49 protein-coding genes and 3 tRNA genes (2 of these 52 running past the window's edge) are annotated in these 56,917 nt (G+C 61.1%); 24 read left to right on the plus strand and 28 right to left on the minus strand.

What is annotated here, in order from left to right; translation table 11 throughout:
• Both FCL40_RS06395 and ompW read left to right on the plus strand, forming a co-directional pair.
• Nucleotides 1–359 carry the 3' portion of a YbaY family lipoprotein gene (locus tag FCL40_RS06395; RefSeq protein ID WP_136852334.1) on the plus strand. It extends 31 nt beyond the left edge of the window, so the window shows 359 of its 390 coding nt (coding positions 32–390); its start codon lies beyond the left edge, outside the window; the stop codon is at nt 357–359.
• Nucleotides 360–617: 258 nt separating this feature from the next.
• Entirely contained in the window at nt 618–1,262 is a 645-nt protein-coding gene (ompW, locus tag FCL40_RS06400) for an outer membrane protein OmpW (RefSeq protein WP_136852335.1), read from the plus strand.
• A gap of 82 nt (nt 1,263–1,344) precedes the next feature.
• Here ompW and FCL40_RS06405 read toward each other — a convergent pair whose 3' ends face one another.
• Nucleotides 1,345–2,070: an SDR family NAD(P)-dependent oxidoreductase gene (locus FCL40_RS06405; protein WP_136852336.1), complete on the minus strand. Its 726-nt coding sequence runs from the start codon at nt 2,068–2,070 to the stop codon at nt 1,345–1,347.
• A 192-nt stretch (nt 2,071–2,262) separates the two neighbouring features.
• Between FCL40_RS06405 and metA the strand changes: the two genes are divergently transcribed.
• Together metA and FCL40_RS06415 are read left to right on the plus strand one after the other, a co-directional pair.
• Nucleotides 2,263–3,177, plus strand: a complete 915-nt coding sequence (metA, locus tag FCL40_RS06410) for a homoserine O-acetyltransferase MetA (protein WP_136852337.1) — start codon at nt 2,263–2,265, stop codon at nt 3,175–3,177.
• Between the two features lie 228 nt (nt 3,178–3,405).
• Nucleotides 3,406–4,950 carry a methyl-accepting chemotaxis protein gene (locus FCL40_RS06415; protein WP_136852338.1) on the plus strand — a complete coding sequence of 515 codons (1,545 nt, stop codon included), beginning with the start codon at nt 3,406–3,408 and terminating at the stop codon, nt 4,948–4,950.
• A gap of 30 nt (nt 4,951–4,980) precedes the next feature.
• On the opposite strand, the gene FCL40_RS06420 is transcribed toward FCL40_RS06415, so the two are convergent.
• Entirely contained in the window at nt 4,981–5,526 is a 546-nt protein-coding gene (locus FCL40_RS06420; RefSeq protein WP_136852339.1) for an NADPH-dependent FMN reductase, read from the minus strand.
• 154 nt (nt 5,527–5,680) lie between these two features.
• On the opposite strand from FCL40_RS06420, the gene FCL40_RS06425 reads away from it, so the two are divergent.
• From FCL40_RS06425 to FCL40_RS06440, 4 genes are all read left to right on the plus strand, one after another.
• Nucleotides 5,681–6,568, plus strand: a complete 888-nt coding sequence (locus tag FCL40_RS06425) for a LysR family transcriptional regulator (protein ID WP_169307023.1) — start codon at nt 5,681–5,683, stop codon at nt 6,566–6,568.
• A 170-nt stretch (nt 6,569–6,738) separates the two neighbouring features.
• Nucleotides 6,739–7,395: an HAD family hydrolase gene (locus FCL40_RS06430; RefSeq protein WP_136852341.1), complete on the plus strand. Its 657-nt coding sequence runs from the start codon at nt 6,739–6,741 to the stop codon at nt 7,393–7,395.
• Between the two features lie 433 nt (nt 7,396–7,828).
• Nucleotides 7,829–8,314, plus strand: a complete 486-nt coding sequence (locus FCL40_RS06435; RefSeq protein WP_136852342.1) for a DsrE family protein — start codon at nt 7,829–7,831, stop codon at nt 8,312–8,314.
• Between the two features lie 42 nt (nt 8,315–8,356).
• The gene (locus FCL40_RS06440; RefSeq protein WP_136852343.1) at nt 8,357–8,854 is read left to right on the plus strand and encodes a hypothetical protein; all 498 of its coding nucleotides are present in this window, start codon (nt 8,357–8,359) and stop codon (nt 8,852–8,854) included.
• Between the two features lie 526 nt (nt 8,855–9,380).
• Here FCL40_RS06440 and FCL40_RS06445 read toward each other — a convergent pair.
• The 5 genes from FCL40_RS06445 to FCL40_RS06465 all read right to left on the minus strand — a co-directional run bounded on the left by FCL40_RS06445 (nt 9,381) and on the right by FCL40_RS06465 (nt 16,467).
• On the minus strand, nt 9,381–11,090 hold the full coding sequence (locus FCL40_RS06445) for a phospho-sugar mutase (protein ID WP_136852344.1): 1,710 nt from the start codon (nt 11,088–11,090) through the stop codon (nt 9,381–9,383).
• A gap of 166 nt (nt 11,091–11,256) precedes the next feature.
• Nucleotides 11,257–12,633, minus strand: coding sequence for a tetrathionate reductase family octaheme c-type cytochrome (locus FCL40_RS06450; RefSeq protein WP_136852345.1), 1,377 nt, complete (start codon nt 12,631–12,633; stop codon nt 11,257–11,259).
• 65 nt (nt 12,634–12,698) lie between these two features.
• Nucleotides 12,699–14,276: a DUF3373 domain-containing protein gene (locus FCL40_RS06455; RefSeq protein WP_407644140.1), complete on the minus strand. Its 1,578-nt coding sequence runs from the start codon at nt 14,274–14,276 to the stop codon at nt 12,699–12,701.
• Between the two features lie 29 nt (nt 14,277–14,305).
• Nucleotides 14,306–14,632 carry a c-type cytochrome gene (locus FCL40_RS06460; protein WP_136852347.1) on the minus strand — a complete coding sequence of 109 codons (327 nt, stop codon included), beginning with the start codon at nt 14,630–14,632 and terminating at the stop codon, nt 14,306–14,308.
• A 353-nt stretch (nt 14,633–14,985) separates the two neighbouring features.
• Nucleotides 14,986–16,467: an FMN-binding glutamate synthase family protein gene (locus FCL40_RS06465; RefSeq protein ID WP_407644143.1), complete on the minus strand. Its 1,482-nt coding sequence runs from the start codon at nt 16,465–16,467 to the stop codon at nt 14,986–14,988.
• A gap of 188 nt (nt 16,468–16,655) precedes the next feature.
• On the opposite strand from FCL40_RS06465, the gene FCL40_RS06470 reads away from it, so the two are divergent.
• The 8 genes from FCL40_RS06470 (at nt 16,656) to FCL40_RS06505 (ending at nt 24,678) form a co-directional block, all read left to right on the plus strand.
• Nucleotides 16,656–17,840: a thiolase family protein gene (locus FCL40_RS06470; protein ID WP_136852349.1), complete on the plus strand. Its 1,185-nt coding sequence runs from the start codon at nt 16,656–16,658 to the stop codon at nt 17,838–17,840.
• A gap of 91 nt (nt 17,841–17,931) precedes the next feature.
• Complete coding sequence (locus tag FCL40_RS06475) at nt 17,932–19,425, plus strand: CoA-acylating methylmalonate-semialdehyde dehydrogenase (RefSeq protein ID WP_136852350.1); 1,494 nt, start codon at nt 17,932–17,934, stop codon at nt 19,423–19,425.
• Between the two features lie 12 nt (nt 19,426–19,437).
• Nucleotides 19,438–20,595 (plus strand): acyl-CoA dehydrogenase family protein, encoded by a 1,158-nt coding sequence (locus FCL40_RS06480; protein ID WP_136852351.1) that lies wholly within the window; start codon nt 19,438–19,440, stop codon nt 20,593–20,595.
• 24 nt (nt 20,596–20,619) lie between these two features.
• Complete coding sequence (locus tag FCL40_RS06485) at nt 20,620–21,393, plus strand: enoyl-CoA hydratase (protein WP_136852352.1); 774 nt, start codon at nt 20,620–20,622, stop codon at nt 21,391–21,393.
• Nucleotides 21,393–22,508 carry an enoyl-CoA hydratase/isomerase family protein gene (locus tag FCL40_RS06490; protein WP_136852353.1) on the plus strand — a complete coding sequence of 372 codons (1,116 nt, stop codon included), beginning with the start codon at nt 21,393–21,395 and terminating at the stop codon, nt 22,506–22,508. The genes FCL40_RS06485 and FCL40_RS06490 overlap by 1 nt, the downstream gene beginning before the upstream one ends.
• A gap of 2 nt (nt 22,509–22,510) precedes the next feature.
• Nucleotides 22,511–23,407, plus strand: coding sequence for a 3-hydroxyisobutyrate dehydrogenase (gene mmsB, locus FCL40_RS06495; RefSeq protein ID WP_136852354.1), 897 nt, complete (start codon nt 22,511–22,513; stop codon nt 23,405–23,407).
• Between the two features lie 3 nt (nt 23,408–23,410).
• On the plus strand, nt 23,411–24,172 hold the full coding sequence (locus tag FCL40_RS06500) for an SDR family oxidoreductase (protein ID WP_136852355.1): 762 nt from the start codon (nt 23,411–23,413) through the stop codon (nt 24,170–24,172).
• 146 nt (nt 24,173–24,318) lie between these two features.
• Nucleotides 24,319–24,678 (plus strand): hypothetical protein, encoded by a 360-nt coding sequence (locus tag FCL40_RS06505; protein WP_136852356.1) that lies wholly within the window; start codon nt 24,319–24,321, stop codon nt 24,676–24,678.
• Here the strand turns inward: FCL40_RS06505 and FCL40_RS06510 are convergent.
• Nucleotides 24,670–25,275 (minus strand): outer membrane beta-barrel protein, encoded by a 606-nt coding sequence (locus FCL40_RS06510; protein WP_136852357.1) that lies wholly within the window; start codon nt 25,273–25,275, stop codon nt 24,670–24,672. The genes FCL40_RS06505 and FCL40_RS06510 overlap by 9 nt on opposite strands.
• A 247-nt stretch (nt 25,276–25,522) precedes the next feature.
• Between FCL40_RS06510 and FCL40_RS06515 the strand changes: the two genes are divergently transcribed.
• The 3 genes from FCL40_RS06515 (at nt 25,523) to FCL40_RS06525 (ending at nt 27,844) form a co-directional block, all read left to right on the plus strand.
• Nucleotides 25,523–26,062 (plus strand): outer membrane beta-barrel protein, encoded by a 540-nt coding sequence (locus FCL40_RS06515; protein WP_136852358.1) that lies wholly within the window; start codon nt 25,523–25,525, stop codon nt 26,060–26,062.
• A gap of 67 nt (nt 26,063–26,129) precedes the next feature.
• Nucleotides 26,130–26,717 (plus strand): MliC family protein, encoded by a 588-nt coding sequence (locus FCL40_RS06520; protein ID WP_136852359.1) that lies wholly within the window; start codon nt 26,130–26,132, stop codon nt 26,715–26,717.
• Between the two features lie 413 nt (nt 26,718–27,130).
• Nucleotides 27,131–27,844, plus strand: a complete 714-nt coding sequence (locus FCL40_RS06525) for a DUF2167 domain-containing protein (RefSeq protein WP_205729103.1) — start codon at nt 27,131–27,133, stop codon at nt 27,842–27,844.
• Between the two features lie 73 nt (nt 27,845–27,917).
• On the opposite strand, the gene rihA is transcribed toward FCL40_RS06525, so the two are convergent.
• Entirely contained in the window at nt 27,918–28,853 is a 936-nt protein-coding gene (gene rihA, locus FCL40_RS06530; protein WP_136852360.1) for a pyrimidine-specific ribonucleoside hydrolase RihA, read from the minus strand.
• Nucleotides 28,854–29,333: 480 nt separating this feature from the next.
• Here rihA and FCL40_RS06535 point away from each other — a divergent pair, with 480 nt between their 5' ends.
• Entirely contained in the window at nt 29,334–29,849 is a 516-nt protein-coding gene (locus FCL40_RS06535) for a hypothetical protein (RefSeq protein WP_136852361.1), read from the plus strand.
• Nucleotides 29,815–32,277, plus strand: a complete 2,463-nt coding sequence (locus FCL40_RS06540) for a hypothetical protein (protein ID WP_136852362.1) — start codon at nt 29,815–29,817, stop codon at nt 32,275–32,277. The genes FCL40_RS06535 and FCL40_RS06540 overlap by 35 nt, the downstream gene beginning before the upstream one ends.
• Nucleotides 32,278–32,877: 600 nt before the next feature.
• Here FCL40_RS06540 and FCL40_RS06545 read toward each other — a convergent pair.
• On the minus strand, nt 32,878–34,437 hold the full coding sequence (locus FCL40_RS06545; RefSeq protein ID WP_136852363.1) for a SulP family inorganic anion transporter: 1,560 nt from the start codon (nt 34,435–34,437) through the stop codon (nt 32,878–32,880).
• Nucleotides 34,438–35,013: 576 nt separating this feature from the next.
• Here FCL40_RS06545 and rssA point away from each other — a divergent pair.
• Nucleotides 35,014–35,952: a patatin-like phospholipase RssA gene (gene rssA, locus FCL40_RS06550; RefSeq protein WP_136852364.1), complete on the plus strand. Its 939-nt coding sequence runs from the start codon at nt 35,014–35,016 to the stop codon at nt 35,950–35,952.
• Between the two features lie 53 nt (nt 35,953–36,005).
• Here rssA and FCL40_RS06555 read toward each other — a convergent pair whose 3' ends face one another.
• From FCL40_RS06555 to FCL40_RS06640, 18 genes are all read right to left on the minus strand, one after another.
• Nucleotides 36,006–36,356 (minus strand): rhodanese-like domain-containing protein, encoded by a 351-nt coding sequence (locus tag FCL40_RS06555; RefSeq protein WP_136852365.1) that lies wholly within the window; start codon nt 36,354–36,356, stop codon nt 36,006–36,008.
• A gap of 5 nt (nt 36,357–36,361) precedes the next feature.
• Nucleotides 36,362–36,583 (minus strand): YgaP family membrane protein, encoded by a 222-nt coding sequence (locus FCL40_RS06560; protein WP_136852366.1) that lies wholly within the window; start codon nt 36,581–36,583, stop codon nt 36,362–36,364.
• Nucleotides 36,584–36,595: 12 nt separating this feature from the next.
• The gene (locus FCL40_RS06565; RefSeq protein WP_136852367.1) at nt 36,596–37,882 is read right to left on the minus strand and encodes a hypothetical protein; all 1,287 of its coding nucleotides are present in this window, start codon (nt 37,880–37,882) and stop codon (nt 36,596–36,598) included.
• A gap of 3 nt (nt 37,883–37,885) precedes the next feature.
• Nucleotides 37,886–38,662, minus strand: a complete 777-nt coding sequence (locus FCL40_RS06570; protein ID WP_136852368.1) for an outer membrane lipoprotein-sorting protein — start codon at nt 38,660–38,662, stop codon at nt 37,886–37,888.
• An 11-nt stretch (nt 38,663–38,673) separates the two neighbouring features.
• On the minus strand, nt 38,674–41,202 hold the full coding sequence (locus FCL40_RS06575; protein WP_136852369.1) for an efflux RND transporter permease subunit: 2,529 nt from the start codon (nt 41,200–41,202) through the stop codon (nt 38,674–38,676).
• A gap of 164 nt (nt 41,203–41,366) precedes the next feature.
• Complete coding sequence (locus FCL40_RS06580) at nt 41,367–42,740, minus strand: outer membrane protein transport protein (protein ID WP_169307024.1); 1,374 nt, start codon at nt 42,738–42,740, stop codon at nt 41,367–41,369.
• A gap of 345 nt (nt 42,741–43,085) precedes the next feature.
• Nucleotides 43,086–44,525, minus strand: coding sequence for a sodium/proline symporter PutP (gene putP, locus FCL40_RS06585; RefSeq protein ID WP_136852371.1), 1,440 nt, complete (start codon nt 44,523–44,525; stop codon nt 43,086–43,088).
• A 361-nt stretch (nt 44,526–44,886) separates the two neighbouring features.
• Nucleotides 44,887–45,585 carry a DUF3379 domain-containing protein gene (locus FCL40_RS06590; RefSeq protein WP_136852372.1) on the minus strand — a complete coding sequence of 233 codons (699 nt, stop codon included), beginning with the start codon at nt 45,583–45,585 and terminating at the stop codon, nt 44,887–44,889.
• Nucleotides 45,578–46,144: a sigma-70 family RNA polymerase sigma factor gene (locus FCL40_RS06595; RefSeq protein ID WP_136852373.1), complete on the minus strand. Its 567-nt coding sequence runs from the start codon at nt 46,142–46,144 to the stop codon at nt 45,578–45,580. Before FCL40_RS06595 ends, FCL40_RS06590 begins: the two co-directional genes overlap by 8 nt.
• A gap of 70 nt (nt 46,145–46,214) precedes the next feature.
• Nucleotides 46,215–47,834, minus strand: coding sequence for a BatD family protein (locus tag FCL40_RS06600; RefSeq protein WP_136852374.1), 1,620 nt, complete (start codon nt 47,832–47,834; stop codon nt 46,215–46,217).
• On the minus strand, nt 47,828–49,633 hold the full coding sequence (locus FCL40_RS06605) for a VWA domain-containing protein (RefSeq protein WP_136852375.1): 1,806 nt from the start codon (nt 49,631–49,633) through the stop codon (nt 47,828–47,830). The genes FCL40_RS06600 and FCL40_RS06605 overlap by 7 nt, the downstream gene beginning before the upstream one ends.
• Nucleotides 49,626–50,606 carry a vWA domain-containing protein gene (locus FCL40_RS06610; protein ID WP_136852376.1) on the minus strand — a complete coding sequence of 327 codons (981 nt, stop codon included), beginning with the start codon at nt 50,604–50,606 and terminating at the stop codon, nt 49,626–49,628. The genes FCL40_RS06605 and FCL40_RS06610 overlap by 8 nt, the downstream gene beginning before the upstream one ends.
• Nucleotides 50,600–51,058, minus strand: a complete 459-nt coding sequence (locus tag FCL40_RS06615; RefSeq protein WP_136852377.1) for a DUF4381 domain-containing protein — start codon at nt 51,056–51,058, stop codon at nt 50,600–50,602. The genes FCL40_RS06610 and FCL40_RS06615 overlap by 7 nt, the downstream gene beginning before the upstream one ends.
• Nucleotides 51,040–51,957: a DUF58 domain-containing protein gene (locus FCL40_RS18825; RefSeq protein WP_169307025.1), complete on the minus strand. Its 918-nt coding sequence runs from the start codon at nt 51,955–51,957 to the stop codon at nt 51,040–51,042. The genes FCL40_RS06615 and FCL40_RS18825 overlap by 19 nt, the downstream gene beginning before the upstream one ends.
• A 2-nt stretch (nt 51,958–51,959) precedes the next feature.
• Entirely contained in the window at nt 51,960–52,916 is a 957-nt protein-coding gene (locus FCL40_RS06625; protein WP_136852379.1) for an AAA family ATPase, read from the minus strand.
• Nucleotides 52,917–53,344: 428 nt separating this feature from the next.
• Nucleotides 53,345–53,421: transfer RNA gene (locus FCL40_RS06630), tRNA-Met, on the minus strand.
• Between the two features lie 48 nt (nt 53,422–53,469).
• Nucleotides 53,470–53,545 (minus strand) — tRNA-Asn (locus FCL40_RS06635).
• 191 nt (nt 53,546–53,736) lie between these two features.
• Nucleotides 53,737–53,813: transfer RNA gene (locus FCL40_RS06640), tRNA-Met, on the minus strand.
• A 382-nt stretch (nt 53,814–54,195) separates the two neighbouring features.
• Here FCL40_RS06640 and fadI point away from each other — a divergent pair.
• Both fadI and fadJ read left to right on the plus strand, forming a co-directional pair.
• Nucleotides 54,196–55,506 (plus strand): acetyl-CoA C-acyltransferase FadI, encoded by a 1,311-nt coding sequence (fadI, locus tag FCL40_RS06645; RefSeq protein WP_136852380.1) that lies wholly within the window; start codon nt 54,196–54,198, stop codon nt 55,504–55,506.
• Nucleotides 55,506–56,917, plus strand: partial view of a fatty acid oxidation complex subunit alpha FadJ gene (gene fadJ / locus FCL40_RS06650; protein WP_136852381.1) — the 5' portion only. Its footprint extends 712 nt past the window's final position; the window shows 1,412 of its 2,124 coding nt (coding positions 1–1,412); its start codon is at nt 55,506–55,508; its stop codon lies beyond the right edge, outside the window. The genes fadI and fadJ overlap by 1 nt, the downstream gene beginning before the upstream one ends.

Genomic DNA, 56,917 nt, shown 5'->3' on the forward strand with positions numbered 1-56,917 from the left:
CCCTGGTCCTCACTGGCTGCGTCACCGTGGGCGAGAGCCAGCCCAAGCTGGTGAGCATCACCGGCGTGGCCGGGGCCGAGGGCGTCTCGCTGTTGCCCAAGGGCGCAGAGCTGACGGTGGCGATCATTGATGCCAAGGTGCGCGGCGCCATCCTGGCTCAGAAGCATTTCACCGTGGCCAAACTGCCGGTGCTGTTTAAGTTCCAGCTGCCCGAGAAGGCGATCGATCCGGATGCCGATTACCTGGTGGTGGCCATGGTGAAGCTGGAGGATAGGTTGTTGCTGCAAAGTTACGAACGCTTCCCGGTGATCAGCAATGGCGAGAGGGTGGTGACCGTCACCATGGAGCGACCACGCTGATTCTGGATAAAATCCTTCATTTTAAATGAAACTTATTTTTCGCAAGATTTGCACCAAGGCACCCGGGGGTGCCTTTTTTGTTGGCCCAGTGGGAGCTGGATCGCTTTTCAAATCTTTTGGCTGGTGGTAGGGCGCAAATAGCTTTTGAAAGCCTGTTTTAGATCAAAAAAGATCTACCCCTTAATTGGTACAGTCCGCAGCAACTTGTTGGAAAAACGTTTGAAATTGGTTTCCAACCATTCATGGAGTGATAAATAAATGATGAAGCAAACCCTGATCTCTGCCCTGGTCCTGGCCTCTCTCTCTGCCCCAGCCTTTGCCGCCCGCGAAGCCGGTGACTTTATTGTTCGTGCCGGTTGGGCGCAGGTGTCTCCAGACGAGTCCTCTGAGGATGTACTTGGTGCTGGTGAGTTTAGTGTTGATGAAGACAACCAGCTGGGCTTGAACTTTACCTACATGCTGACCGACGCCTGGGCCATCGAGGTACTGGCGGCGACTCCCTTCAAGCACAATGTATCTTTGGGGGCATTTAGCGAAATTGCCGAGGTGACCCACCTGCCGCCGGCGGTGATGGCCCAGTACTACTTCGGCAGCGACAAGATCCGCCCCTATGTCGGCGCCGGCATCAACTACACCTACTTCTGGGATGAGGAATTCAAGAGCAACGTGAGCGGTGCCCTGACCGATCTGGAGCTGTCCGACTCCTGGGGCCTGGCGGCCCAGGTGGGCATCGATTACGAGCTGAACCAGAACTGGCTGATCAACGCCTCCATCTGGTATCTCGATATCCAGACCGACGTCGAATTTAACCAGACCTTAGATATGTCTCAGCCAGAACATCAAAATATCAAGACTGACATCGACCCCTGGGTCTACATGGTGTCCGTGGGGTACAAGTTCTGATTGGCTTGCGCCACAGCAACGGAAAACGCCGGCAGATGCCGGCGTTTGTCTTTGTCAGACCCCTAAAAAGGTGACGGAACCTTTAGCGATACTTGCGCTTGTTGTAGATAAACTCCGGCAACAGCCGGCCAATCCAGGAGACCAGGCGCCAGCGGCGGGTGACGTAGCTGGTGGCCTTGGCCTTTTTCAGGTTGGCCAGGATCTGGTCGGCCACCACCTCCAGCGAGGCGCCCCAGGTCTTGCTGCCCCGGGCCTGCATCTTGTCGATATAGCCCAGGCGCAGGTCGCTGACGGTTACCGGCAGCTTCAGGCGCTGGGCGTGCAGCCTCAGGCCCTGCAGGTAGTTCTGCTGATACGCCTTGCTGGCATGGAAGGCGCTGCTGGCGCCGCCGCGCTCTCCGGCGATGGAGGTGATGGCCGCCAACTGGCCGTACTTCTGCTGCCGGAACCGGGCAAAGGCGGCGTTGGCCAGGGCGGTGAAGCCGGTGACGTTGACATCCACCACCATCTTGTCCGCCAGCCAGGGCAGGTCCAGATCCTGGTGGTTGGCGGCGGTGTTGATGATCACCAGCTGCGCCCCCTCCAGCTGTTGCCACAGTTGATCCAGCGCCTGGCGGCACTGGTCGGGATCGAAGATGTCGATCTCGTTGCACAAGGTGGTGTCGGGCAACTGGTCCAGCAGGGGTTGCAGGGCCGGGCGATCGGCGGCCAGCAGCCCGAGTCGGACCCCTTCGGCGGCCAGCTTGCGGGCCAGGGTCTGGCTGAGGCCGGCATTGGCGCCGATGATGATGGCGGAGAGTTGGCTCATGATGTCTTAGGGTGAGTTCAGGTAGCGAGATCATAGCAGCTCTTGATCTAAATATCTGTTCCCAAAGTGTTAACGCTCACCCTGACGCCGCCCCCTTGCCGGACCGGGATCACAGTGGCGGACAAGTTGGAGCTCTGGAGTTGTAGCCGTCTAGATGTCCTGTTATAACTAGGGCTCAAGGAGGTGCTGTTCATGCCAGTAAGAATACCCAGTCAGTTGCCGGCGTCGGAGATCCTGCGCAGCGAGAACATCTTTGTCATGTCCGATGAGCGGGCGGAATCCCAGGACATCCGCCCCCTGAGGCTGCTGATCCTTAACCTGATGCCCAACAAGATCGAGACCGAGACCCAGCTGCTTCGTCTGCTGGGGAACTCGCCGCTGCAGGTCAACGTGGAGCTGCTTCGCATCCACCGCAAAGCCTCCAAGCACACTCCGACCGACCATATGGATGCCTTCTACCGGGATTTCGACGAGGTGAAGGCCAACAACTACGATGGCCTGATCATTACCGGCGCCCCCTTGGGCAACTTCGAGTTCGAGGAGGTCACCTACTGGCCCGAGATCTGCGACATCATCAACTGGTCTCAGCGCCATGCCACCTCGGTGCTGTTCCTGTGCTGGGCGGCCCACGCCGCGCTCTACCACCTCTATGGGGTCAAGCGCTACCTGAGGGATGACAAGATCTCCGGGGTATTTCGTCACCGGCGCGCCCATGGCCATGTGCCCCTACTGCGCGGGTTTGATGATGAGTTCTGGGTGCCCCACTCCCGCTTTGCCCAGGTGAGCCTGGATCGGCTCAAGGCCCATCCGCAGTTGCAGGTGCTGGCCGAGTCCGATGAGGCGGGCGCCTACCTGGTCACCAGCCGGGACAACCGCAACCTGTTTGTGACCGGCCACCCGGAATACACCCGCACCACGCTGCAGGATGAGTATCGCCGGGACCTGGCCGCCGGCGCCCATCCGGCCCTGCCCAGAAACTACTACCCCAAGGACGATCCGACCTTGCCGCCACACGCCAGATGGCACGCCCACGGCGCGTTGCTGTTCGCCAACTGGCTCAACTACTGCGTCTATCAGCAGACCCCCTACGACCTGAATGACCTGTAGGGCAGTGAGGATCCGGTGGTCACAGATGGTGAGAATGTGGCCAGGGAGGGTCAGGAGTCATCACCATGGGCCAGCCGCTGATTTTGTGTGCAACTTGATGAAATAGCGGGATGAATTCGCTTTTAACGGAAAAAAGTTTCCGCCCTACCACGTGGTAAAGCGATTTGGCAAGACGTAAAATGTGACCCGAAATTGATTTGCCCAATCTAACTACAGGATGTAGGTCACATGAGACGAGAGCGCGATATCGTCAACGAAGAGGTTGTGGTTCCTCAGGATGAGGAGCTGGTATCCACCACAGATCTGCGTGGGGTGATCACCTACGCCAATCCCGCCTTTATCGAGGTCAGCGGCTTCAGCGAGCAGGAGCTGATCGGTCACAACCATAACCTGGTGCGCCACCCGGAGATGCCCCCGGCGGTTTTCCGTGAGCTGTGGCAGGCCCTCAAAGCCCAGAAGCCCTGGCGCGGCATCGTCAAGAACCGCACCAAGGATGGCCGCTACTACTGGGTGGACGCCTTTGTCTCGCCCATCTTCGAGCATGGCCAGGTGGTGGGGTATCAGTCGGTGCGCCGGGCCACCAGCCAGACGTTGAAGTCGCGGGCATCGACCCTTTATCAACGGCTCAACCAGGGCAGGCCCCTGAAGCAACCCCTGACCCTGGCCCGTCGCCGCTGGCTGTCCGGAATGATCCTGGCCCTCGGGTTTGCCGCGGTCGGCTGGCTGTTCCAGCCCTGGGTGGTGGCCTGTGGCTTGGCGATGGTCGCTGCCATGCTGCTGCTGTTCTTCGATGAGGCGTTCCGGGTTCCGGCGATGCTGACCCGGCTTCAGCAGCAGTACGACAGCGTCAGCCGTTACGTGTTTGCCGGTCACGGCAGCAGCAGCATCCTCCAGTTCCAGCTGCTGCTCTCCCAGGCCAGGATGACCGGCGTGCTGGGGCGTACCCGCGATGCCGCCGTGAAGCTGGATGCCATGTCTGCCAGCCTGGTGGGGCTGAGTGAACAGGCCAAGCAGGGGGTTCGCCAGGAAAACGCCCGCCTGGACCAGATTGCCACGGCGGTGGAGGAGCTGAACGTGTCTGTGGGCGAGATCGCCAACTGCGCCCAGGAGTCCGCCCAGAGCACCCAGCGCTCGAGCGACACCTGTCACCAGGCCAGGAGGGAGGTGCTGGCCAGCCGCGATCAGATCCGCGCCTTGGCGGAGGAGGTGAAGACCGCCGCCGCCCATGCCAGCGAGCTTCATGGGGAGGCGGAGCGGGTGACCCAGGCGATGAAGGAGATCGACGGCATCGCAGAGCAGACTAACCTGCTGGCGCTCAATGCCGCCATCGAGGCGGCCCGGGCCGGCGAGCAGGGCCGGGGATTTGCGGTGGTGGCCGACGAGGTCCGGGCCCTGTCCAACCGAACTCAGCAGGCGACCACCGAGATTCAGAACAGCATCGAGGGAATGCACCGTACCCTGACGCTGTGGGTCGAGCGGATGGAGGCCAACCATCAGTTGGCGGATACCTGCGCCGTGGGTGCCCAGTCGGTCGCCGGTGAGATTGAGGAGATCACTCGCCAGATTGAGCTGGCCTACGACCTGTCCGGTCAGACTGCCACCGCGGCGGTGCAGCAGAGACAGGCGGTCAATGAGATCGCCGTCAGCCTGTCTGAGATCCAGGGGTTGACTCAGGCGAACCAGGCCTCCACTCAGGAGGTGGAGCAGTGCAGCGGTGAACTGCAGCAACAGGTCGGGCTGATCGGCTCCCTCCACCTGAGCTTCAACCGCTAGGGGCGCCGGCAGCTAGGGCGGACACCGGCCCTAGTCGTGAATCATCTGTCTCAGGGCCGCCAGTTGGCTTGCCACCAGCTCCTGCAACCGGTTCTCCCGGAGTGCGTCTTGCTCATCGAACGCCAAGTGCGCTTCACTGAGCATCACCTCGGGCCGGTTCAGCACCCAGGCGTTGAGGAACACCATCACCTGGCGCAGGTGGTACTGGCAGCGACAGGTGCCCATCCTGCCCGGGCTGGCGCCCATCAGCGCCACCGGTTTGTTGTTGAAGCCGTGGGGCGAGTAGCGTGACAACCAGTCGATGGCGTTCTTCAGCACCCCGGGGATGGAGTAGTTGTACTCCGGAGAGATCAGCAGCAGGGCATCCGACGCCATCAACTGCCGGTGCAGCAATTCGACCGGCTCGGGAAACCCCATCTGCTGGATATCCTGGCTGTAGAGGGGCAGGGCGCCGATCTTGCCCTCCTCGATGGTGAGCTCTCTGGGAGCCAGGGCGATCGCCTGCTGCATCAGCTTGCGGTTCAGCGACTCCTGACGCAAACTGCCGCACAGGGCCAGTACCTTGAGTGTTTCCATATCGGGCTCCTGATGGTGGTCGCTTCAGTCAGTGTAGACCCCTATGGGTTTGCGTTGGATCACGATGGTTACCAATATATTAGTGAAACCTAATTATCATTGTTATCCTAGTGCTACTCCCAGGTGCCACGGCACAATTAGGCAAGGAATGTGTATGAAGACCCATGACCTGAAAACCTTGGTGCTGTCGGTGGACCTGGGCAGCATCTCCAAGGCGGCCAACTCCATGAGCATCACCCACTCCGCCGCCTCTCAGCGTATCAAGGCGCTGGAGGAGCTGTGCGGAGCGGTGCTGCTCAACCGGCAGCTGACCCCAATCAAACCGACCCTTGCCGGGGAGTTGGTGCTGGAACACGGCCGCCGGGTGATGGAGATGGAGCGGCAGCTGTTTTCCCGGCTGCAGCAGAGCGGCAGCGATGCCCTGAGGCTGTGTTGCACCCCGGCATTCGGCGCCAGCTACTTCCCGGTAGCGCTGAGTGAGTTCAACCGCGAGAAGAAGCACTCGGTGGAGTTTGACTACCTGGCCAGCGACCAGGTGATCTCGGCCATCAACGAAGGGCGCTACGACATCGCCATCACCGAACATATCCAGCCCCTGAACCAGAGTAACTGCTGGCGCCACCCCCTGCCGCCGGACAAGGTGATCTTCGTGGCCTGTCCGGCGCTGCTCAGCAGCATCGATGAGCAGAGCCTGGAAGCGTTGATGGCGCACACCCTCTATGTCGCCAAGCCCGGATGCTGCTCCCGGGATCTGCTGGTACAAAACCTGGCCAATAAGAACCTGGAGCTGGAGGACTTTCGCTTCCAGGTCTCCTGCGGGGACCTGCACCTGATGGTGGAGGCGCTGCTGCGGGGGGAGGGGATCGGCTTTATCTCTGCGGCGCTGATTCGTCCCCACCTGGCCAGCGGTGACCTGGTGGCGTTCGAGCTGGACGGCTTCGACCACCTGTGCCATCGCAGCCTGCTGGCTTCCTGGGAGAGTCAGGGACAGCCCTGGTTCCGCCCGCTGGTGACCAGCATCGAGCAGGCGTTTATCCACTAGCCGGCCAGCCCCCCGAGGGCTGACCGGGCCGTACCCTTCCGGTGACCGCGGAACCGCGTCGCAGATCTCAGTCTGCCGCCGTGGCTTGGGGTTCCGCGGGAGGAATGCACGTTTTGACCGGCGCCTGTGGCATAATGCCGCCTTTGCCATCACTCATGCCGTACTCCCCAATGAACTACCAAGCCGCAATCTTCGATATGGACGGTCTCCTGCTGGACACCGAACGCCTGTGCATGCGCATCTTTCAGGAAGCGTGCCAGGCGCAGCAGCTGCCTTTCCACCAGGAAGTCTACCTGTCGATCATCGGGCGCAACTCGGCGGGGATCGAGCGCATCTTTCGGCGCACCTATGGCGACGATCTCGACCGGCTGGATCTCGAATGGCGCACCCGTTACTACGGCGTGGTTAAGCATCAGCCGATACCGGTGAAATCCGGGGTGGTGGCGCTGCTCGAGTGGCTGAAATCGAACGACCTACCGACCGCCGTTGCCACCTCCACCGCCAGGGAGGTGGCGCTAAGGAAACTGGCCCTGGCCGGGCTGGATCGCTACTTCGACCAGCTGGCCGCCGGCTGCGAGGTCAGCCAGGGCAAGCCGCACCCGGAGATCTACCTGCTGGCGGCACGCCGGCTCAACGTGGATCCGGCGACCTGCCTGGCCTTCGAAGACTCCAACAACGGCGTTCGTTCGGCCGTTGCCGCCAACATGATCACCTACCAGATCCCGGACCTGGTCGACCCCTGCGAAGAGGTGCGGGCGTTCGGCCACAAGGTGCTGCCCTCCTTGGTGCAGGTACTCGATGAGCTGAAAGGACAGCGCCGGCATTGAGCCGGGTTGCCCGGCCCAAGTGAGTGGATGGGGATGCCCGAAGGGCTGTTAGCGCCACATGGCGGTCATTGTAAAGCTGACTAGTGTCTATGGCGCTGAGGGCTCTTCACCCTCCTCAGACCTTTTCCTGGTTGTCTGGTGGAAAGTTCTCCCAGTGATGATAATCAGTTGGCGATGTATACCCAACGACTCCGAACAAAAAAGCCTTTCTAATACAATAGTATATGCATAAATGACTCTAACGGCTTTGGGTGTCTTAGTTGTTTGTGCGGTTGCCATGATTTAACGTGCGTCACACTTCTCATGTCTGAATTCTATTACTGGAGAGGGTGCTCACGCTTTTATTAGGTTTTTCTGTATAAGATTCTGCTTATATAATAATTTCGTTTTATTCATTGGCTCCAACTTTACTACCCCCCGAAAAGGAGAAATCATGAAAAAACGTATCAACCTGAAAACCATGCTAGTTGCTTTCAGCTTGGCTCTCACCTGCCTGACAACAACAGCCTTCGCGGTACCAAATGACAGCGTCGCTCTCGGTGACTTGACCGAAGGGAAAATCCTGTTCGATATCAATCTCAGCACTCCAGAAAGTCTCCCCTTGTATCTGAATGTCATCAAAGAAACCTATGACGGCCTCGAAGCACAAGGCGTTACTCCAGATTTTGTAATCGCCTTCCGTGGCCCGGCAGTTTCTTTTATTACCTACGAAGCTTCTGATGCTGCGCTGGAAACACAGATCGTAACATTGGCAGGACTGAACGGCGTTAGAATTGAAGCCTGTTCCGTCGCCACGAGATTGTTTGGCATTGATAATGCTGACATCCTTGCTGACATCAACGTAGTTGGTAACACATTTATTTCCGCCGCTGGATTTGGTAGCAGCACTAAGGGGTACGCGACAGTGACCATTATGTAACCGCCGCCGTTCGTACACCTTTAAGCTGTAAAGGAAATTACTATGAAAAAAATATCAAAGTTTACTCTGTTCGCCTGTCTATGCGGCACGGTACTGCTGACCGCTGGTTGCGGCAGCGACTCCGATTCAACACTGCCCCCAACAGAACCAAATGACCAAGTCGCTCTGGCCGGAGAAACCACTGGAAAACTGTTTTTTGATGTCAACATAGCTAACGCCGAGAGCTTGGAACTCTATTTCGATGTTATCTTGGAAACCAGTAAAGGATTAGAAGACCAAGGTGTTGAACCAATGTTTGTCATCGCCTTTCGTGGCCCATCGGTCACCTTAATTGACGATACCGCCACCGCCGCCACCAAGACATTGGTCAAGGCTGTGGCTGCACTACCCAATGTTCGCCTAGAAGCCTGTTCAGTGGCCACGTCACTATTCGGTGTCGATAATGCAACAATTCTTCCCGAGGTTGTAGTCGTTGGTAATACCTTCATCTCCTCTATGGGTTATCAATCCGTTGGCTATGCACCTGTCTTGATTCAATAGTTGAATTGGCTTCACGGTGTCAACAAAAAAGGGGGGGAGAGTAAACTTTATTCCCCCCCTTAACCTGAGCGTAAAGGCAGCCTCTAGATTTCCTTTATAGTCCTTGCAGCCTATAACTTAATTAAACCAGATTTAAATCGTGCTGTGTTTACATGGCACACACCCGATTCAACTTCAATGTCGTAATCAGACCTATTTTCTTGTCCGTATATTGACACGATTACGTTATAGAACCCAGCGCGCTCATAGACGCCAATCAAAGCTTTATATGATCGGCAATCTGATCCACTTGGATTCTCTAACGTTTCTTCATAACCTGAGTCTTGAATCAAGACGGTTGCTCCACAAGAGATTGTCTCATTTGTTTGATTATCGATGACCTCAATCACAATCCTTGTAGTCCAACAAGATCCTGCAGGTATAACCCCCCTCGTTTCCAAACCGCGATGTCCGCCATTGGCGCCAAAGGAGGTGTTGGCCCCTCTGGGCCAGGCTGTCGCAGTCACCAATGGGCATCGGTCTGGTGCTACTCCGCCAGGGAGGCCTGGTGCTGCCGAATAAGGTCCGCCATCCTGGCATCGGCGCGCAGCTGCGCCTGCTCCAGGCTCTCCTCTCGGCCGATCGGCTCCACCACTTCGTAGTAGCACTTCAGCTTCGGCTCGGTGCCGGAGGGGCGCACCACCACGCGGGCGCCGCCCCGCAGCTGGTAGATCAACACGTCGCTGCCGGGCAGGTCGAGGGGCTCGGTGCGGCCGTCGGCGTAGACTCTTAGTGAGGCCTTCAGGTCATCGACGGCGGTGACCGCCTGCCCGGCGATCCGTTTAGGCGGGTCGGCGCGCAGCTTATCGCCGACGGCGGGTGCGGCCGGGTCGAGGGCGATGCTGCGCTGGGCATTGAGGTGGAGGCCGTGTTGGCGGTAGATCGATTCCAACCGATCCCACAAAGTCATCCCTTGTGCCGCCAGCTCGGCGGTCATCTGGGCAAAGGCCAGCAGGGCCGACAGCCCATCCTTGTCCCACACCACTTCGCCAACGGTGTAGCCCAGAGCCTCCTCATAGGCAAACAGAAACCGGTGTTCGGGGTCCTGGCGCTGCATCGCCACGTTGGTTAGCCACTTGAAGCCGGTGAGGGTCTGGTAGTATCCGGCGCCGGCCGCCCTGGCCAGCTTCTCCAGCAGGCTGGAGGAGACGATGCTGGTCCCCATCAGCTGTTGCTCTGGGGTGGTGTGGCTCAGCAGGTAGTGCCCCAACAGGATCCCCACCTGGTCGCCGGTGAGCATCTTGTAGTGGCCGTCGTCGGTGCGCGCCGCCACCGCCAGCCTATCGGCGTCCGGGTCATTGGCGCACGCCAGGGTGGCGCGGTGCTTGGCAGCCTCGGCGATCACCAGGTCCATGGCGCCGGGTTCCTCCGGGTTGGGGAAGGGCACCGTGGGAAAGGTGCCGTCCGGTTGCCGCTGGGCGGCGACGCTGTAGACCCGGTCGAAGCCGGCATCCGCAAGCAGGGTCTCCGCCATTTCGGCGCCGACCCCGTGCATGGCGGTGTAGGCGATGCTGATGGCCTGGGGCTGGCTGTGGTTACTCAGCAGGGGGCTGGCCTCCACCATCCGTCGATAGGCATCGAAGAAGGGGGTGTCCAGCCAGGTCAGCAGCCCCTGTGCCTCGGCCTGATCCAGGGACAGCAAGGCCAGCTCGGCGCGGGCGGCGTTGTCGATCTCGGCGGCGATGCCGCTGTCATGGGGCGGGATGATCTGGGCGCCGTTGCTCCAGTAGACCTTGAAGCCATTGTACTGGGGCGGGTTGTGGCTGGCGGTGACCACCACGCCGGCGGCAGCCCCCAGGTGCTTGACGCCGAAGGCCACCAGCGGGGTGGGGGCGACCCTGGCAGTGAGGAACACCGGGATCCCCTGGGCAGTGAGTGCCGAGGCGGTGTCCCCGGCAAACTGGCGCGAGTCGGGGCGGCCATCGTAGCCTATGACGACCCCGCGGCTGGCCGCCTGCCCCTGTCGGGATTTCAGGTAGTGGGCCAGGCCGGTGGCGGTCTCCTGGAGCACCAGACGGTTCATGCGGTTGGGCCCCGCACCTACGATACCTCGCAACCCGGCGGTGCCGAAGGCCAGGCGGCCATCGAACCTTTGCCTCAGCTCCTCCTCGTCCCCGCTTCGCAGCAGCTGCCTCAGCTCCTCCCGGGTATCGGGGTCGGGATCCCGCTCCAGCCATCGTTCGATGTCGCGGCTCATGGTGGCCTGCCCTCGCTCGCTAAGTCTGTTGTTATCAACGAAAATTATTATCACCTGGCGCCCAGTTGTCCAGCGCCTGCCTGATGGAGTGCAGACATAAAAAAGGCCCGCCTGATGGCGGGCCAACCTTAGTCCCGGAGGTGAGATTCCGGGCTACGCCCCTAGGTTACTTCTTCTTCTTGGCTTTCATGGGATCCTGGTCGTAGCCCAGGGCTTCCCAGTCCAGTCGACCCTTTTTGCTGTGGCAGGCACTGCACTTGAGGGCTTCGCTCTTGGGCGAGACCATGTGGTTGATGCGCCACCACATCTCGGTCTCGGCAAACCCGTTCTGACCGCTGTAGGTCAGCCCCTTGGCTTGCATGGTGGGATGGTTGTTCATGCCGGCTGTGGCGGCCTTGTCCCAGTCGAAGGTTTTCCAATAGCCGTCTTTGCCGAACACCTTGGTGGGGATAAACACCTTGTGCTTGGCATCGTAGATCTGCTTGCCGCGGTGCACCTTGAAGGGGTAGATCTTGGACTTGCCGTCGTCCTTGCTGCCCATGGGCTTGCTCAGGGCGGTTACCTTGGCGGGATCCATGGTGTCACCGAACAGGTAGGCTTCGGCGGTGCCGTTGTACCAGGCGTACTCGGGCTGAACCTTCTGGCCCCAGACGAAGCTGCCCTTCTTCTTCATGTAGTCCTTGCGGCCCCACTGGTTCTTGCTCTCTTCGCGATCCTGGCCCGCTTCGGACCAGTCCCACCAGAGCTTGGTGGGTTCAACCTTGGCAAACTCGGGGATGTGGCAGGTTTGACAGGCCACCTTCTCGGTGTGCCGGTTGAGCTTGGCGTTTTTGTGGACCTGGTTGTCGTGGCAGCTGGTGCACTCCATGTGGTCAGTGCTGCCGGGGGAGACGCTCATCGCCTGGCCCTTGATGGTGTGGGATTCACCCTTGTGGCAGTCCTGGCACTGGAAGTCCATGCCATCGGCGTCCATGTGCACATCCAAGGCCTTGTCTGGGTAGGCCATGCTGGAGTCCAGGTCGCCGTGTTTCACGCCGTCACCGCCGCCGCCGAAGAAGTGGCAGCTGCCACAGTTGTCGCGTACCGGGGCACCCACATTTTGTGAAACCTTCACCAGATCGACACTCTTGAAGGCGTAACCGCTAAGATCCTTCTGGTAGGTGCCGGTGGTGTCGTGGCACACCAGGCAGTCGACCTTGGTGGCATCGGTGAAGTCGAACTTGGCGTCCTCATAGCCGTAGCCGGCGTGGCACTTGGTGCAGCGGGGCTCGTTGCTGGAGACGGAGACACAGTAGTTGTTGATGGCGTTCTTCTTACCCAGTTTCACCGTCTTGCCGTTGACGACCTGTTCCTTGGCCCAGGTCCAGTGGCTGGTCTGCATGAAGGCCTCGGTGTGCTCTTCGTGACACTCAATACACTGGGCGGTGGCTTCGGGGCCGCTGTTGATGGGACCGGAGATGAACTCTTTGTGGGGGTTCTCCGCATGTGCGCCAACCGGCAACATCAGGCCGGTCAGCAGTGTAGTTAGCAGTAGTGTGCGCATATCTTTTCCCTGGAGAGGCGGCCGTCCCCTCTGGAACAGAGGTTGGGCCGCCGAGATGATGAAACTTAGAACTTGACGGTGATGGAGGCGTTGACGTCAAACGCGGTGTCCATCGCTGGCAGCATGGTGAATGCGGTACCGGCCAGTACTTCATCAATGTTCTGCGGAGCGCCCACGGGGGAGCCGGAACCGGTGTACTCGAAGTCGTAGTACAGCGCCGCGAACTTCACGAACATCTTGGGATTGATGTCGTGGATGTAGTAGCCCTCATAGGCGTGACCGCGGGTGGCCAGCTTGCTGCCGATGGGATCGTCCTGAGCCTGGGTGAAGGGGGTCCAGTACTTGGAGCCGTAGTTGTACTCCAGACCGAACTTGCCGTCGCCGACGGGGATTTGAACACCGGCGTAGATGGAGTAACCATCGTGGGCTTCATTGTCAGTGGTGCCGATGGGGGCGCCCAGAGAGCCGTCTTCGTTCATGCCGTACAGCGGGTCGTTGTTCATGCCGCCGAACATGCCGAAGTTGCCGTTGGGGTCGGTACGGGTCCAGCCCAGGGAGGTGAACCACTTGATGCCGCTGTCCTCTTCGCGGGCGAAGGTCAGGCCGCTCAGGTAGATGTCACCGATGTTGGTGCTGGGCTGATAGCGAACGATGGGGGTGACGTTACCCATGCCCTGCTGGCCAAACATCGCCAGCAGTTCGTCGGGCATGGACATGGTACCCTTGAAGCCGTCGGCCACGTCTTTGGCGCCAAACAGGATGAATTGCAGGAAGTTGGTGCCATCGTTGAGGATGTCGATGTTGAAGCCGCCCAGGTTCACGTCGTCCACCGAGGTGTTGCCGAACAGCTCGCCGTTGCCCCACTGGGACTCATAGCCCTGGCCGTAGCAGAAGCGAACCACCTGGCCCTCCATGCCGGTCAGGTGCTCGGTGTGGTAGCCGAGGGTGGCGCCGTCGAAGTTGAAGTTCACCAGGTGACCCGATGGGGTACCGCCACGCAGTTCGTTCTCGCGGAAGTTGGTGGGGTAGCCATAGCTGGAGGGACGACGACCGATGGAGAGATAGAGTTCGCTGCCACCGATGTTCTTCCAGTCGAAGTAGGCGCGCTCTACGCGGACAGTGTCACCGTTGGGGTGGCCGCTGTTGGTGCCGTCCATGGTGAAGGAGTTCCAGGAGTCGAACACGTTGACCTGGGTGGAGTCACCCCAGTTCTTGAACATGGTCAGGCGGCCGGCGAAGCTGACGTTATCGAACACCTTGGCCTTGAGGTTCAGACGCAGACGGGTGGTGTAGAACACGTCGTTGTCGATGTCCTGGGCGGTGGGCACGAAGCCTGGGCCATTCATGGACATGGGCATGTTACCCATGGGGGTGGCCACGGTGACGCCGGGGCTCCAGACCACGTCCTGGTAGTGCAGGGTGTGGGCCTTGGTGCGGAAGTCACCGGTGATCAGTACCCGGTCGGTGGCGGCGTGGGTTTCCGGCTTGTTCACGCGCTCAGACAGGTACTCCAGTTCTTCGGTCACTTCGGCCAGTTGACGCTTGAGGTCGTCAATGGATTTCTCGGTGCTGTCTGCGGCCATCGCCTGGGGCAGAATCAGCGCTTGTGAGACGACTAATGCAACGAGTGTGGGTTTCATCATCATATCCTTAAGGGCTTGTTGTTGTTTGATTAACCGCAAGTGGCCGGCTGGTCGGAGTCGGCGGCGTGGTCGTAGAGGAACTGCTGGATATCCTTAAGCGCCTGGTCGGACAGACCCTGGAATACTTCAGGCTTGGCCTTATGCTTGTTGCGGTCGAAGAAGCGATCCCATTGAGCCATGGTCTTGGACATGGGGGTCAGTTCCATCGCCTCGCTGCTTTTGCTGTGGCAGGCCTTGCAGTGTTTCTTATAGAGGTGCTTGCCTTTCTTGGGGTTGCCGCCTTCGGCTGCGGCCAGGCCGGCAGATACGGTAAGCAGCAGTACTGCGGTAAGAGCTTGGTAGGAGCGACGTTTCATAGATACCTCTGAGTGTTTCACTTTTCTTTAGTTACCACTGTATTAGTTATTTCTAATTCTATGGAGCGAAGAAAAGTTGCAGGGGTATAAGCAAAACTGTCAGCGGGTGAAAATTTTGGTTCAGGCTGTGTTCAGGAGTGACGCGGATCACGGCTTGGCGGTCACGGCCGGCAAAGGTGGTCGGATCTCGTAACGAAATAGAGGGTTTCAATGTGTGAAAATGTGAGGTGTGAACCCGTTGTTAACGGCAGGCAAGGAAAAACTGTCTTCCGATCAAATCCCGGGCAGTGGGCAGGGGCGTGAGGAGCCGCGCCTGAGCGACGGTCAGACGATGAATTCGGTGGTCGCCTTGGTTACTGGAGCCTGCTGGTTTCGGTCAGGGAGACCGGAAGTCCATGGTCGTTGATCACCTGGGCATGGTCGCGGCGCAGCAGCCTGGGTTCTCGGACCCCACATGAGTGGGCGATCACCCCCACTTCGTGCATCAGGTTACGGGCGTAGTGGGCAACCCGCTTGGCCTTATCCTCAACCACCAGCCCCTTCTGAAGCTTGGGGTCGTGGGTGGTGATGCCGGTGGGGCAGGTGTTTCTGTTGCACTGCAGTGCCTGGATGCAGCCCAGGGAAAACATGAAACCCCGGGCGGAGTTGATGAAGTCGGCCCCCACACACAGGGCCCAGGCCACGTCCGACGGGTTTACCAGTTTGCCGGAGGCGATCACCTTGATCCTGCGCCTCAGGCCGTGGGCCTCCAGGGTGTCGACCAGGTAGGGCAGGCTTCGCTTCAGCGGCAGCCCCATGAAATCCATCAGGGGTTGAGGGGCGGCGCCGGAGCCGCCGTCGGCGGAGTCCAGGGTGATGAAGTCCGGAGCGCTCTGTTCGCCGCGGGCCTTGATCGCCGCCATCAGATCCTCCAGCCAGGCGGTATGCCCGATCACCACCTTGAAGCCACAGGGTTTGCCGGTGACCTCCCGTACCCGGGCGATCATGTCCAGCAGGTCGTCGACGTTGCGGATCTCCCGGTAGCCATTGGGACTGATGGAATCCTGGCCTTCGGGAATGCCGCGGATCTTGGCGATCTCTGCGGTGACCTTGCCTCCTGGCAGGATCCCCCCTTTGCCCGGCTTCGCCCCCTGGCTCATCTTGATCTCGAACATCCGCACCTGCTGGTGGCGGGCCACCTCCTTGAGTTTCTCATCACACAGGTTGCCGTTGGCGTCACGGACACCGTACTTGGCGGTGCCTATCTGGAACACCAGGTCGCAGCCCCCCTCCAGGTGGTAGGGAGAGAGGCCGCCCTCACCGGTGTTCATCCAGATGCCGGCGTCGTGGGCCCCGATGGAGAGGGCCCGCACCGCCGGCACGCTTAGGGCGCCGAAGCTCATGCCGGAGATGTTGAAGAAGCTGGCGGTGGTGTAGGGAGTGCGGGCCACTCCTTCGCCGATGGTGAGCGGCGTCGGCGGCACCGCATCCTCCCTCAGGGTGGGGAACAGGCAGTTGAGGAAGATGATGTCGCCGGGTTGGTTGAGTGGCCGGGTGGAGCCGAAGGCAACAGTGCTGTCGATGTTCTTGGCGGCCCGGTAGACCCAGCTGCGCTGGGCCCGGTTGAAGGGCATCTCCTCCCGATCCAGGGCGAAGAAATACTGGCGGAAGAACTCCCCCATGTGCTCGAACCAGTAACGGAAGCGTCCAATCACCGGGTAGTTGCGGCGGATCGCCTGCTGGGTTTGGGTCACGTCCTTGACGTAGAGGTAAGCCACGACCAGGATCCCGACTCCGATGACAAAAATCAGCAGTGCCGCACTGATCTCCAGGGTGCGAGTCACCCAGCTGACCATCATCTGTCCATTGTTATCCATTGAATTGCCATCTGATTGTCATTGGATCTCCATAAGGATAGTGGAGTTTGCGTCAGCGTGGGCTTACAACTGACTAAACTTTGGACACCCATTAAACCAAAGTTTACGTTGCCGTAAACGTCATACATCAAGTAACCTAGGATGAATCGCATTACAAGGAGTTAACAATGATCAAGGATCATGAGGTTGTGATCGCTGCCGCCAGCCGTACCGCCATGGGCGGTTTTCAGGGTTCCCTGAGCGGCGTACCGGCCCCCGAGCTGGGCGCCACCGCCATTCGCGCCGCGCTGCAGCGAAGCGGCGTGTCCGCCGAGCAGGTGGACGAGGTGCTGATGGGCTGTGTCCTGCCCGCCGGCCTGGGCCAGGCTCCGGCCCGGCAGGCGACGCTCAAGGCCGGCCTGCCGCACTCCTGCGGCGCCACTACGGTCAACAAGGTGTGCGGTTCCGGCATGAAGACGGTGATGCTGGCTCATGATCTGGTGCGTGCCGGCAGCGCCCAGGTGGTGGTGGCCGGTGGCATGGAGAGCATGTCCCAGGCCCCCTACCTGCTGGACAAGGCCCGAGGCGGTATGCGCATGGGTCACGGCAGGGTGCTGGACCACATGTTCCTCGACGGCCTGGAAGACGCCTACACCGGCAAGGCGATGGGGGTCTTTGCCCAGGGCACCGCCGATGACCATGGCCTGACCCGGGAACAGATGGACGCCTATGCCCTGGAGAGCCTCAAGCGGGCCAATGCCGCCATCGAAGCGGGGGCTTTCGCCGAGGAGATCGCGCCGGTGACCATCCAGACCCGCAAGGGCCAGGTGACCGTCTGCGTCGATGAGCAGCCGGGCAATGTCCGCCCCGACAAGATTCCCGCCCTGCGTCCCGCCTTTGCCAAGGAGGGGACCATCACCGCGGCCAACGCCAGCTCCATCTCCGACGGTGCCGCCGCCGTGGTAGTGACCAGTGCCGGTTATGCCCGCGCCAACGGCCTGCCGATCCTGGCCTGCATCAAGGCCCACCACACCCATTCCCAGTCCCCCGAGGAGTTCACCATCGCCCCCATCGGTGCCATCAACGGCCTGCTGGAGCGGGCCGGCTGGCAGCGTGACGAGGTGGATCTGTATGAGATCAACGAGGCCTTTGCCATGGTGACCATGCTGGCCATCAACGAGCTGGGGCTGGACCCGGCCAAGGTGAATGTCAACGGCGGCGCTTGCGCCCTGGGTCACCCCATCGGCTGCTCCGGCACCCGGTTGCTGGTGACCCTGGTGCATGCCTTGAAACACCGTGGCCTGAGCAGGGGAGTGGCCTCCCTGTGCATCGGCGGCGGAGAGGCCACCGCGGTGGCCATAGAACTGGTTTAACTTTCAGCGATAACAGACAAGGACCGGCCGTCCGACGCCCACAACTATTCCATACCGATACGCGGACGGCCCTTTCAACGGGAGAAGCAACATGACCACACAAGTGAAGCACCTGATCGGCGGTGAGTACACCGACGGCTGCGGCGAGCAGCAGATCCTGGTGACCAACCCCGCCGACAACGGCCCCATCGCCCAGCTCAACTGCGCCACCGAAGCCGAGGTGAACCAGGCGGTGGCCAGTGCCAAGTCGGCCCAGCAGCAGTGGCGGGAGACCCCGGTGTCCGACCGCGCCCGGCTGATGCTGCGCTATCAGCACCTGCTGAAGGAGAACCACGATCGCATCGCCAAGGTGCTGGCCCAGGAGACCGGCAAGACCATCGCCGACGCCAAGGGTGACGTGTGGCGCGGCATCGAGGTGGCGGAGCAGGCGGCCAACATCGCCAGCATGATGATGGGGGAGACTGCGGAGAACGTCGCCCGCGGCATCGATACCTACAGCTACATCCAGCCCCTGGGCGTGTGCGCCGGCATCACCCCGTTCAACTTTCCGGCGATGATCCCCCTGTGGATGTTCCCCATGGCCATCGCCTGCGGTAATGGCTTCGTGCTCAAGCCCTCGGAGCAGGATCCCATGACCCCGATGCTGCTGGCCCAGCTGTTCGAGGAGGCGGGCGCCCCCAAGGGACTGCTCAACGTGGTCCACGGCGCCAAAGAGGTGGTGGACGGCATCCTGACTCACCCGGACATCAAGGCGATCTCCTTCGTCGGCTCCGTGCCCGTGGGTCAGTACATCTACAAGACCGGCACCGAGAACCTGAAACGTGTGCAGGCGTTTGCCGGAGCCAAGAACCACATGGTGGTGATGCCCGACGCGGACAAGGACACCGTGATCAACCAGCTGGTGGGAGCGTCCGTGGGCGCCGCCGGTCAGCGCTGCATGGCGATCTCGGTGGCGGTGTTTGTCGGCGAGTCCAAGCAGTGGATCCCAGAGCTGAAGGAGGCCCTGGCCAAGGTGCGTCCAGGCCTGTGGGACGATGAGGAGGCCGGCTATGGCCCGCTGATCAACCCCGCCGCCAAGGCACGGGTACTGGAGCTGATCCAGGCCGGTAAGGAGGAGGGCGCCAACTGCCTGCTGGACGGTTCCGACTTCACCGTCGAGGGCTATGAGTCCGGCAACTGGGTCGGGCCCACCCTGTTCAGTGGCGTTACCCCCGAGATGCGCATCTACAAGGAGGAGATCTTCGGTCCGGTGCTGTGCACCACCGAGGTGGAGACCCTGGCCGATGCCATCGCACTGATCAATGCCAACCCCTTCGGCAACGGTACCTCCATCTTCACCAATTCCGGCGCCGCCGCCCGCAAGTATCAGCATGAGATCGAGGTGGGCCAGGTGGGGATCAACGTGCCGATCCCGGTGCCACTGCCGTTCTTCTCCTTCACCGGCTGGAAGAACAGCTTCTACGGTGATCTGCACGCCTATGGCAAACAGGCGGTGCGCTTCTACACCGAGACCAAGACCATCACCGCCCGCTGGCCCGAGTCCGGCATCGTGGCCGGTCAGAACCTGACCATTGCGCTGAAGTAGGAGGGAGCCTGTATGAACTTTAACCTGACTGAAGACCAGCAGGCCTTTATCGAGGTGGCCAAGCAGTTCGCCGAGGCGGAGCTGGCCCCCAATGCCGGCCAGTGGGACAAGGACCACCACTTCCCCAAGGACGTGATTCAGCGTGCCGGTGAGCTGGGCTTCTGCAGCCTCTACACTCCGGAGGAGGCCGGCGGCATGGGGCTGTCCCGGCTGGACTCGGCGCTGATCTTCGAGGCGCTGTCCAAGGGCTGTACCGCCACCACCGCCATGATCACCATCCACAACATGGCCACCTGGATGGTGGCCTCCTGGGGCACCCAGGCGCTGAAGGATGCCTGGTGCCCTCAACTGGTGACCGGCGAGAAGCTGGCCTCCTACTGTCTGACCGAGCCCGGCGCCGGCAGTGACGCCGCCTCCCTGCGCACCAAGGCGGAAAGGGATGGCGACCACTATGTGATCAATGGTTCCAAGATGTTCATCTCCGGTGCCGGCAGCACCGAGCTGCTGGTGGTGATGTGCCGCACCGGTGGTGAGGGCCCCAAGGGGATCAGCGCCATCGCCGTGCCCGCCGACGCCGAGGGGATCGTCTATGGTAAGGCGGAGGAGAAGATGGGCTGGAACGCTCAGCCCACCCGCCTGGTGACCTTCGACAATGTGCGGGTGCCGGTGGAGAATCTGCTGGGGGAGGAGGGCCAGGGCTTTACCTTTGCCATGAAGGGGCTGGACGGCGGCCGCATCAACATCGCCGCCTGCTCCCTGGGCACCGCCCAGGCGGCGCTGGAGCGGGCCCAGCAGTACATGGCCGAGCGCAAGCAGTTTGGCAAGCCGCTGGCGGCGTTCCAAGGGCTGCAGTTCAAGCTGGCGGACATGGCCACCGAGCTGGTGGCTGCGCGGCAGATGGTGCGCCTGGCGGCGTTCAAACTGGACAGCAACGATCCCGAGAAAACCGCCTACTGTGCCATGGCCAAGCGGTTTGCCACCGACGTCGGCTTCAACGTATGCAACGAAGCGCTGCAGATCCACGGCGGCTACGGCTACATCCAGGAGTATCCGCTGGAGCGCCACGTCCGTGATGTTCGCGTGCACCAGATCCTCGAGGGCACCAACGAGATCATGCGCCTGATCGTCGCCCGCCGCCTGCTGGATGACAGTGCCGGCCAGATCGAATAACCCCGCTCACAAGGAGCCATGAAGATGGAATTTCTGACACTGGAGCGCCGGGGCCACACCGCCCTGGTGACCGTCGACAACCCGCCCGCCAACACCTGGACCCAGCAGAGCCTGGGTGAGCTGGAGCAGCTGGTGGATAAACTGAACAACGACCGTGACATCTACGCCCTGGTGCTGACCGGCGAGGGGGAGAAGTTCTTCTCCGCCGGGGCCGATCTCAAGCTGTTTGCCGACGGTGACAAGGGGGTGGCCGCCAACATGGCCCGCGCCTTCGGTCGCGCCTTCGAGGCCCTGTCCGCCTTCCGCGGGGTGTCCATCGCCGCCATCAACGGCTACGCCATGGGCGGCGGCCTGGAGGTGGCCCTGGCCTGTGATATCCGCATCGCCGAGTCCCAGGCGCAGATGGCCCTGCCGGAGGCCACCGTTGGGCTGTTGCCCTGCGCCGGCGGTACCCAGAACCTCACCGCCCTGGTGGGCGAGGGCTGGGCCAAGCGGATGATCCTCTGCGGTGAACGCATCAAGGCGGACCGAGCCCTGACTATCGGTCTGGTGGAGGAGGTGGTGGACAGCGGCTGTGCCCTGGACGCCGCCCTGACCCTGGCGGAGAAGGTGGCCAAGCAGAGCCCGGTGGCCGTGGCCGCCTGTAAGACCCTGGTGCAGAGTGGCCGCAGCATGCCCCGCAGCCAGGCGCTGGTGAGGGAGCGGGAGCTGTTCCTGGATCTGTTCGACAGTGACGATCAGGCCGAGGGGGTGAACGCCTTCCTGGAGAAGCGCGCCCCCGAATGGAAGAACCGCTGATGAGTGCGCCGGTTCTTGTCCAGGAGCATCAGGGCGCCGCTGGCGCCCTGATTGGCCACCTGACCCTCAACAGTGAGCGCTCACTCAACGCCCTCTCCCTGGAGATGGTGGATCTGCTTTTCGACACCCTGAGCGACTGGCAGCAGCGGGAGGAGATCAAGTGCGTCGTCCTCGACGGCGCCGGTGACAAGGCGTTCTGCGCCGGTGGTGACATTCGCGCCATGTACGACGCCTGCGTGGCCCATCCCGGCCAACGGGTGCCCGAAGTGGAGGCGTTCTTCACCCGGGAGTACCGTCTCGATCACCTGATTCATGTCTACAGCAAGCCGATCCTGCTCTGGGGCGGCGGCATCGTCATGGGGGGCGGACTGGGGCTGATGGCCGGTGCCAGCCACCGCATCGTCACCGAGAGTTCCCGCATCGCCATGCCGGAGATCACCATCGGCCTCTATCCCGACGTGGGCGGTACCTGGTTCCTCAACCGCATGCCGGGTCACTGCGGCCGCTTCCTGGGGCTCACCGGTTACCAGATGAATGGCCTGGATGCCTGCTATGTGGGGCTGGCGGACTTCGCGGTGGCCGGCTTCCGTCGAGAGCAGCTGCTCAGTGACCTGTGCCACCTGGAGTGGCACCACCACGATGCCAAAGGCCTTATCGATGAGCTGCTCGGGGGCTACCAGCAGCAGGATGAGGCAGCCCTGCCCGCCAGTGTGTTGGCGGCCCGGCAACAGGATATCGATGCCCTGATGGCCGGAGACGATCTGCTGGCGGTGGTGGAACGGCTGATGACGCTGAAGAGCGATGAGAAGTGGCTGTCCCGGGCGGCGGCTACCTTTGCCAGCGGCAGCCCCATCACCATGCACCTGGTGTGGCATCAACTGGCCCAGGGCGCAGAGCTGACCCTGGAGCAGGTGTTTCAACATGAGCTGGTGCTGTCGGTGCGCTGCGCCGAACTGGGCGATTTTGTCGAAGGGGTTCGCGCCCTGCTGATCGACAAGGATCGCCAACCAAAGTGGCGCTTTGCCACCGCCGCCGAGGTCCCGGCGGCCCACATCGATGCCATGGTGACGCCCCCCTGGCGTGATCACCCCCTGATCAACTGGAACAAGGAGTAGTTATGGCTACCATCGCCTTCATCGGACTGGGCAACATGGGTGGCCCCATGGCCCTCAACCTGGTCAAAGCGGGCCACACGGTCCGGGTGTTCGACCTCAATCATGACGCGGTGCATGCCATCGCCGAGCTGGGGGCGCTCCCCTGCAGCTCCAGCTGTGGCGCCGCCGCCGGGGCCGAGGTGGTGATCACCATGCTGCCGGCGGGCAAGCATGTGCGCGGCCTCTACCTGGGGGAGGAGGGGCTGATTCAGACCGTGGCCGATGACGCCCTGCTGATCGACAGCTCCACCATCGACGCCGAGAGCGCCCGGGTGGTTGCCGAGGCCGCCGCCCGGCGCGGCATCGAGTTTGTCGATGCTCCGGTCTCCGGCGGCACCGCCGGTGCGGCGGCGGGCACCCTCACCTTCATCTGCGGCGGCAGTGACGCCGGATTCGCCCGGGCCAGGCCCATTCTGGAGAACATGGGCGCCAACATCTTTCACGCCGGTGCCGCCGGTGCCGGTCAGGTGGCTAAGATTTGCAACAACATGCTGCTGGCGGTGCTGATGGCCGGCACCAGTGAGGCGTTGCAGCTGGGGATCCACAACGGCCTGGATCCCAAGGTGCTGTCCGAGATCATCAAGGTGAGTTCCGGCGGCAACTGGACCCTGGAGAAGTACAACCCCTGTCCGGATGTGATGGAGAACGTGCCCTCCAGCAAAGGCTACCAGGGGGGCTTCATGGTGGATCTGATGTGCAAGGACCTGGGGTTGGCGATGCAGACCGCTACCGACAGTCACAGCCCCACCCCCATGGGCGCCCTGGCCACCAGCCTGTTCCGCCTGCACGCCGCCAAGGGCAACGGCAAACGGGACTTCTCCAGCATCTTCGAACAGTTTGCGCATCAACAGGAGCAGTAACCGATGGAACTGAAAGATAGAGTGGTGGTGATCACCGGCGGTGCCCGAGGGCTTGGGCTGGCCATGGCGGAGCGCCTGGGCAGCCAGGGGGCCAGGCTGGTGCTGCTGGACATCCAGGCGGAGATCCTGGATGAGACCTGCCAGGCGCTGGCGGCCAAGGGGATGGACGCCAAGGGCTATCAGGTGAACATCACCGACGAGGCGCAGGTGGAGCAGACCTTCGCCGCCATCAAGGCGGACTTCGGTGCCCTGGACGTGCTGGTGAACAATGCCGGCATCCTGATGGACGGCATGCTGATCAAGGCCCGAGACGGCCAGGTGTCCGCCAAGATGAGTCTGGAGCAGTTCCAGCGGGTGATCGACGTGAACCTGACCGGCACCTTCCTCTGTGGTCGCGAGGCTGCGGCGGTGATGGTGGAGACCGGCAGCCGCGGGGTGATCATCAACATCTCCTCCCTGGCCAGGGCCGGCAACATCGGCCAGACCAACTACTCCGCCTCCAAGGCGGCGGTGGCCACCATGGCGGTGGGCTGGTCCAGGGAGCTGTCTCGCTACGGCATCCGCACCGGGGTGGTGGCCCCGGGGGTGATCAAGACCGAGATGACCGATGCCATGAAGCCCGAGGCGTTGCAGCGGCTGGTGGACATGGTGCCCGTTGGCCGGCTGGGACTGGCGGAGGAGGTGGCCCAGGCGGTGGAGTTTATCGTCGCCAACGACTACTTCTCTGGTCGCTGCATCGAGGTGGATGGCGGCATCCGCCTCTAGGGCTGCGGCGAAGGGCGGAGGCGCCGGGGTGAAAGCCCTGGCGCTTTTCCTATTTCTGTCGGACAGATATCCATCTTGTTTGCGGGTTGTTTTCCCTCTGCGACGGCCTAGACTGGTCCCTTTCCCATGCTTGTCAGGAGGGGTCGATGCATCGGCTGTCCAGCTATATTCGTGCCATCCAGTGCGGTTCCGGCGTCGTCAGCCTGACGGGTCAGGTCGAGACCCTGGCCGATCACCGCGACGAACTGGCCCAGGTTCAGGTCCGCGAGTGCCGCTACCGCTTCAGCAACGGTGTGCAGCTGCTCTACCGCTGTGAGGAGGAGTTGACCGACTGCGCCGAATCGATGTGTCCGGAGTGCTGGTTGAGCTACAGGGTGGTCGATCCCCGCGGCCTGACCATCCGCCCGATGGAGAAGAGCTTCTCCAACCGCTGTCAGCAGCAGTTCTGGTTGAAGATGCAGGCGGCCAACGATGGATCGGCGGCCTGCACCCGCGCTTCAGAATGACAGGCTGAGGCCGAGATTGGCCTGTCCCTGCCACCACAGATCGGTATTGACCCGCCACAGGCACCCCTCGCTCCGGCACACCAGGCTGCCGCTGGAGTCGGTGAAGGTGGCCATCCCCCGAATTTCGGCAAACAGCGCCAGCGTCGGCGTCAGCCGGTACTCGAGGCCAGCACCCACCCCCAGGGAGAAACGGCTGTCGCTGGAGCCGGAGTCGGGGCGAAGCTGGGTCAGCCCCAGGCTGCCGCTGACATAGGGGCCCCATGCGTTCCTCGGGTAGTAACGACTGCCGCCCAGGTGCAGATAGTCCACCGCCAGCGTGTCATCCCCCGGCTGGTCCGGCGGGCTCTGGCTGAAGCGGGTGGACTGATGACTGTAGAGGAGATACAGGGTGCCGGTGTCATCCACGCTGGCGCCGAGCATGATGCCCCCATGGGCCTTCTCATCGATTCCCAGATCAAACTCATCGCCGGTGTCGCTGCGGCTGAGCTCAATGTCGCCGGTGCCAAAGCCGTAGCCGGCAAAGGGGGCGATAAAGGGGGTGGCCTGGGCGAACCCGGGGATCAGGGCCAGCAGGGCCATCGGCGGAAGGTTGCGCATGGAGATCTCCTGTTCCTTCAGGGGGACCTATAGACTCTAACCCACAACTGCCTGGGCCCCCAAGACCGGTGGCGGTGTCAGTTGCGATGAAGGGCGCTCCCACCTGCTAGCCCCGTCGACTTTTCGGGTACTGATATATAAAACTCATTGAAATAAATAAGTTACATGTGTATTTATTGATGTTTCCCTGTGCCGGCGCGGACCGGCGAGAAACAGACGGTATTGATTTCATAGAAATGGAGTAGTTATGAAACGCACGATGATTGCATTGCTGCTGGTGGCGCCATTGATGGCTCAGGCCGGGGAGGCGCAGCACCAGTTTGAGGTTCAGGGGGAAGCCGGTTGGGTTCAGGAGTTGGGCGGAGAGTCAGTTAACGACGACTTGGCTTTTCAAGGCTACCTGGGCTACGAATATCAGCTGAACGAAAACTACGCGTTCGGTATCGATTACCTGGCCGGGGACAGCTTCGATGTGGGGGCCCTGCTCGCACTCGCCGATGGCAGCATGGATTACTCGGCCTGGGAGCTGACGGCCCGGGCCACCACCTGGGTAAGCCAGCGCAACTCCCTCTATGCCACATTGCGCGTGCTTCATTACGGTGTTGATGTGATGGACGAAAAGGGAGAAGAGCTATTCGATGACAGTGGCCTGGGGGGCGGCATCAGCCTGGGCTGGCGCTACCAGTTCGACATGGGCTTGGGGCTTGGCGTCAGCGCCACCTACCGTAAGCTGGGCAGCGACACCGAGGTGAGCAGTTTCGGTTACAACCTCAGCTACCGATTCTAACCAAAAGGGAGGAGTGCCTCTGTGTGATAGGCTTAGGGCACTCTTCAGCTTCATGGGCCCCGGTTCAATGAGAATACTGCTCCTATCCGCTGTCTGCCTGGCCTTGTGCGCCTGCAGTGTCGTTTCACCCTCTTTGCCCAGCTTTCCCTGCGATGCTGCCGGGCCATCCAGCATAGAGACTCTGATTTGCCAGACGCCCGAGCTTGCCGAGCTGGATAAGGAACTGGACAGGGTTTACGCCGCAGCCGCCTCGGGGGCCGAGCAGGCTGACTTGTTGTCCGCCTACCAGCGGGGCTGGGTCAAGGGGCGAAACGAGTGTTGGAAGAGCGCCGATCCCCAAGGCTGCACCAGAGAGAGTTACCGGACCAGGATCAGTGAGCTCAAGGCCCAGTACCGGCTTATTCCCGCGTCAGCGCGCGTTGACTGCCTCTGTGGTGGGGCGCAGGAGACGCTTTCCGTCTCCTTCTTCCCAAGCCTGATTCCAACGGCTGTGGCCCATTTCCGCGGGCAGAGCAGCCTGATGTTCCAACAGCCCGCCGCCAGTGGCAGCCGTTACCAGGGGCGAAATGAAAGCCTGTGGGAGCACCAGGGGGAGGCGCGCCTGGTGTGGGGCTATGGTGCCGAGCCACTGAACTGCGTCAAGGTAAGGCGCTAAAGCCCTCTTCAGCGCCTCCTCCTTAAACTCAGAACTGTGACCCTGGCTTTAACCCAGGGTATTGATTTTGTGTATATTTCCACCTCAATTTTAGATGCGAACGCGACTTTGTGTGCGCTGAGTCCGGCTGGAAGAGCGGCGGAATCCCGTTTGCGAGATCGGGCATCTTTCATCCCTTTTGGCAAGGAAGCATCATGAAACCGCTTTTCGCCGTTGGCCTGCTGTGCCTGGCATTGCCACTGGCACCTCCGCGGTGGCGGCAGACCCGCAACAGGAGAGCGCCGCGGAACAGCAGCCCCAGCAGCAGGCGTTGTCCGAGGAGGAGCAGTATTGGGCCTGGGCCAAGCAGACCTGGGAGTCTTTGGACAGGCGCACCGGAGAGATCGCGCTTGAGGGGGCGCCCGCCACCCTGAATGTGGGGGGAAGCCTTCTATTTCCTCGGGCCGGACGACGCCAACACCGTTCTGGTGAAGGTGTGGGGCAACCCTCCGGGTCGAAAGCCTCTGGGGATGCTGTTTCCTGCCGGGGTGACCCCTTTCGATGCCGAATCCTGGGCGGTCACCATCGAGTATGAGCAGGATGGGTATGTGTCCGATGAGGACGCCTCGAAGATCGACTACGGCGAGCTGCTCGATCAGATGAAGCGCGTTACCAAGGAGGAGAGCGAGTGCCGGGTCAAGGAGGGCTACGCCCCTATTGAGCTGGTGGGCTGGGCATCGGAACCCTATTACGACCAGCGGCCCCACAAGCTGCATTGGGCCAAGGAGATCAAGTTTGGGGAGGCGAAGCAAAACACCTTGAACTACAACATTCGGGCACTGGGTCGCCAGGGGGTGTTGGTGCTCAACTACATCGCCGACATGAGCCAGAAGCCCGAAATCGACGCCAACCTGGATGCGGTGATGGCGATGACCCAGTTCAATCCGGGCAACACCTATGATGAGTTCAACCCGGAGATCGATAAGGTGGCGGCCTACGGTGTCGGCGCCCTGATTACCGGTAAACTGCTGGCCAAAACCGGCTTCCTGGCGGTGTTGATGCTGTTCCTGAAGAAGGGCGGGGTCTTCATCCTGGCTGGCTTGGCGGCACTGGGCAAAAGGCTGATGGGCAGAAACAGAGACGCCTGATAGGGTTGGCGTGGCCGCTCAGCCGCAGAGAGCAAAGGGACCCCAGGGGCCCCTTTGCTGTGGAAGCCGCTGCCTAGCCGTAGTGCTTGAGCTTCTCCGCCAGCAGATCCACAAAGCCTTCCCGATTGAGGCCGGTGACCACCGTGGTGTTGGCGGGCTTGCCGCTGAGCTGGTAGTAGTCCACCACGGTCATCCCCTGGGTGTATTCACCCCGGGTCTCGACGCCGACCCAGCACTCCCGGCTGTGGAACAGCTCCGGCGCCACCAGCCAGGCGATGGTGCAGGGATCGTGCAGTGGTGCACCGGTAAAGCCCCACTTGGGATCCCTGTGGTAGATCATGAAGAAGTCCAGCAGTTCGGCGACAATCAGAGCGATGGGGTTGTCGATGGCGCGAATGCGCTCGATATCCTCATCCATGATCTGCGCCTGATGGGTGACCTCCAGGCCGCACATGGTGATGGGGATGCCGGACTTGAACACCATGTCGGCGGCTTCCGGATCAACAAAGATGTTGAACTCCGCCGCCGGGGTCCAGTTGCCCAGGGTGGCGGCGCCGCCCATCAGCACGATACGTTCGATCTTATCGTGCAGCTCCGGGTGACCGGCCAGCAGCAGGGCGATATTGGTCAGCGGGCCGGTGGGCACCAGGGTCACCGGCCGGTCGCTGGCGGCGATCTTGGCTGCCATCAGCTCTACTGCGTTGACGGCCTGGGGCTCGAAGGCCGGATCCGGCAGTTTAGGACCGTCCAGGCCGGACTCGCCATGAACGTTATCGGCGATGATCAGCTCCCTGGCCAGGGGCTTGTTGGCCCCGCCGGCGACCGGGATATCCTGGCGATTTAGCAGCGTCAGCAGCCGCAGGGCGTTGTTCAGGGTCTTGTCCGGGGTCTGGTTGCCCGCACTGGTGGTGACGGCCATGGGCTCCAGTTCCGGGCAGGCCAGGGCAAGGATCAGGGCGATGGCGTCGTCATGACCGGGATCGCAGTCAAGGATAATGGGGCGGCGCATAAATTCTCCGTCAGTTGGCTGAAATCAGGGAGAGAGGCACACTCTCCGAGTGCAGTTAAGATAACACCCATTAAACCTAAACGATTTGACTCGTGTAGACGTTTTTTATTTATCTGGCTATAAACCTTCTGGCACGGCATGGGGTTGTTACCCTATTGTTAGTGAGGTTGTTGATGGAGTGATAATGGCTGTACGGGTCGTGAATGCCGGTTTTTATTTTGGCGCCGCAGCGTATAAGTGAATGTTTTGGCTATGATAGTGAAATTGGATTCATATAAGGATTTCCTGATTAATAATTTTTGAATTTGTGCATATTTTGCGGTGGAATTTAATATTCCCCTCTGTTTAAACTTGGTGGAAAAATAAATGTTTTGCCGATTATCTCTTGGGGAATAAATAAAATAAAACTATTACTCTAATAAGAGTAAATCTTTAGTATTGCCCACATCTTCGACAACCTGTTTTTTTATTGGAAATACTATGAGAGCCATCCTTCTGATGCTTTGCTCTCTGTTGCTGTGCGCCTGTGGCGGCGGTGGCGGGGGAGAGTCAGGCGAAAAAGAAACTCAGCCCGTAGCCCACCCTGGGCTGACGGTGTCGGCGGTCTCGGCCGCCTACCGCAAGGATCTGCGTTTGCCGCTTCAGATCGACGGGGTCGTGGGCCCCCTGTCCATCTCATTTGCACCCGGGGCGGCACTGGATGTGGTGGCGCTCTCCGCCACAAGGATTGATGAGCTGCAGCTGTTGCACGCCGGGGACACCGAACTGGTGATTGAGGACAAAGGCAACGCCCACTATCTGGGGGCCTCGGTGCGGGTGCCGGTGCATATCGCCCGGGCCGATCGTGCGCCTCTGCTGCTGAATGACATCAACCTGCAACTCGGCGAGGAGCCCAGGCAACTGGCGCCTGCCGGGGTCCTGGGTCGGCTCAGCTACCGGCTGGACGCCCCAGGGGTGATCAGTGTCAGCGACCAGGGGCTGGTTGAGCAGCGGTGAGGTCACCCTGACCGTGGAGGATGACGGTGGCCGTGATCATCTTGCCAGCAGTGCCACCGCCCGGGTGGCGGTTACCGCCGCCAGCACCGAGGTGGCCAAGTTTGAATCTTTGACGCCCAAGCCCTTCGTTGAGGGAGGCCGTTTGCAGCCGGTCTACTCCGGTCCCCTGGCGCCGCGGCGCCGTTTTGCCATCGCCCAGGGGGCGGACACCCAGGTGGTGTGGGTGGACGCCGACAGTGGTGAGATGCAGATCCTGCACGCCGGCCAGACCGCGATTCAGGTGACCCAGTCGACCGAGCAGGGGGAGGTGCTGTCGTTGCAGAGCTTCCAGGTGACGGTGGAGCCGGTGGCCAACACCGCCTTGAGCGTCGCCGACCGGGAGCTGGAGTACGGCTTCGATGCCCAGTTCTCCCTGGCCGTCGAGGGTCGTATCGGCACTCTGGAGTTTGCCCTGGCCGATGACCCGTCCGGGGCGGTGATCGCCCCGGCGGACAAGGAGTCCGGTCGCTTCGAGTTTGTCGGCATTGGTGAGGCCCGGGTACGGGTCACCGATCTGGGTGATCGTGACCATAAGCCCACCAGTGTGACCACCACCGTCAAGGTGCGGCGCATCGCGTCAAACTCCCTGGTGACTCGGGACCTGGCGCTCACCTATGCCCTCGGCCTGCGGACCCTGCTGCCGGTGGCGGGCAACCAGGGCGCGCTGCGCTACTCCCTGGTCGACGGGGCTGCCCAGGGAGTGGTGGTGCTGGCCGAGGATGGCAACATCGAACTGCTTAAGCCGGGACAGACCGAGATCCTGGTGGAGGATGATGGCGGCGAGTTCCATCAACTCCAGAGCGGCATCATCCGCGTCGCCGTCGCCAAGATGACCAACCCGGATCTGGTGGCGGACAACCTCAAGGCGGTGTTCTCTGAGGAGGCGGTGCTGATGCCCGAGGTGCGCGGTGCCAAAGGGGGCCTCAGCTTCCGGGTGCGGGAGGATGAAGAGAGCGCCAAGGTGCTCAGCCAGGGCAGTGACGGCAGCATCCGCTACAAGGGCGCCGGTCGCGGCTGGGTGACCGTGTCCGACGCGGGCGACGACTACTACCTGCCCGCCGAGACCGGCTTCTACGTGGATGTCAGCTATGCCGAGGGTTCTCTGGCGGTGGATGACATCGACATTCAGTTTACCGAGGGCAAGCAGGTGGCCCTGGCCATCAGCGGTCAGATTGGCACCCTGAGTTTCCGCCCCGACAACGGCCAGCCGGAGGATGTGGTCAGCTTCGATGCCGACACCGGCATGGTCACTCTGCTCAACGCCGGTTCCACCTACTACTCGGTGACCGATTCCGGTGATGCCGGTCATGCCGCCAAGGGGGTGATGGTGCGCGTTACCGTGCGCAAGGCGGACGCCAATCCCAGGCTGTCCCTGGACAGGACCCTGATCGAGGAGGAGTTCACCCTGGGCGCGCCGCTGTATGCCCCGACCGTGTCCGGCAAGCTCGACGGCAGCACCCTCAAGTATGCTGCCAAGGCGTTCGGCCAGCAGGTAGTGAGCATCGACGCCGCCAATGGTAACATGGTGATTCAGAACGCCGGTACGGCGCTGATGACGGTGACCGAGAGCAGCCGCAACTATGAGGACCGGGTGCTGGAGTACGAGGTGCGAGTGACCCCGGCCTCCTACCCGGGGGTGCCGGAGCTGGAACTGGCGAAGTCGGTGGCGTTCTATCCAGGCATGACCATTGCGCCGCCGGCGGTGCTCAACCCCCTGGGCAGGGTCAGCTACAGTCTGTACGGGGCCTATCCCGCCGACGAGTATGAGCTTGGCGACGATGGCAGGCTCACCGTGCACGCCTTCCCCAGCAGCACCCCCATCCTGCTGCATGTGACCGACGACGGCGGCAGCAACTATCTGGCGGGTCAGAACTCCTCATCCCGCTACTTCAGCGGCTTTGCCGAAGACGCCGGTGAGCAGGCGCGGATGACGTTCGAAGGTGCGCCGCTGACGATCCCCTCGCCGGTGGCGGTCCCCAACGGCGAGGTGAGCTTCTACAAGGCATTCACCACCTCGGGACACGCCAAGACCCAGGGCGATGAGGAGATGGCTGGCAGCTATTCGCTGCAGAAGCTCACCGTCTGCGGCGATGGGGGCTGCGTCCCCGTCATGCTGAGGCTGCAATTGACCGGCAGTTGCGGGGACGGCGGCAACCTGGCCAACGCCCTGGGGTCGTTACAGACACCGGACTGTGCCTCCGAGGTGACCGTCAGTTTCGATGAGGGTGACCAGATCGTCCCCTCGATTCCTACCGGTCAGTTCCGCTCCCGAGAGCCGATGATGCTGGTGCACTACGCCCGGCCCTATCTCCCGGGAGGGATGATCGAAGCCGGCGATCTTCAAGCCCGGGCGTGGTGGCTTCTGGACGTGGATATCACCCTTCCCTAACCGCAAAGGCTGCGCAAGGAGCCTTTTTTCTGCCTTGTGCCCCCGGTTTGGGCGGCAAGGAGGTCGCAAGCCTGGCCGCAGAGTAGGGGGCAAGGGCAGAGTGACCACGATAGAGGGTTGTGCCTGAGTTGGCTGTTGAAGTTATGCGATGCCTTGGTGTAACCGGGCCAGCCCATGTAATGAACCACCCAAGCATGAATGGGAACTTGGCGTTCATTTCAACAGACGCTGGACCCTGACGTTCGTTAAGGTGACGATTGTGCGCATGGCGCAAGGAGCGCCGGGCGGCAAGGCTCAGTAGTCAACTGCAGGCTGGTATGGAGTTGATTCAACCCACTGCGGCTGCCTCCGGCACGGTCATGCCGGCGCATGCCGGTATCGAGAGGCTGTGCTGGCAGGGGGGGGGAAGCCTCCAGGATCTCTCCGTGTCCGATACTGATTTCGACAGACACCGGTTGCTGATCTTCTTCCGCAAGACGATTGACAGGGTATTGCTGAGAGCAACAACAGCAAGGTGGGTTGGTGAGCAACAGTGATCTAAGACACAGCCCTAGAAAGGCCCCGTATGGGGCCTTGCCGGTCTGTCTATTACTGGGGCTTCTAGCCGCCGAGTTCGTCCACCGCCACTCTATAGGTGGGGTCTTCGATGACGTTCACCTCCACCAGGTCGCCCGCTTTCTGCAGCAGGGTACGGCATTCGTCGGAGAGGTGACGCAGATGCAGGTGTTTGCCCTGCTTCATGTATCGCTCCGCCAGGGTATCGATGGTCTCCAGAGCGGAGTGGTCGCACACCCGCGAGCCGCGGAAGTCGACGATCACCTCTTCCGGATCCTCGTTGGTGTCAAATTGCTCCAGGAAGCTGGTGGTGGAGGCGAAAAACAGCGGGCCGTTCACCAGGTACACCTTGCGGCCAAACTTATCCATTTTGCTGTTGATGGTCATGTGGGTGGCATGCTCCCAGGCGAAGCGCAGGGCCGACACGATGACCCCCACCAGCACGGCGATGGCCAGGTCGGTGGCGACGGTCACCGCGGAGACCAGCACGATGACAAAGGCGTCCGAGCGGGGCACCTTGCGCATAATGCGGAAGCTGGACCATTCGAAGGTGCCCAGAACCACGATGAACATCACGCCCACCAGTGCTGCCAGGGGGATCATCTCGATAAGCTCACTGGCAAACAGGATGAAGGCCAGCAGGGCGACGGCGGCGGTAAAGCCCGACAGCCGGGTGCGGCCACCGGAATTGATGTTGATCATGCTCTGACCAATCATGGCGCAGCCTCCCATGCCACCGAAGAAACCGGTGACCACGTTGGCCACGCCCTGGCCGACACACTCGCGGTTGCCCTGGCCCCGGGTCTGGGTCAGCTCGTCCACCAGAGTTAGGGTCAGCAGGGATTCAATCAGCCCCACCGCCGCCAGAATCAGGGCGTAGGGCAGGATGATCGTCAGGGTCTCCAGGTTGAAGGGGACCATGGGGATGGCGAACTCGGGCAGGGTGCCGGAGAGACTGGCCTGGGGATCGCCGGTCATATTGCGGACGAAGTCCACGACGGTGCCGGTTTCGATGCCGACCAGGTGCACCAGGGCGGTGACGGTGACGATGGCCGCCAGGGAGGAGGGCACGGCCGTGGTCAGTTTGGGCAGGTAGCGGATGATGGCCATGGTCAGCAGAATCAACCCGAGCATGGTGTACAGCTGAGTGCCCTGCATCCACACCATCTCGCCCGCCGCGTTGGCCACCTTAAACTGCGCCAACTGGGCCAGGAAGATGACGATGGCCAGGCCGTTGACGAAACCCAGCATCACCGGGTGGGGAACCAGACGGATGAACTTACCCAGTTTCATGGCACCGGCGAGGATCTGGATCAGTCCCATCAACACCACGGTAGCAAACAGATACTGAACGCCATGTTGGGCCACCAGGGCGACCATCACCACCGCCAGCGCACCGGTGGCGCCGGAGATCATGCCGGGGCGGCCGCCGATGAGCGAGGTGATCAGGCCCACCATAAAGGCGGCGTACAGGCCGACCATGGGTTCGACACCGGCGACAAAGGCGAAGGCCACGGCCTCGGGCACCAGGGCCAGGGCTACGGTCAGGCCGGAGAGGATATCCGCCTTGGCCGAGGCATCTGGGTTGCTTCTAAGCTCAAACATCGATTGGTATTACCCTCAGGTTAACAATTGCACACTAAAAAGCCGCGCAGTCTGCCAGTTTGGGGAGGCTTAGTCAAAGAAAATTGCATTTTTGTTATCTTGGCTTAGTAAAGAATGAAACACGCCCAGATATCATGGTTTTTAACGTTTATTCTTGATTCCTCCTTGCTTTTTTTGGGGGTGGAATAGAAGTTATCTCGGCAAATCAGGGGGTGGTTCAGCTAGTTTAATCCTTGGATTAGCTGGGTTCATTTGTATCTGGGGCAGGGGGCCAGTGAGAACGAGGTTTCGAAGTTTGGCGTGGCATTGAGGGTATTGGTCCTCTTTTCAGTTTGTTGCACAGGTGATGGGGGGAGGTACACCTGGAGTGCTGGCGGGCATGCTGTGGGTGGCGCACGGAGCAGCAACGGGGGCAGCTGGTGCCGAAGGGGCTCAGTTTGCGGTAAGGAGCAGGGACGCCCGTGCCCGGTCAGCGCGGCACTGTGTCCGTTTACTGTCCGGCGTTTTGCTGAATCGGTTGAGCAGTTCGTGGGTAAGTCGTTATTCTTAATCCATAGTCCCTGTCAGGATCTCTCTATGTCTGAACTGAAGATAGGCGTTGCCCTGGGCAGCGGTGCCGCCAAGGGGTGGGCACACATCGGCGTCCTTCGTGGACTCGCCCGCATCGGTATCCTGCCGACCCATGTGGCCGGGTGTTCCATTGGCGCATTTGTTGGGGCGGCCTATGCTGCCGGTAAGCTGGATGAACTGGAGCAGTGGGTGCGCGGTTTCTCCAGCTGGGATGTGATGGGACTGCTGGACCTCACCTGGCGACGCGGTGGCCTGGTCTCCGGGGAGAAAGTGTTTCAGGCGGCCAGCAAGGCGATGGGGATCGGTGAGATCACCGAGCTGGAGAAGCCCTTCCTGGCGGTGGCGACCGATCTCTACACCGGCCAGGAGGTGTGGCTGGCGGAAGGGTCGCTGTCGGACATCGTCAGGGCCAGCTGCTCCATTCCTGGCCTGATGGAGCCCAAACGCATCGGTAATCGCTGGCTGGTGGATGGCGCCGTGGTCAATCCGGTGCCGGTGTCGGCTTGCCGCGCACTGGGCGCGGATCTGGTGCTTGCCGTCGACCTCCATGGTGATGGCCGCCACCCCTCATCGGAGCCGGTGCGGTTGACCCGGGTGGCCCATACGCCGGAGGAGGCGCCGGCCAAGGAGAGCGGTTTCATGGATCTGCTGGCGACCGGCAAGGAGCTGGTCAATGGCCTGGCCGACCGCTTCACCTCCACCACCATTCAGCAGCCCAATATGCTGGCGGTGATGCACCAGTCGATGGAGATTCTGGAGCAGAGACACAAGCGGGCTCGACTGATGGGTGACCCTCCCGACGCCTTGATCCTGCCCAGGGTGGGGGAGATCAATACCATGGAGTTCCAGCGCGCCGGGGAGGCCATTGCCGCGGGCGAGGCCGCGGTGCTCAGGGTACGTCACCAGATAGAGGCGGAGCTGGATCGCCTCTCCCGCCAGGTCTGATCTGGGCCGACAAAAAAGAGGACCCAGGGGTCCTCTTCTTCGATTGCGATGGGTCAGCGTTCGCTCTCCAGCATCTCCTGAAGCCCACCACCGTTGAACACCCTGTTGAAGCCCTGACTTTGCAGTACCTCCTGGGCGATGCCGGAGCGGCGGCCGCTGCGGCAGTAGACGACGATGGGCTGGTCCTTGGCCAGTCCCAGCTGGCCAATCTCCTGGCCAATCACATCGTAGGGGATGTTGATGGCGCCTTTCAGGCGAGCCTGGGCGTACTCCCCCGGGCTTCGTACGTCGATGATCACCGCCTCGGCTCGGTCAATCTGCCGCCAGGCTTCGGTGGCTCGCTCGCTGGCGAGGGTCAGGGTGCTGCACAGCAGCATGACTATGGCAATCAGGGATCTGAACATCGGTCCTACTCTTTGGTGGCTAACTCTCTTTCCGTGGGCATCCCCAGCTTCTTCATCACCATGGTGGCCGGGCAAAACCCGGTGAAGGAGGATTGGATAAGGTTAACACCGATGAAAACGGTGAACCAGATGAAGAGCGGGTGCACCCAGTGGGTCAGGGCGACCGACACCAGCACCATGGTGCCGGCAAAGGTCATGGTGGCGCGCTCAGTGGAAAATCGGCTCATGGGAAACTCCTTCTAATAGTAGTAGCGTAGCCTAAGCCAGGCGTTGCTGTTGTCATCCAGTTGGCCAAAGAAGGTATGGGGGTCTTGGCCATTCATCAGGTTGACGCCGCCGCTGACCAGCCAGTGATCATCGGGGCGATAGCTTACCTGGGGTTTGAGGTAGAAATCCTGGTCCGTCGGGGAGTAGAAGCTGAACAGGCTCAGGATCAGCTTCTCCTGCATCGCCCGGTAGGTGAGTCTCAGGGTCAGCAGCTGGCGGTTCCTGTCTGCCCCGTACTCCGGGTTGGGCAGATCGGACAGATACGCCTGGTAGTGGCGGATATGCTCCAGATAGTACTGCAGGGCGCCGGTGAGGTTGGTCACCAGCTCGGTTTCATAGCCGAGCAGAGCCAGCACCTTGTCCTGGGGGGCAACCAGGCTGGTGCTGTCGGCATCCAGACTCTGGTGATAGGCGGTCTCGGCGTTGAGCAGCCCCCCCAGGGCGGGCAGGCGCACACTGGCGCCATAGGCGTTGAGGCGGGCGTGCTGTGGCTTGCCCTGAGCGTCGGCCCCCAGGGGTTGACCGGTGAAGCCCCAATAGCCGTAGAGGGCGTATTCGGTGCCGTTTCGGCTCCAGTAGAGGCGGACCGCGGCGGCATCGTCGCTGGGTTCGTCGGCGGTGCGATCCGGCGCCACCTTCTTGCCACTGACCGGGTCGAAGAAGGAGAAGCGCTCGCCATTGAGGTAGTTGTCCGCCTCGAACCTGGGCATGTAGACCAGATCCAGGTTGATCCCCTCCCCGTACCAGCTGCCTTTGACACCATTGACCGGCGCCTTGAGGTACTCATCCTCCTGGCCGGAGAAGAACGCCTGCCAATCCTTGGGGAAGAGGTCGTTGAGGAACAGGTAGTCACCTGTCCCCCAGGTCAGGACCTGGCGCCCCAGCTTCAGGTGGGTGTGTTCGCCAAGATCGGCCCCCAGGGTCAGTTCCCGGACATCGGCGACCCACTGGTCGACAGCGTCGTCATAGCCCAGGTCCAGCCGCAGTTTGCCTTGCAGGGTGTCGCTGCGATAACCGGACTCGATGCGTCCCAGGGCCTGGGACAGGGTGGGGCCATCCAGGCCGGTGGCGTCGCTCTGCAGTCGCCGACCGTAGCCCAGCTCCAGGTAACCGCTGACCGGCTGCCAGGGCGACGGGGCCGCGTCGGCCCAAGGGTCATCCCCCCACTCATCGCCCCACTCCTCCTCCGAGGCCAGGGCGGCGGGGGCCAATACTGCGCTGAGCCCGACAGCGATCAGGGTGCGATGAATCCAGGCCATGGGTTACCTCAGGTACTTGACCGGCGGCTGGCGCATGCTGCGTTCGGAGAAGATCGATTCCGGCAGCCCCAGGTCGTACTGGACACCGCGGAACTCCATCAGGGTGTAGCCGCCCGAGGCCAGATCGCTGATCCTGGAACGCATCACCGTTGGGTGGCCTTGAATGGTGTCGATCTGGACGGTCTCCACCTGCCGATACAGTTCACCCTGCTTGTCCAGGTACTCCACCTTGGAGGGCAGCCAGTTGGTTTTGTCCACCCAGACCCGGTAGCTGGAGAACTCGACGGAAGCGGGGTCCTTGGGCTTGGCGTCAATCAGGTAGTGGCTGTCACTCTCCTCGACCAGGGTGAAGTTGTCCTCCTTGAGATTGCGCCCGGAGACATCTTCGTAGAAGAAGTGGCTGCCAACGAACGAGGTGCGCTTGTCCCCGGCACTGATCCGTTTGAGCAGATCCAGCCCCGGCAGGTAGAGCCAACGATCATCGTCGCTGTCCACCTTCTTCTCCACCCGGAAGACGGTGCCCCGCACGTCGGAGGGGCGGGAGAAGAACACCAGCATCTGCTGGTCGCCCCCCTTCTCCAGGGTGCGGCGTAGCAGGGAGAACTGGCGGGTCTGCTTTCGCCCCTGGGCATCGACGATGATCATCCGGGCCTGGCTGCGGCCATCGTCACCGGCGTAGAAGGAGGCCAGGTTGGCTTTGTCCACCACCTCATCGGCGGTGATGGCCATCGCCTGCAGACTGAAGAGTGAGGCGGTTATCAGGGTCAACAGGGATTTCATTGGTCTTCTCCTTAGTGTTGGGCGGCAACCGCCGGGTTGCGTTGCAGCAGGGGGGCCAGCAACCACAGGCAGGAGGGCAGCAGCAGCAGCGTGGTGACGGCGGAGATCGCCATGATGCTTGCCAGCAGCACGCCGACGGTGATGTAGGGCACCAATGGGGCCAGCAGCAGCGGTGTAAAGCCGATGGCGATGACGATGGCATTGCGGCTGATGGCCCGTGCCGGTTCCTGGAACATGGCGGTCAGCGCGCGACGCACCTCCCCCTCCAGTTTCAGCTGTTCACGGAACCGCTCCAGGAAGTGGATGGCAAAGTCTACCGACAGCCCCAGGGTCAGGGCCGACAGCACGGCGATGGGCATGTCGTAATCCTTGCCGATCCAGCCGATCAGGCCGTAGATGAAGCTGATGGTCAGGGTCAAAGGCAGCATCGCCAGCAATCCGTATAGGGGTGAGCGGAACAGTAGCACCATCATCCCCAGCACGATCAGGAAAGCGGAGAGCAGGCTGTCCCGCATGCCGCTGACCATGGCGTCCTGCCAGGCCACGTTGATGTAGGCCTTGCCGGCCCAGTTGAGCCGGACATCCTTGGGGGCGGGGTGCTGCAGCAGGTAGTGGTCCACGGCGTCGATCACCTGGCTCATATGCTGGTTGTCCCCCGAGGTCAGTTGCAACCACAGCAGACCCTTACGGTAATCCGGAGTGACGAAATGCCACAGGTCGTTGGGTCGGTGGCTGGACTGGTACTGAAGCAGGGTCTGTGCCACGCCGGCGGCGCTGTCCGGCAGGGCCAGATCCCGATCTTCGCCGCTGCGCAGTTCTCGATTCACTGTCTTGACGATGTCGGGCAGGCCGTTGCTCTTACCCACCAGGCCAGTGCTGTCTAGGTAGGATTGCAACTCCGCCATCCAGGAGAGCAGGGCGGGATCGAGGAAGCGGCGCTGCGCCTGGTCTCGCTGTTCCAGGCGGGTCATCAGCGGATCGATACGGGCATCGTCGCTGTCGAAGCTGGCGTCCTCCAGGGCCAGCAACACCTGGGAGAGTGCCTCGGCGTCGCCCTGGCGGGCCCGCTCGGCCAGAGCCAGCTGCTCGTTGCCAAGGATATCCACCAGCAGCTGGAACTGCTCGTCGGCCATGGGGATGGGCTTATCGGTGGTCAGCACCAGGTAGGCATCGTAGGTACCGGCAAAGTGGTGGTTGAGGGCCCGGTCGGCGATGCGGATCTCATGGTCACTCTTGAACCAGCGTACCGGATTGTCGTTGATCTGGATCTTGGTGATGCCCCACACGCTCAGGGCCAGGATTCCCAGGCTCACCGCCACGATGGGCTTGGCCAGGGAGACACTGCGTGTACCGGTGCGTTCCAGGACCCGGCTGAGCAGGCCGGGGCCCTTGGGGGCGTGGAGCTTCTGCTGCATTTTCTCCAGGGAGTGGGGGGAGATGCGTACGATGTAGGCCGGCAGCAGGGTGATGGTCAGCAGGAAGGCCAGCAGGATGCCGCTGCCGACGAAGGCCCCGAATATTTGTACCGGCGGAATGGGGGTGATCATCAGGGAGTAGAAGCCCACCGCCGAGGTGACCGAGGTGAACAGCATGGGGGTGAACAGATCCCGCACCACCTTTTCGATCACCTCCCGGGCCTGCTTGCCGGGCCGGTAGTGGTCGGCAAATTCACTCATGATGTGGATGGAGTCCACCACGGCGATGGGCATTAGGAAGATGGCGATCATCGATGACATGATGTGAACGGTGAACCCCATGCCGATGAGACTGCCAACGACGATGATCACCGTCGCCATGGCCACCAGCATCGGGGCGACCACCAGGGGCAGCGAGCGGAAGAAGTAGAGCATCACCAGGAAGATCATCAGGCCGGCCAGGGGGGCGGAGATCCCCATCTGGATGAACATCTCATGGCCGAACTGGTTTTCCGCCACCGGCAGGCCGGTGATGTGGTACTGGGCGTCCGGGGTCTCCTGCTGGATGATGGTCCGGATCCGTTCGGCGACCTCGAAGCTCTGGCGCTTATCCTTGAGGGGAACATAGATGGCTGCCGCCTGCTGGTCGGCTGAGACCAGGGTGTTGTTGAGCAGCGGCAGGCGGGCGACGGCCTCGGCGATGGCATCGGCTCCGGGCTGATCGTCCGGGGCGACCTGCATCATATATTCGAAGCGGATGGTGCCCGGCCCCTCCTGGGTGATATTGTCCACGGTGGACAGGGCCATCAGGTCGGCCTTGACCACGCCATCGATGGCAAGGATGGCGTCGGTGATCCGCTTCATCTGGGAGAGGGAACTGGGGGTAAAGATGCCTCCGGGGGCGGGAGCGACCGCGCCGACGACAATGCTGTCGTACAGGGCGAACTCCGCCTTGGTGGCATTGTGGAACACCCGGGCGGCATCCTCTTCGGGCAGCATGTTTTCAGGATCGGTATCGATCTGAATCATTGGCATCATGGCGGTCGCGGCCAGGGTTAATGCCAGTACCAGTGCGTATATCCGCCTGGGGTAGCAGGTAGCGAACTGGATCAGCCTCTCTTTCATATTAGAACTCCCTAATTCAATGTGTACACTATAAATTAGATATTGCTAATATTCAACTTAAGTCCGCACACTTTACATTAAGGCGTCAATGGTGAAAGGAAAGTAAAAACAGAAGAGCCGCGACACTATGTCGCGGCTCTTTGCCTGGATCTTGGGGGTTACTATCAGAAGCGGTAGTTGTACTGGGCCCCAATCAGGAAGGCGTTGCCCTCTGACTTCAGTACGTAGCCATCCTCCTCGACACGCACCTCTTCACCGTCGATGAAGGTGAAGGCCAGGTCGATGTCGGAGCGGTCAGACAGCTTGTAGTTGGCACCGAAGCTGTACCAGATACGGTCAGAATCCGGGATGGAGACGGTACGGTGGGTCTCGGGGATCGGGGTCTCGTCGTAGGCCACACCGGCGCGCAGGGTGAACTCGTCGCTCATCAGGTAGGTCATGCCCAGGCCAAAGCGCCAGGCGTTCTCAAAGTTCTCCTCTTTGAGCAGCAGGGTCTGGCCATCCTGAATCTGGCAGGCGGGGTTGCCGTTGGCGCACAGGGCACCCTCCAGGGTGGTATCGCCGTCGGCGACGCCACGCAGCTCCTCAAACACGCTCCAGCCGCTCCACATCACCGTGGTGTGCAGGATCACCTGATCGCTCACCTTGTGGTAGCCGGAGAACTCGATCACGTCGGGCAGGTCCAGGTCCAGTGAGCCGTCCACCTTGGCACTGCCGACACCCACCAGCGCATCGGTGGCGATGCCAGCAGCCAGGTCGTTGGTGTAGTGCCCTTCCAGCTCAATGGTGGTTTTGGACTTGTAAGTCAGGGCGACGCGGTGATCTTTGCTCAGCTCGTACAGGACCCCGACGTTGAAGCCGAAGCCCCAGCCGTCGCCGGCCATCTTGCCGGAGACGCTGGCGGGTTCCAGGTCGGGCACCAGGCCTGCGGCAGGCCCCAGGTTGGCGTCGATCATGCCGTTGAGCAGCGGAGCGGTTTCACCGAAATGGCGAATCAGCTCGGCATCACCGTAAACGGCGTTGAGGCCCAGGCCCAGGCTCAGCTTGTCGTTGATGCGGTAGGAGACGCTGGTGTTGAAATTCAGGGTCACCAGGTCGGTGCTGCCGGCGATGGTACCCGCGGGGTAATTGTCACCGAAGTCGGTGCCCAGACCGAAGTTGGAGTAACCGGCGAAGCCGATGGCCACCCTGTCGCTCAGGGGCATGATCAGGTAGGCGGCGGGAACGAAGGCTTCGGGGGCGGCGCCGTCGATGTTCAGGGCGCTGGGGTCAGAGCCCAGGGGGCTGGAGACACCGCGCATATCGACACCCGGATCGATGTAGGTGCCCGCCAGAGAGAGGCTGGTCTGGTCAAACAGCGCCATGGCGGCGGGGTTTCGGGCCAGTACCGCGGCGTCGTCGGCGGCGGCACCTTCACCGGCAAAGGCGCGGCCCAGGCCGGAGACGGAGGTTTCGTTCAGTAGGAATCCGGCGGCGGAGGAGCCGGCACTGACGGCCATCAGAGCCGTGGCGATAAGGGTCTTATTGAAGGTTTTCATAACTCTCTCTGGATATGGGGTCTTGTTATCGGCCTTCTTGGCCATTTATTCGTCATTTTTGCCGACGTTCGAGGCATATTCACCGCAAAAATCGGTTGTGTCGTCTGGCGGCCATTGTAGGGGGTAACGGCCCTCACTAGAGCTCCGACCACCACGTCAACTGGGGCAAATTTGCCATGAAAATCAGCGAATGTGAAGCGAAAGCGCGGCGTGTTAACGGAATGTGTCGCGACGATCTGATTTAGAGTTAATACCCTAAAGTTGGGGTGGCAGGGTGGATGTGTCGACAAAGATGGGGTGGGGCAGAGAAATGTGCGGGGACGGTGGTCCCCGCAACGGGAAAGGCTAGAGTTTTTGCTCAAACTCCCGGTGGAGAACTTGAGTTTTGTTATCGGCAGGTAACATCAGGCTGACCATGATGCCGGCCAGGGTGGCAAACAGGAATCCGGGCAGGATCTCGTAGAGATCGAACACACCGCCCTCGGCCTGTTTCCACAGCACCACGGTCGCCGCACCTACCAGGATGGTGGCTACTGCGCCGAAGCGGCTGTAGCCGCGCCAGTAGAGGGAGAGCAGGATCACCGGACCAAAGGAGGCGCCGAAGCCGGCCCATGCGTAACTGACCAGCTCCAATACGGTGCTCTCGGGGTTGAGGGCAATGAGGGTGGCGATCACCGCGACACTGAGCACGGTGAGTCTTCCGACCATCACCTTCTCCTTCTCGCTGGCCTCGGGTCTGAGCCACTTCTTATAGAAATCTTCGGTGACCACGGAGGAGCAGACCAGCAGTTGCGAATCGATGGTGCTCATGATGGCGGAAAGGATGGCGGCGATCAGGATGCCGGCTACCCAGGGGTTGAACAGCACCCGGCTGAGTTCAATGAACACCGTCTCCGCGTTGGCCAGGGGGGTGCCGTGGAAAAAGGCGGCTCCGGCCAGCCCGGTGGCGAGGGCACCAGCCAGGGACAGCAGCATCCAGCCCATGGCGATGCGCCGGGAGAGTGGCAGGTGCTTGACCTCTCCAATGGCCATGAAGCGGCTCAGAATATGGGGCTGACCAAAGTAACCCAGGCCCCACGCCAGCAGGGAAAGGATGCCTATCAGGGTGGCATCATCGGGGATCGGCTGGGTCATGGCTGGCGGCAGGGTGTCCAGGTTGACGCTGTTGCCGCCAAAGACCATGGCAGGCACCAATAGCAGCGCGAACAGCATCAGCAGCCCCTGGACAAAGTCGGTCCAGCTGACGGCAAAGAAGCCGCCTACGAAGGTGTATGAGACGATGATGGCACTGCCGATCATCAGCGCGGTGGTATAGTCCAGGCCAAACACCTTTTCAAACAGGATGGCGCCGCCGACCATGCCGGAAGAGGTGTAGAAGACAAAGAACAGCAGGGTGATGCTGGCGGAGACCAGCCTGAGCAGGCCGGTATCGTGGAAGCGCTTCTCCAGGAAATCTGGCATGGTCAGGGCGTCATCGGTGAAGAAGGTATAGATCCTCAGTCGCTTGGCGACGATCAGCCAGTTGAGCCAGGCACCAATCACCAGGCCGATGCCGATCCACATCTCCCCCAGTCCGGACAGGTAGACGGAACCGGGCAGGCCCAGGAGCAGCCAGCCGGACATGTCGGAGGCACCGACGCTCAGAGCGGTGACTGCCGGGCCCATTTTCCTGCCTCCCAGGATGTAGTCGCTGGAGGTGCTGGTGGCCTTGTAGGCCAGGGTTCCGATCACCAGAAGCAGGATCAGGTAACCAAAGAAGGTAATCAAAGCAGGGGTCGAAATCATCGTTATAGTTCGTTCGGTTTGTAGTGTCTGTCGGGTCCCGGCAGGGCCACTGCTGGGAGAGGGCGTCCGGGCATCATTGGTGGAATGTTGGCCTGGGCGGATGGCCAATAATCAAGCACCAAATATGAATGGAATATCCGGAACTATTTTCATGCTAACAAAGAGCAGGATATGTGACCAGCGTCACGAATGATGCTTTGTATACAGAATGAAGTGTTGGGGTGGCGTTAATTTGGTTTGGTTTTCCGCCTTTGTGTTACTGGTTCTTGGTTGATGTGTCCTGCCGGATCCCTGGCTTTGATATTTTCCTGAAGTGAATGCGCTGGTCAGACCGCATAAACTGCGGCCTGACCTCGGGGGTTTAAATACTGTGAATGGTGTCCTTCAACTGGGAGACGGTGGGGTCCAGTCGCTGGTTCCTCCCTCCGACTACGGCAACCTGGAAGGGCCCCAGGTCAAATGCGGCCCCCTCATACCTGTCATTGCCAAAGCTGAGGGTCATCGCCTTGTTCTGCTCCTTGGGCACGAAAAAGACCGTCATCTTGCCTTCGGAAGTGTCCACTACCATGTGCAGGCTGCGGATGCCGTCGAAGTCGCAGTAGTTGGCGTAGTAGATGTGGCCCGGGGCGCTGTCCATTCTGCCTCCGAAACTGGCCAGCTTGGTGTTGAGTGCCGTCAGGCTCACCCGCTCATCCACCCGGTCGGCAAAGCCCGCTTCATGGGCCACATGGGCCAGGGCGTGTTCCCCCAGGGTCGCGGGTTTACGAGTCAGGGTCAGAGATAGGCCGATCACGAAGGCGATGGATGCCGCCGCAGCCAAGTGGAGCCGCTGCCGTTTGCGCTGATGCTGGAACTGGCTCAGGCTCTGATGAAGAAGGATTCGATTGGCCAGGTCTTCCGGCGGCGAGATTTTCATCGCGGCGCTGAGTCTGTCATCCAGAGCCCGCAGTTCATCCACGAACTCTTTGCGGCCCGCCTCTTCTGCCAGTGCGTCGACAAAGGCCTTGTCCTGATCCTGAGGATCGGCATAGGCACGTCGTCGGAACTCTAGTTCATCCATTGTTCAACTCCCAGGATTGAGGCTTGTTTTCGAGTCGGTCACGAAGCTGATTACGGGCTCTGAATAAACGGGTCATCACGGTATTTCGGTTCAATCCCATAATTTCGGCAATCTCATCACCATTGAAGCCATGCAGTACCTGCAGAACCAGTGGTTCCCGGTACTCCTGGGCCAGCGTGGCGATGTGCTTTCGCAGCAGCGCATTGTCTACCGCCTGTTCATTGGAGAGGCTGTGCTTGTCAGCTAGCTGATGATCGTCGATGTCCGTCAGGTCGAACTGTTTACGTTCAAACCTACGGGCATTCTCCCGCCTCAGGATGGTGATCAGCCATGCCTTCGCCGCCCTGTCATCCTTGAGGGAGTCTAGGGCTTTCCATGCCCGGAGAAAGGTTTCCTGAACCAGATCTTCCGCCACCGTGGGGTTGCCACTGAGCCAGTAGGCATAGCGGTATATCTCTGTATTCAAAGCCCTAACCAAGCTTTCGTAACGTCGCTGTTTACTCACCATGTCTTCTAAGACCGGTGCAGCCTGCGTTTTCTTTCGTCGTAGTTTCAACATTGTTGTTGCCAGTCCGGGGCGACATCGCCATCTGATACTGAAAGCTTCTATGAGTGTATCGGTTTTTTGCTCACCGAGGATTCAGGGTTGGCAGTCCCCGGTGTTCTTTCTCCGTTTCCTGTTTGATTCTTGACACTTGTGCGGCCAAGACCGACAAATCTGCCGTTCCCGGACGGGGGCCGAAACTCTGGCTCATCAGTCTATCCAATTCAGGGGCCAACTCGGGGAACAGACGACGCACCTGGACCAGGGTGGGGCTGGGGCCGCGGATCCCCTCTAGCCGGGCCGGCAGGGTCTGTAGGGCGCCATTGAGATCGTCATTGGCTATGGCGCGCTCGAAGCCGTTGGCTGTCGGCTGGCTCATGACAGATGGGCGGGATGACGTCTCAGGAGGGGACGCGGCTCCTCCCCGGCGATTGCCCCAGAGCAGGGCGCCGATCAGGGCCACGGCGAGTAACCAGGTCGAGTAGAACCAGGGGTTGCCCTCGCTCTGCCTAGGAAAGTCTTGTCTCTGAACCTGGGATTGAGGGGCGATGACCGGCTGGTTTTCTGCCGGTTGCACGGTGAGGGTCCGGGCGGGCAGTGTTGCCCACTCCTGGCGGTTCATCTTGGCGTTCCACCAGGCGATGCGCACCTCTGGCAGGGTGTAGGTGCCAGCCTGGGAGGCGACCAGGGCGGTACTCTGCTGCAGCCTGGCCACCACCTCGCGGTTGCGAACCTGGTCACTTCTCTCCCCTTTGTCCGGGTAGCTCTTCAGTCCCTCCGGGTAGTGGATATCGAGGTTGGGCAGGGCCGCTTCGGAGGTGCCGACGGCAGTCAGGCTAATGATTCGTGTCAGGGGCTCTCCCACCCTGACCTGGTCCTGTTGTGGTGTCCATTCCTCACTGAGGACGACGGCATTGGCCACCAGCCAGGGGGCGGTAAAGGAAGCGGGTGGCGCCTTGACTCTCAGTGGCAGTGCCTGCCCCATCACCTGAACCGGTTTGGACAGGGAACGGCTGAACAGATCATTGCTGCGACCGGCCCGCAGGATATCGCCACTGAAGTCGGAGCCCTGAATCTGAAACTCGCCCACCTGCTGCGGCGTGATCAGGTAGTGGCGCTCGATCACCCGGTAACGGTGTCCGTCGATGACCTCTGTGGTGTTGCTGTCCTGCCCCATCTGGGCGATGGCGGCGCCCTCAAGGCTGGGTTCGGTGAGGCTGCCCCGTTGGAGCTCCGCCGCGAGGTAGAGCTTGACCTGATAATCCACCGGTTGGCCCAGCCAGACTTCGTCATCGGACAGGGTCGCACGCAGAAACACCGGAGATGCCTGGGGGGCCTGGGCATCTCGCTCGACGACGCTGAGGGTGATGGCCTGGGTCGACACTCCCCCCGCCTCCAGAGCGGGAATCAGTAGGGTCCCGGTACGCTTGGGCACCAGCAGCAACTGCCAGCGGGTCTCCTTGCGGGCATTGAAGTTGATGATCTGGGTGGAGCGGCTGATGTTGTTTCTGAGTAGATCAAAGTCACTGAGCAGCGCCGAGGTGTCCAGGGCGTCGGAGGCCAGTTCATCGTCGGCTACCACGTTGAGGACAAAGGCGTGGCCCATTCGAACCGGGTTGGTGTCGACACTGGCCGTCAGGCTGCTGTAGGCCCAGCTGAGAGGGGCGATGGCCCAGGCCAGCAACAGGATGATTCGAATTACCACTGGGTGCGCTCCTCATTGATCTTGCCGGCACGTCGGCGGCGTTCGTACTCTAACTTCATCTTATTTCTTAGCAGGAGACTTGGATCGTCCTGGACCCTTTCCAACTGTTTGAGGTCCAGGGGCTGTTCCTGCGGTTCTCCGTTCTGCTGTGCCTGGGCGGTCTGCCCGGCGGCCGGTGATTGTGGCGACTGCGCCTCTCCGTCACCGGGTGGGGGGGCTGCCTGGGACTCCTGCTGATCCTCCTGGTCACCGCCGTCTTCAGAGGGCGGAGTTTGCGACCGCTGCTCCTGAGGCCGGGGGGGCGTCGAAGATGAGTTGGAGAGGGCGGAAGCTGGCGACTCGGGGCTGTCGTGCTGGCTGGCGCTGGCGTCCTCTTGAGACGGATCGTCGCCCTGTCCACCCTGCTCCTGAGAGGCACTCTCCTCCTGTTGCTGGTTGTTATCCTGCTGCTGTTGGGATTGCTGCTGAAGTCGCTCCAGCAGCGCCAGGTTCTCTCTAGCCTGGGTCAGCCCGGGTTGCAGTTTGAGTGCCTGGCGGTACGCCTCCATGGCGGGCTGCAACTGCTGCAGCCGCGCCAGGGCATTGCCCTGATTGTAGAGGCTTTGGGCGGTTTGCGGCAGCTTGCGGTATTCACTGAGGGCCGACCGGTAATCCCCGGCCCGGTAGAGGGCGTCGGCCCGGGGGCCTCCCTCTGGAAGCCGTTCGGCGGCCTCGGCGAACTGCCGCTGATCCAGCAGTTGCCGGGCTTCGGCCTGGGGAGAGTGCCACCAGGCGGCATGGACCCCGGGAGGCGGTAGAATCAGCAGTGGCAGCAGTACCATCAGCCAGTGACGGCGCAGGGAGACCGCCGCAGGCAGCAGCAGCAGCGGAATCAGGTAAACCCCCATATCCTGCCACTGGCTGGTGTGCTGCCGGTTGTCATCCTTATCCGTCTCTTCTGAAGAGACCCGCTGTGACAGCCGGTTGATGTCGTCATCACCATTGTCATAGGTGACCAGCTGACCGGAGCCTTCGGCCGCCAGCGTTGCCAGCAGGCCGAGGTCGGTCTGGGCCACCACCACCTCACCGCTTCGGCTTTTGATCAGCTCACCGCTGCTGGCACGCATGGGCGCCCCCGCCTCGGTACCCAGGGCATAGACCTGGAGTGTCCAGGGGTAGGAGGCGGCCAGCCTCAAGGCCTCTTCGGTGTGTTCCGGATTGAGGCCATCGATAAACAGGATGATCTCGCCCTTGCGGTAGCCGGCGTCTTTGAGCAACTGGTTGGCCAGGGTCAGGGCACTCGGCAGGTCTGACCCGGGAACCGGCATGATCTCCGGCGACAGGTTGGGCACCAGGTTGAGCAGAGTCTCCTTGTCGTCGGTCATGGGCGACAGGGCAAAGGCATCCCCGGCGAAGGCCACCAGGGCGGTTTCGCCTTCATCAAAGCGGCGTATCAGATCGATCGCCTTGAATCTGGCCTGGGTCAGCCTGTTGGGGAGCAGGTCAGTGGCGTACATGGAGTAGCTCATGTCCATCACAACCACCCTTCCCTGATGTAACTGGAACACCGGCACCTGCTGCTTCTGCCAACTGGGGCCGGCCAGGGCAATCAGCGCCAGTGCCGCGACCATCCATGGCCACCACAGCCGGGGCTGGGGTTGGGCCTGGGGGGACACCAGCATCGCCCGCTGCAGGTGCTTGGGCACCAGCCGTTGCCACTGCTGTTGTCGCCGTTGGAAGTGGCTGAGGGCGAACCACAGCAGCGGCAGCAGCGGCAGCGCCAGCAGCCATCCGGGGCGCAGCAGAAGAAAGTCAGTCATGGCTGGTCCTCCGGGACAGCAGCAGATTCAGCAGGAGCAGCAGCAGCGCCAGTGCCAGCGGCCAGTGATAGAGCTCGGTCTTTGGTCGCCACAAGGCCTCCCCTCGGCGGACCGGCTCAAGTTCATCAAGCGCCAGGTAGATGGCCTCCATCTCATCGCCGCTGCGGGCGCGAAAGTAGCGGCCACCGGTGCTCTGAGCAATCTGCTCCAGGACCGGCTCATTCAGGTCCCGGCTGGGGTTGACCTGACGGCTCTGAATGCCCAACCAGCCTGTCCGGGTCATCGACTCGGCACCGATGCCTATGGTGTAGATGCGCACATCCTCCTGGCGCGCCAGCCTCACCGCCTGATCGACGTCGAACTGGCCGGCGTTATTGCTGCCGTCGGTGAGCAGCAGCAACACCCGGTTGCTCTTCTCCAGTCCGGCGAAACGCTTGACCGCCAGGGCGATGGCATCGCCGATGGCGGTCTGTTGACCCACCAGTCCCAGTACCGACTCGTCGAGGTAGCGCTTCACGGTGTAGCGGTCGAAGGTCAGGGGGGCCTGCAGATAGGCGCCATCGGCGAACAGGATAAGGCCAAGCCTGTCCCCTTCGCGGCGGCGAATGAAGTCACCAAGCAGGTGCTGCATCATGGTAAACCGGTCCACCAGTTTTCCCTGGTACTCCATGTCCTCAATCTGCATGCTGCCGGACAGGTCGGCGGCGATCATCAGATCCCGCCCCTCTTTTTGCAGGGGAACCGGATCGCCAAGCCACTGGGGACGAGCGCAAGCCAGTACCAGCAGGGCCCAGGCAATCAGGGCGATCCAGGGGGTAACCCGGCTGATTTGCGCCTGCGTTGCGGCCGAGTTGGGGGCCAGGGTGCCGGGCAGCTTCAGGGCGGAGACAGAAGCCTCGTTGCGTATGCCCCTGGGGATCAGCAGCGGCAGCAGCAGGGTGACCAGCATCAGCGGCCAGGCCAGGGTCAGCATGGTCTTCTCCCCCGGCTCAGCCCGGTGAGGGTGTGTCGCACCAGGGGGTGGTACAGCTGTCTTTCTGTACGGTTGTCCTGGGTGTACTGGCGGGAGGAGAGCGCCTGCCAGCTTGTTTGCTGCTCCCGGCTCTGGTGCCTGGACAACCAGAGATCCCACTCATCTCCGGTTAAGGAGGCCACCTCCTCCCTGGGGTAGTAGGCCAGGGCACAGCGCTTGATCAGGCTGCTCAGGGTGGCTATCTCCACTTGTTGCGGCAACTTCTCCAGCTCGTTCAAGGCCTGTCTCAGGGGGCGACGATGACGATGGATGCGCCAGCCATGCAGCAGCGCGCCGGCGATGATCACCATCGATACCACCATCAGCAGGGTGGCAGACAGGGACAGGGGCCAATAACCGGCTAAGGGGGTGGCGATGATGTCGTTCAATTCGGCTAATGGATCGGCTTCCATATGCTATCCAGTTGTTCGGTCAATGGTCTGCCGGCATCCACCCGGGAGAGGCGCAGTCCCCGCGTGTGGCAGCCCTGCTCGAAGTCGTGCAGCTGTGAGGCAAATTGTTGTTGCCAGAGGCGACGGTCGTGATGATCCATCTGGGATAACCGCCCCTGATGCCAGACCGGCACGGTGATCCGATCGGGCAGTGCCGACAGCCTCTGGGCCAAGGGGTCGGTGATCTGGAACAGGCGGATGTCGCTGTGTCTTCCCAGGTCAGCCAGGGTATCCAGGTGTTGAGGGAGCAGTCCCAGGCCATCGGAGATGACCGGAATGACCCCTCCGGGGTGGGCCAGGTGCCTCAGGCGGCCGACACCCTGGTCCAGGTACTCCTCCTGGTCCGAGCCCGTTTGCCGGTGAATGTGGACCAGGGAGTCCAGCAGGGGGGCGATGCCCTGACGGCGGGCCCTGGGTTTGTGTTCGCGGTGGGCGCCCTCACAGCAGATGATGCCGCCGAGACGTTCTCCGGCCGCGATGCTCTGCCAGCCGATCAGGGCTGCCAGGTGGGCAGCCTGCACCGATTGCAGCATCAGGGCCGAACCGGTGCGCATTCGCTGGCCGAGATCGACGAACAGCATCACCGGCCGTTCCCGCTCTTCGCGGAACAGCTTGGTATGGGCATGGCCTGTTCGGGCCGTCACCCGCCAGTCGATGGTTCGGACATCGTCGCCGCTTTGGTATCGGCGCACTTCGTCAAACTCCATCCCCCGCCCTTTGAGGGTGCTGAGGTTCTGGCCTGCTCTCTGGCTGGTCCTGGGAAGGCCCCGGAAGGGGTTGTTGCGCGAGGCCGGCCCCCGGTAGATCAGCAACTCCTCCAGGGTGAGGTCAACACCGTTGGCGTGTGTGGGCAGGGTCACCATCAGGCCAGGGCCACCCGTTTGATGATACGAGCGGTAATGGTATCGGCACTGATCCCTTCTGCTTCCGCCTGGTAGCTGAGCAGCAGCCGGTGACGCAGCACATTGGGCAGCACTGCCTGAACATCTTCCGGTGACACGTAGTCTCGTCCCGAAAGCCAGGCCCGGGCTCTGGCGCACCGCTCCAGGGAGATGGTGGCCCTGGGGCTGACTCCCCACTCCAGATAGCGGGCCAGTTCATCGTCATATTGTTGGGGAGAGCGGGTGGCATCGATGAGCTGCACCATGTACTCCTCCAGCTGCGGAGCGAGATAGAGTTCCAGGGCCTGTTTCCGAGCGGAGAAGATCTCCTTCTGGGTCAGGGGCTGAGGTGGCTTGAGTGGGGCGGCCAGTGCTTCCTGACGACTCAGCGCCAGAATTTGGCGCTCAACCTCAGGACCGGGATAATCCAGAGATAGGTGCAACAGGAAACGATCCAGCTGTGCCTCTGGGAGAGGGTAGGTCCCTTCGTTCTCGATGGGGTTCTGGGTTGCCAGGACCAGAAACAGCGAGGGCAAGGGATAGCTGGTTTTGCCGACGGTGATCTGGTTTTCCGCCATCGCTTCCAGCAGCGCGGACTGCACCTTTGCCGGTGCCCGGTTTATCTCATCGGCCAGAAGCAGGTTGTGGAACAGCGGGCCAGCCTGAAATTCGAACTGGCCGGTCTCCTGGCGAAAGATGTCGGTACCGGTGAGATCCGCGGGCAGCAGATCCGGGGTGAACTGAACCCGGTGAAAATCGCCCTCAATGCTGTCTGCCAGGGCTTTGACCGCCCGGGTTTTGGCCAGGCCTGGCGGCCCCTCTACCAGCAGGTGGCCATCGGCGATCAGGGCGGTAAGCAGCCCATTCACCAGTTCCTGTTGTCCGATCACCATCTGGTTCAGGTAGATCTTCGCCTGTTCAAATCGTTCCAGCAGCATTGAAAGGTCCATTGACTAATGTGTAGGTTAACTATCGTATAAAAATCAGTATTTCCCTTCCAGAGGGCATTGCACTGAAGGCAGTTAGACTAGGGGGAACGCAGGGATAAGCCCAGGATTAACATCACCTTTTGTCGGTGAGGGTATGAGTGTGTAACTGGAGGAAAGTTTCTCTGGAGTGCGGAGTTGATGCGAAGATGAGCACATTTTCTGGGTGATAACGCAAAAAAGCCCGGTTCGAGAGAACTGGGCTTACTAAGGCTGACTCCGGCCGCTGGAATTTTCGCGGCGATACTCCTCGTGGCTTAAATCCAGTTGGACTTGGGGAGTCGATTGTAATTGGTTGTGGGGGCCGGATTGGTACCGGCAGGCGTCCTGCGACGGCCTGTGGGTTATGACAGAACCCCTCTCCTCACTTCCTATGTAATTGGTTGCGGGGGCCGGATTTGAACCGACGACCTTCGGGTTATGAGCCCGACGAGCTACCAGGCTGCTCCACCCCGCGTCCGAATTGTCAGCGTTAACGACTCGTCGTTTCGTTACGCCAGTAAAGTGGCTCCCCCTGCTGGACTTGAACCAGCGACATATGGATTAACAGTCCACCGTTCTACCGACTGAACTAAGGGGGAATCGCAATTTTCGGTGTTTCACCTCACCGCTGAGGTCGCTCCCTGTTAATCACAGTCCAGCTGATCTCAAGCCGACTGAACTAAGGGGGAATCGCAATTTTCGGTGTTTCACCTCACCACGGAGGCCGATACCTGTTAGAGACAGTCCACTTTGGTTCAAGCCGACTGAACTAATAGGCATCGTTAGTAATTGGTTGCGGGGGCCGGATTTGAACCGACGACCTTCGGGTTATGAGCCCGACGAGCTACCAGGCTGCTCCACCCCGCGTCCGAGGCCATGCACTATAGCGAACTGAGCAGAGAGCTCAAGTACTATTTCGATTTTTCTGAGCTGTATGGCTATTTTCGCAACATGACGCCCTCTATCTATACGGGGAGGGTAGGAACCAGTTCATTTCACCAACGTAAGAGAGAGGGGACCGGCCCGAAAATCAAACATCTTTCATTTGATCTTTGTTCGTACACCCCATTGAATAGGTAACATAATTGCCCTTTATTCAACGGATTCATCCGTTTAGAGCATTTGTTTAATATGTTTGTTTGAAACTTCGCCATGAAAAGTTAGAATCAGATCACACTTTACTGGTCCGACCTTGTTTCGGCAGATGCCGCCAGGACGGAGAACTTTGGGTAGTTCGAGAGGAAAAAGGATGACGACAAGACAAGAGGTCAAAACCCGCAGTGGTGACCGTATCGCGATCGTGGCCGGGCTGAGGACGCCCTTTGCCCGTCAAGCGACCGCTTTTCACGGGGTATCGGCACTGGATATGGGCAAGATGGTGGTGGCGGAGATGCTGTCCCGTTACGACCTGAATCCGAAACTGGTGGATCAGGTGGTGTATGGCCAGGTGATTCAGATGCCCAAGGCCCCCAACATTGCCAGGGAGATTGTGTTGGGCACCGGGATGAACGTTCATACCGATGCCTACAGCGTGACCCGGGCCTGCGCGACCTCCTTCCAGTCGACCGTCAATGTGGCGGAGTCGATCCTCGCCGGTACCGTCGAGGTGGGGATTGCCGGGGGCGCCGATTCCAGCTCGGTGTTGCCCATCACCGTTTCCACCAAGCTGGCGCGTGCCCTGGTGGATCTGACCAAGGCGCGAACCTTGGGGGATCGGCTGAAGATCTTTAGGCGGCTCGGTCTCCGTGACCTGGCGCCTGTACCACCGGCGGTGGCGGAATACTCCACCGGCATCTCCATGGGACAAACGGCGGAGCAGATGGCTAAGACCCACGGTATCAGCCGGGCGGACCAGGATGCGATGGCGGTACGTTCCCATCAGTTGGCGGCTGAGAGCTGGAAAGCGGGGAACCTGGCCGCCGAGGTGATGACCTGCCATGTTCCTCCATACAAGAGCTTCATCAGTGAAGACAACAACATTCGCGCAGAGATTCAGGCCGAGAAACTGGCCAAGCTGAAGCCGGTGTTTGACAAGAGACATGGTTCGGTTACCGCAGCTAACTCCACGCCCCTGACCGATGGGGCTTCGGCACTGATCCTGATGCCAGAGTCCAAAGCCAAGGCATTGGGATATCAGCCCATAGGTTACATCCGCAGCTGGGGGTTTGCCGCCATCGACGTCTGGGAAGATATGCTGATGGGCCCCTCCTACGCCACCCCTCTGGCGCTGGACCGTGCCGGGATGACTCTGGCGGATCTGGATCTTATCGAGATGCACGAGGCCTTCGCCGCCCAGGCTCTGGCCAATATGAAGATGTTTGAGTCCAGAAAGTTTGCCGAAGAGAAGCTGGGGCGCAGCGATGCCATCGGCGAGATCGACATGGCCAAGTTCAATGTCATGGGGGGCTCTCTGGCCTATGGTCACCCCTTTGCCGCCACCGGCGGGCGACTCATTACGCAGATGTGTAACGAGCTGAAGCGCAGAGGCGGAGGCCTTGGATTGACCACCGCCTGTGCGGCGGGCGGCCTGGGTGCGGCGATGATTCTGGAGGTGGAGTAATGAAGACCAAGAGCTTTGAGGTAACGGTGGCAGAGGACAGGATTGCCGTTATCACCATGGATGTTCCCGGTGAAACCATGAACACCCTTCGCAGTGAGTTTGGTGACGAGGTTCGTGAGATTCTCGACTATCTCGGCAGCCTGAGTGATCTGGCCGGGGTGGTGTTTACGTCGGGCAAAGCGGACTCCTTTATCGCCGGTGCCGACATCAATATGCTGGCCGCCTGTACAACCCGGGAGGATGTCTACCGTCTTTCCAGGGATGGCCACAAACTGTTCAACGAACTGGCAGGGCTGAAGGTGCCGGTGGTTGCGGCCATCCACGGTCCCTGTCTGGGAGGAGGCCTGGAGTTGGCCCTGGCCTGTGATTACCGGGTTATCAGTACCAGTCCCAAAACCGTCCTGGGTCTGCCCGAGGTGCAACTGGGTATTTTGCCTGGCGGTGGCGGCACCCAGCGTCTGCCCAAGCTGGTGGGGATCGCCAAGTCGCTGGATATGATGCTGACCGGCAAACAGCTCCGTCCCAAGCAGGCGGTGAAACTGGGCGTTGCCGACGAGATGGTCCCCGCGACCGTGTTGTTGGAGGTGGCCAAAAAGTGGGTCGCCAAGGGCAAACGCAGGAAGATCCAGCCCAGGCTCAAGGGGGTAGAGAAACTGCTGGAGATGACGCCGGTAGGACGCAACGTCATCTATGACCAGGCCCTGAAGACGGTGATGAAGAAAACCATGGGGAACTATCCCGCCCCGGCCAAGATCATCGATTGCGTTAAGGCGGCTTCGGGGGAACTGGATCAGGGGCTGAAGCTGGAAGCCAGCCATTTTGCCGATCTGGTGATGTCAGCGGAATCCGCTGCGCTTCGGTCGATCTTCTTTGCGACTACCGAGATGAAGAAGGAGACCGGCGCCGGCGACGTCAAGCCAGCACGGGTCCATAAGGCGATGGTCCTCGGCGGCGGGTTGATGGGGGGCGGCATCGCCAATGTGACTGCGGTCAAGGCAAAGGTACCGGTTCGCATCAAGGATATCTCCCATCAAGGCATCAGTGCCGCGCTCTCCTCCACCTGGAAACAACTGGATAAGAAGGTCAAGCGTCGCCATATCTCTGTCGCGGAGAGGGACAGGACCATGAGCATGATGACCGGGACTACTGAGTATTCCGGGGTCAAGGATGTCGACATCGTGGTGGAAGCGGTGTTTGAGGACCTGAAGCTCAAGCACCAGATGGTCAGGGATGTGGAGCAGTATTGTGGCGAGAATACCATCTTTGCTTCGAACACCTCCTCCCTGCCTATTGGCCAGATTGCCGAGGCAGCCAGCCGTCCCGACAAGGTGATTGGCCTGCACTACTTTTCTCCGGTAGAGAAGATGCCTCTGGTGGAGGTGATTGCCCACAGGGGGACGTCGCCTGAAAC

The organism is Ferrimonas sediminicola, from assembly GCF_005116715.1.
GTDB classification, from domain to species: Bacteria; Pseudomonadota; Gammaproteobacteria; order Enterobacterales; family Shewanellaceae; genus Ferrimonas; species Ferrimonas sediminicola.

What these genes read in the sequence shown, in the direction of transcription:
- ompW (WP_136852335.1), top strand. Translation starts at nt 618, where the DNA reads ATGATGAAGCAAACCCTGATCTCTGCCCTGGTCCTGGCCTCTCTCTCT.
- FCL40_RS06405 (WP_136852336.1), bottom strand. Translation starts at nt 2,070, where the DNA reads ATGAGCCAACTCTCCGCCATCATCATCGGCGCCAATGCCGGCCTCAGC.
- metA (WP_136852337.1), top strand. Translation starts at nt 2,263, where the DNA reads ATGCCAGTAAGAATACCCAGTCAGTTGCCGGCGTCGGAGATCCTGCGC.
- FCL40_RS06415 (WP_136852338.1), top strand. Translation starts at nt 3,406, where the DNA reads ATGAGACGAGAGCGCGATATCGTCAACGAAGAGGTTGTGGTTCCTCAG.
- FCL40_RS06420 (WP_136852339.1), bottom strand. Translation starts at nt 5,526, where the DNA reads ATGGAAACACTCAAGGTACTGGCCCTGTGCGGCAGTTTGCGTCAGGAG.
- FCL40_RS06425 (WP_169307023.1), top strand. Translation starts at nt 5,681, where the DNA reads ATGAAGACCCATGACCTGAAAACCTTGGTGCTGTCGGTGGACCTGGGC.
- FCL40_RS06430 (WP_136852341.1), top strand. Translation starts at nt 6,739, where the DNA reads ATGAACTACCAAGCCGCAATCTTCGATATGGACGGTCTCCTGCTGGAC.
- FCL40_RS06435 (WP_136852342.1), top strand. Translation starts at nt 7,829, where the DNA reads ATGAAAAAACGTATCAACCTGAAAACCATGCTAGTTGCTTTCAGCTTG.
- FCL40_RS06440 (WP_136852343.1), top strand. Translation starts at nt 8,357, where the DNA reads ATGAAAAAAATATCAAAGTTTACTCTGTTCGCCTGTCTATGCGGCACG.
- FCL40_RS06445 (WP_136852344.1), bottom strand. Translation starts at nt 11,090, where the DNA reads ATGAGCCGCGACATCGAACGATGGCTGGAGCGGGATCCCGACCCCGAT.
- FCL40_RS06450 (WP_136852345.1), bottom strand. Translation starts at nt 12,633, where the DNA reads ATGCGCACACTACTGCTAACTACACTGCTGACCGGCCTGATGTTGCCG.
- FCL40_RS06455 (WP_407644140.1), bottom strand. Translation starts at nt 14,276, where the DNA reads ATGATGAAACCCACACTCGTTGCATTAGTCGTCTCACAAGCGCTGATT.
- FCL40_RS06460 (WP_136852347.1), bottom strand. Translation starts at nt 14,632, where the DNA reads ATGAAACGTCGCTCCTACCAAGCTCTTACCGCAGTACTGCTGCTTACC.
- FCL40_RS06465 (WP_407644143.1), bottom strand. Translation starts at nt 16,467, where the DNA reads ATGGTCAGCTGGGTGACTCGCACCCTGGAGATCAGTGCGGCACTGCTG.
- FCL40_RS06470 (WP_136852349.1), top strand. Translation starts at nt 16,656, where the DNA reads ATGATCAAGGATCATGAGGTTGTGATCGCTGCCGCCAGCCGTACCGCC.
- FCL40_RS06475 (WP_136852350.1), top strand. Translation starts at nt 17,932, where the DNA reads ATGACCACACAAGTGAAGCACCTGATCGGCGGTGAGTACACCGACGGC.
- FCL40_RS06480 (WP_136852351.1), top strand. Translation starts at nt 19,438, where the DNA reads ATGAACTTTAACCTGACTGAAGACCAGCAGGCCTTTATCGAGGTGGCC.
- FCL40_RS06485 (WP_136852352.1), top strand. Translation starts at nt 20,620, where the DNA reads ATGGAATTTCTGACACTGGAGCGCCGGGGCCACACCGCCCTGGTGACC.
- FCL40_RS06490 (WP_136852353.1), top strand. Translation starts at nt 21,393, where the DNA reads ATGAGTGCGCCGGTTCTTGTCCAGGAGCATCAGGGCGCCGCTGGCGCC.
- mmsB (WP_136852354.1), top strand. Translation starts at nt 22,511, where the DNA reads ATGGCTACCATCGCCTTCATCGGACTGGGCAACATGGGTGGCCCCATG.
- FCL40_RS06500 (WP_136852355.1), top strand. Translation starts at nt 23,411, where the DNA reads ATGGAACTGAAAGATAGAGTGGTGGTGATCACCGGCGGTGCCCGAGGG.
- FCL40_RS06505 (WP_136852356.1), top strand. Translation starts at nt 24,319, where the DNA reads ATGCATCGGCTGTCCAGCTATATTCGTGCCATCCAGTGCGGTTCCGGC.
- FCL40_RS06510 (WP_136852357.1), bottom strand. Translation starts at nt 25,275, where the DNA reads ATGCGCAACCTTCCGCCGATGGCCCTGCTGGCCCTGATCCCCGGGTTC.
- FCL40_RS06515 (WP_136852358.1), top strand. Translation starts at nt 25,523, where the DNA reads ATGAAACGCACGATGATTGCATTGCTGCTGGTGGCGCCATTGATGGCT.
- FCL40_RS06520 (WP_136852359.1), top strand. Translation starts at nt 26,130, where the DNA reads ATGAGAATACTGCTCCTATCCGCTGTCTGCCTGGCCTTGTGCGCCTGC.
- FCL40_RS06525 (WP_205729103.1), top strand. Translation starts at nt 27,131, where the DNA reads ATGTGGGGGGAAGCCTTCTATTTCCTCGGGCCGGACGACGCCAACACC.
- rihA (WP_136852360.1), bottom strand. Translation starts at nt 28,853, where the DNA reads ATGCGCCGCCCCATTATCCTTGACTGCGATCCCGGTCATGACGACGCC.
- FCL40_RS06535 (WP_136852361.1), top strand. Translation starts at nt 29,334, where the DNA reads ATGAGAGCCATCCTTCTGATGCTTTGCTCTCTGTTGCTGTGCGCCTGT.
- FCL40_RS06545 (WP_136852363.1), bottom strand. Translation starts at nt 34,437, where the DNA reads ATGTTTGAGCTTAGAAGCAACCCAGATGCCTCGGCCAAGGCGGATATC.
- rssA (WP_136852364.1), top strand. Translation starts at nt 35,014, where the DNA reads ATGTCTGAACTGAAGATAGGCGTTGCCCTGGGCAGCGGTGCCGCCAAG.
- FCL40_RS06555 (WP_136852365.1), bottom strand. Translation starts at nt 36,356, where the DNA reads ATGTTCAGATCCCTGATTGCCATAGTCATGCTGCTGTGCAGCACCCTG.
- FCL40_RS06560 (WP_136852366.1), bottom strand. Translation starts at nt 36,583, where the DNA reads ATGAGCCGATTTTCCACTGAGCGCGCCACCATGACCTTTGCCGGCACC.
- FCL40_RS06565 (WP_136852367.1), bottom strand. Translation starts at nt 37,882, where the DNA reads ATGGCCTGGATTCATCGCACCCTGATCGCTGTCGGGCTCAGCGCAGTA.
- FCL40_RS06570 (WP_136852368.1), bottom strand. Translation starts at nt 38,662, where the DNA reads ATGAAATCCCTGTTGACCCTGATAACCGCCTCACTCTTCAGTCTGCAG.
- FCL40_RS06575 (WP_136852369.1), bottom strand. Translation starts at nt 41,202, where the DNA reads ATGAAAGAGAGGCTGATCCAGTTCGCTACCTGCTACCCCAGGCGGATA.
- FCL40_RS06580 (WP_169307024.1), bottom strand. Translation starts at nt 42,740, where the DNA reads ATGAAAACCTTCAATAAGACCCTTATCGCCACGGCTCTGATGGCCGTC.
- putP (WP_136852371.1), bottom strand. Translation starts at nt 44,525, where the DNA reads ATGATTTCGACCCCTGCTTTGATTACCTTCTTTGGTTACCTGATCCTG.
- FCL40_RS06590 (WP_136852372.1), bottom strand. Translation starts at nt 45,585, where the DNA reads ATGGATGAACTAGAGTTCCGACGACGTGCCTATGCCGATCCTCAGGAT.
- FCL40_RS06595 (WP_136852373.1), bottom strand. Translation starts at nt 46,144, where the DNA reads ATGTTGAAACTACGACGAAAGAAAACGCAGGCTGCACCGGTCTTAGAA.
- FCL40_RS06605 (WP_136852375.1), bottom strand. Translation starts at nt 49,633, where the DNA reads ATGACTGACTTTCTTCTGCTGCGCCCCGGATGGCTGCTGGCGCTGCCG.
- FCL40_RS06610 (WP_136852376.1), bottom strand. Translation starts at nt 50,606, where the DNA reads ATGCTGACCCTGGCCTGGCCGCTGATGCTGGTCACCCTGCTGCTGCCG.
- FCL40_RS06615 (WP_136852377.1), bottom strand. Translation starts at nt 51,058, where the DNA reads ATGGAAGCCGATCCATTAGCCGAATTGAACGACATCATCGCCACCCCC.
- FCL40_RS06625 (WP_136852379.1), bottom strand. Translation starts at nt 52,916, where the DNA reads ATGCTGCTGGAACGATTTGAACAGGCGAAGATCTACCTGAACCAGATG.
- fadI (WP_136852380.1), top strand. Translation starts at nt 54,196, where the DNA reads ATGACGACAAGACAAGAGGTCAAAACCCGCAGTGGTGACCGTATCGCG.